Source organism: Flavivirga jejuensis (genome assembly GCF_030540765.1).
Lineage (GTDB): Bacteria > Bacteroidota > Bacteroidia > Flavobacteriales > Flavobacteriaceae > Flavivirga > Flavivirga jejuensis.
The window spans coordinates 230686-288356 of the sequence record NZ_JAUOEL010000006.1 but is presented as its reverse complement, the minus strand read 5'-3'; the positions used below and the strand labels follow the sequence as shown (position 1 = coordinate 288356).

Sequence of the window (57671 nt, the reverse complement as noted above, 5' to 3'; positions counted from 1 at the left end):
TAATATCACAGTTAAAGATGCTAAATTAAACAAAAATATAGCCGAAGTAGATTATAGCAAAGCCAAATCATCAAGGCTGCCTAATTTATTTGGGAGTGCTTCACAAAGTTTTTCTAGTGGAAATACTATAGATCCTATTACCAGTGATTTTGTAACAGACCAAATACACAGTACCAATGTTGGGATTAATAGTTCTGTAACCTTGTTTCAGGGAAACCAAATAAGCAATCAGATTAAACAAAATAAATTACTGTTAGAGCAAAGTGTTTTTCAAGAAGAAGTAGAAAAAAACAATATTGTTTTAAACATTCTAGAAACTTATTTACAAACCTTATACAGTAAAGAAAGTATCACGATAGCCGAAAATAATTTAACAGCTTCAGAAAAAGAAGTTTTAAGAGCTAAAGCACGTTTAGATGCTGGAACCATAGCATTAAGCGATTTTACCGAAGCACAAAGTCAAGCAGCAACCAACAAATACGATCTTATTGCAGCTAAAAACGACTACCAACAATACATTATTGACCTAAAACAATTGTTGGAATTGCAACCAATGGAAGATTTAGAAATTGAAACCATTGATGAAAATATGGATTTAATTAATCTAGAGCTTAATAAAAGAACTATATATAACAAAGCATTAAACTTTTTGCCAGAGATTGAAGCTAGTAACTTAAACATTGCTGCAAGCGAGAAAGAATTTGATATCGCCAAAGGGGGCTTTTTACCAACATTATCTTTAACAGGATCGCTTGGTACTGGATATACAAGTATTAACAATACTACATTTTCAGATCAGTTTGATGTTAATTTTAATCAGAAACTTGGATTATCGTTAAGCATTCCAATTTTTAATAGAAAACAAACCAAAGCAGCTGTACAGACTGCTAGGATAAATATTGAAAAAGCCGATATAGAAAGACAAACAACAGAAAAAGTGGTTTATAAAAAAGTAGAAACGGCTTATCAAAACGCATTGTCATCTCAAGAACAAGTTATTGCCGCAGAAGCTTCAAAAATTGCCGCTGAGCAATCGTACAAACTAGCGCAAAAAGAGTATGAATTAGGAGGTTTAAGTACAACTGATTTAGTGATTAGTCAAAACACCTATACCAATGCACAGCAAAATTATTTACAAGCCAAATACTTAAATATTTTATACCATCAATTATTACAATTTTATCAAGGGAATAACATCAAACTTTAATCTATTTTAACATGAAAAATAAAAAAAAGATCATTATAGGCAGCATAGTATTTCTAATACTTGCTAGTGTAGCTTACTCTTTTATAAAAGGCAACGATACTATTATTATAGAAGCAAAAACAGTTGCAGCCAAAAAAGCAGATGTTACCACAATGGTTACAGCAACAGGAACCATAGAACCTATTATTCAGGTTGAAGTTGGTACTCAGGTTTCGGGCGTTGTAGAAAAAATATATGTAGACTATAATAGTGCCGTTAAAGAAGGTCAGCTTATTGCAGAGTTAGATAAAACCAATCTTAATGCTGCTAAAACACAAGCCCAGGCAGCTTACGATAATGCTGTGAGCCAAAGAAATTACATGCAAATTATTTACAACCGACAAAAAACATTGTACGATAGTCAAGTGATTAGTAAATCAGATTTTGACGATGCACAATACAATTACCAAACAGCAAAAGGCACTGTAATTCAACGTTTATCAGACCTCCAAGAGGCAAGAACCAATTTAGGTTATGCTAATATTTATTCACCTATAGATGGCGTCGTATTATCTAGAGATATAGACGAAGGGCAAACCGTTGCTGCAAGTTATAGCACACCAACTTTATTCACAATTGCTCAAGATTTAAAAGAAATGCAAGTGGAAGCCGATGTAGATGAAGCCGATATAGGCCATGTGAGAGATGGACAACGCGTTACGTTTACAGTAGATGCTTATTTAGGAGAAACCTTTGAAGGTACCGTAACACAAGTACGTTTAGATCCAACAGTAACCTCAAACGTTGTAACCTATACTGTGGTTATTAAAGCAGACAATCCAGATTTAAAACTGAAACCTGGCTTAACAGCAACCATTTCTATTTACACATTAGAATTAAAGGATGTCCTAACTGCAGAAGCTAAAGCCATTAACTTTAATCCTGAAACCGAAACTTTAACGAGTTACAATTTGCAACATAATTTATCAGATAATACAAAACACAACAACAAAGACCAAACAACTCTTTGGGTACTAGGTAATGAGGGTGCTATAACCCCAAAAATTGTTACGCTTGGAGCAAGCGATGGTGTAAACGTACAAATTTTAAGCGGTATTAATATAGGAGAGAAATTGGTATACAGTTTAAAAGGCATGAGCAAATCTGCATTAAAAAAAGAAGGCGCAAATGAAAGCCCATTTATGCCACAGCGACCAGGAGGAAACAAAAAAAAGTAAACAGACATGAGTAAAGAGATTATAAAAATAGAAGATTTAAAGCGCGATTTTGTCATGGGAACCGAAACGGTTCATGCTTTAAGAGGTATTTCTTTTACTATAAATGAAGGTGAGTTTGTTACCATTATGGGGTCAAGTGGTTCTGGAAAAAGTACGTTATTAAACATTTTGGGGTGTTTAGATCAACCGACTTTTGGAACCTATGAAATTGATGGTGTAAAAGTAAAAGACCTTAATAGAAATGAATTAGCAACGATAAGAAACGAAAAGATTGGGTTTATTTTTCAATCGTATAATTTATTAGCAAGAACATCTGCTATTGAAAATGTAGAATTACCGCTTTTATACAATAGTAAAGTATCTACCGAAGAACGAAGAGAACGTGCCATTAAAGCATTAGAGATGGTTGGTTTGGCAGAGAGATTGCATCATACACCTTCGCAGCTTTCTGGAGGACAACAACAACGTGTTGCTATTGCAAGATCGTTAGTTAACAATCCTGTTATGATACTTGCCGATGAAGCCACAGGAAACTTAGATACACGAACGTCTTACGAGATTATGTCGTTGTTTCAAGAACTAAATAAACAAGGCATTACTATAACCTTTGTTACACACGAGCCAGATATTGCAACATTTAGCAATAGAACCATTGTATTAAAAGATGGACATATTATGCAGGATTACAATAACTATAATGTACAATCTGCTGCAGTACAATTAGCTAAATTACCTAAAGAACCCCATTGATTATGAGATTATTAAATTTATTAAAAATAGCTTTTAAAGCGATCGTTCTTAACAAAATGAGAACATTGCTTACCATGTTAGGAATTATTATTGGTGTTGCTTCTGTAATTGCTATGCTTGCAATAGGAGAAGGCTCTAAGGAAAGTATTCGCGCCACCATTTCTAGTATGGGATCTAATATGATAACTATTAAGCCCGGAGCAGATGTACGTGGTGGTGTTCGTCGTAGTGCTAGCGAGATGGAAACACTAACGTTTAAAGATTATGAGGCAATAAAAGCACAAACAACATTAACAAGTTACATATCGCCAATAGTGAATGGTAGCGGACAAGTTATCAATGGATCTAACAACTGGCCTTCTACAATTTTTGGTGTCAATCCAGACTATTTAAATATTAAAGTAGTCGATTTACAAAGTGGAAGTATGTTTACAAATGCTGAAGTACAATCTGCCGCTAAAGTAGCTTTAATTGGTCAAACCGTTGTCGATAATGTGTTTCCAGACGGGGAATCGCCTGTTGGTAAAATGATTCGTTTTAATAATATTCCGTTTAAAGTGATTGGCGTGTTAGAAGAAAAAGGTGAAAACACCTTTGGTCAAGATCAAGATGATGTGGTGGTTGCACCTTATACCACAGTACAAAAGCGTATTTTAGCGATTGATCATTTAAATGAAGTTATGGCATCGGCTATTAGCGAAGAGGATGCACCAAATGCTGTATTAGAAATTACCGAAATTTTACGTACGCAACATAAATTAACCGATAATGAAGATGATGATTTTCATGTACGCTCTATGGAAGAACTCATTTCAACATTTAGTTCTACTAGTGAAATGCTAACAATTCTTTTGGTAGCGGTTGCCAGTATTTCATTATTAATTGGTGGTATTGGTATCATGAATATTATGTATGTTTCTGTAAAAGAGCGAACTAAGGAAATAGGTTTACGTATGGCAGTGGGAGGTAAGGGATCCGATATTTTAATGCAGTTTTTAATAGAAGCCATATTAATAAGCGTTACGGGTGGACTTTTAGGTGTCATATTAGGGCTTGGGGCGACTGTATTTATTGAAAAATTCTTAAATTGGCCCACAAGTGTTGCCTTATATTCTATTATAATATCGTTTGCTGTTTGTGCTGTAACAGGCATCTTTTTTGGATGGTATCCAGCTAGAAAGGCATCGGCTTTAGATCCAATAACCGCTTTACGCTACGAATAATTAATGATGCATAAAAATAAAAAAATAACTGTCTTTTCACATCTGCTCGCTTGGCTTGTCTTATTTAGTATGCCTTATGTATTGTCATACGGGCAAGAACAAGATCTTAATAGAGTGATAGCTCATTTTTGGATTCCATTAGTGTTTTATGCTGGAATATTTTATTTTAATTATTTTATATTAATAGATCGCTTTTTGTTCGTTAAAAAAACCTGGCAATTTATTATTATAAATGGTATTATTATTGCTTTTTTCTTGCTATTAAAAGAGCAATTAGAAGAGACCTTTTTTCAAGAGCTTGCTAGAAAATCATCCAAAAATGCTAAAAGAACAGGGCCCCCTTTAAAGATGTTTTTTTATGTACAAACGCTTTCGTATATGGCACCTTTGCTTTTTTCAATTGCAATAAAAACCACAAAGCGATGGGTGAAAACAGAAGCTGAACGTAAAGAAGCTGCTAATTATAAGCTCCAGTCTGAGTTACAACATTTACATTACCAGTTGCAACCGCATTTCTTTTTTAATTCGTTAAACAACATCTATTCATTAGTGGATAGTTTACCAGAGCAAGCAAAAACTTCTATTCATAGTTTGAGTAAACTCATGCGTTACATGCTTTATGAAACGAATATGGAACTGGTGCCACTGTCTAAAGAAATCGATTTTATGAAAAAATATATCGATTTAATGAAACTGCGTATATCAGATAAAACAGAAGTTACTTATAGTTTTCCTTCAGAAGACACTGGCATTAAAATAGCCCCTTTATTATTTATTTCATTAATTGAAAACGCTTTTAAACATGGTGTCTCTGCAAGTAAAGAAAGCCTGATCAATATTGTTATGAATTGTGAAGAAAAGAACATATTGTTTATTATCGAAAATGATAATTTCCCCAAAAAGACCGATGATAAAAGTGGTTCTGGAATTGGGCTTAAAAATCTGGAAAAACGTCTACAATTACTGTACTCAAATAAGCACAACTTTGAAACGACAGTAAAGGACGATTGCTTTTTAGTAACCTTAGAAATAGAAACAACTTAAATAATGAGTAGTCTAAAAATTACCTGTGTTATTGTTGATGATGAGCCTATGGCACTTAATTTAGTGGAAAGCTATGTAGAAAAAACACCCTTTTTAGTACTTAAAAAAAAATGTGCTAGTGCCATTGAAGCTATGGAGTTTGTAAAAACAGCCCCTGTAGATTTGATGTTTTTAGACATACAAATGCCAGATTTAACAGGTCTTGAGTTTTCAAAAATGTTACCCAAAAATACCCGTGTTATTTTCACTACAGCATTCGATCAATACGCATTAGAAGGTTTTAAAGTAGAAGCTTTAGATTACTTGCTAAAACCTTTTGATTATGCAGAATTTTTAGCCGCTTCCAATAAAGCTTATAATTGGTTTTTATTGGTTAAAGGGAAACAAAAAAACATACTCTCTGAAGAAAAAGAATTTCTTTTTGTAAAATCGGAATACAAACAGCTACGTATTAAACTGGCTGATGTATTGTATTTTGAAGGTCTTAAAGACTACATTAAAATATGGCTAAAAGATAACCCAAAACCTATTTTAACTTTAATGAGTTTAAAATCGTTACAAGAAGAACTTCCAGAAACCCAATTCTTACGCGTTCACAGATCTTTTATAGTCGCTTTAAAAAATATTGAAGTTATAGAACGTAGTCAAATTATTATCAATAACCAACGTATTACAGTTTCAGAACAATACAAACCAGCATTTTTAGCGTTTGTAAATAACAATTCTTTAAACTTGTAGAGTTCTCATTTAAAAGACTTCTATAAAATTATTCTATTCATAGATACAATACAGGCATTCGTCTATTTGCTTTTTTTAGTACATCCTATACAAATACCTTTAAACTATTAAGACAATAGATGGTCTAAGTATAAAATAAAATAAACCCTAAAATTTTATAAATTATGAAAACACTTATTAAAACATATGTAATGTCATCATTATTATTGGTGGCTTTTACAACACAAGTTTCAGCGCAAACAAAACGTAGTAAAAAAACAAAAACAGTAGTAACAACTACAACTAAAAAGAGTAACGTTAATAGAAGAGTATCTAGTAAAAAAGTGACTTACAAAACTCCTAAACGAAAGGTAGTTTCTGTAAGAACTGTACCAAACAGAACGGTTATTAAGCATAAAAATCAGAATTATTACTATGCCAATAATAAATATTATACCTATTCAAGAGGACGCTATATTGTAATTGCTCCTAAAATAGGATTTAGAATTAATACATTACCACCTAAATCTAAACGAGTACGTTATAACAACCATAATTATTTTAACGTACAAGGTATATTCTATGTTCAAAGTAATAACGAATACGAAGTTGTAGAACCAGAAATTGGCACTGTTGTTTACGAACTGCCAGAAGATTACGAAAAAGTAACTATAGATGGTCTAAGCTATTACGAATATGCTAATATCCTTTATGAAAAAGTGCAAGTAGATGGAGCCAGAGCTTATGAGGTTGTTGGTGTTATAGAAATAGATTAGTAATAATATTTTTTTTAGTTGACTGATTGATAGTGAGAAAAGGGGATGACTTTATGGTTATCCTCTTTTTTATTAAAGCCATTTTGGCTTTTTCCATTTCCTAAACCCCAAACATGAAATATTTTGCCTTTTTTAGAGCAATTTGATTGGGTATGACTCTGTCTTGAACCCTGCTGGCAAAGGCTGAGACAATTGGTTTCAAGACATTCTTTTTCTCGTGTTTAGTTAGATAAAAAGAGGGTTATAAGTAATTCTTTTTTTATCATTTCTCTATTTTATGTGTTTATTATTAGCAACTTAAGTCCTAAATGACAGAAAATTGCATCATAAAAATACAGTGCAATCTTATTTTAGCAACAAATAGACACCATAATTGAGAAGTTTACAAGATTCAAAAAGTTTTTTTTTGTATCATTGAAATACTGTGAATTGTGTTATTGTATACTTTTTGGATGATAATTTACCCCTGTTTGCTTTATCGTTTTAGTTAATTTGCACTAAGATACTTTACTCTAAAGTATAGGAAATACATCTTGAAAATTGCTTTAGATTTTACAGTTTTTTTTAAACTATTTAAACTAAACTACTATGATTTTTAAACCAACTCTATTTTTAACCTTTTTTTTACTTTTTTTTTATTCAAAAATGTTTTCCCAATCTATTCAAGTTACAGCTTCAAGTAGCTATGAGCAATCTGGATGGAGTATTGTTAATTTAATAGATGGTGAAAATTCAGAAGTAACAGATGCTAAAGGCTGGACAAGTAATAATAGCACCAAAACTAACCACGAAGAATGGGTACAACTTAAGTTTAGCGAGTTAGTCTCTATTTATGGTATCCATTTGTATTCAAGAGATGGAGGTCAAGGTTTTCCAGTAGACTTCATTATTGAAGTATCTCAAGATGCAAATACATGGAAAACAGTAACTAATGAAACAAATTATACAGTAACAGATTCTAAAAATACTTTTTCATTTCCAGAAGAACAGGTACAGTATGTAAAAATAACAGGAACTTCGCTTAGGATAAATCCATTGGATAATAACCAATATAGGATGCAATTTACAGAGGTAGATTTTAATCCAGATTTAGTTCCAGATATAGAGCCAGAATTACCAAATGATTATAGCTATATTTTAGAACGCATAACGCCTTCCACGATTTCTAACGTTGGTTCAAATGTAGTTTTAGACTTTGGAAAAGCGGCTTTTGCAAGTATGGAATTTACGTATACAGCAACAACTGCTCATACAGTTTCTATACATCTAGGAGAGAAATTATCAGGTACTAGTGTAGACAGAAACCCTGGTGCTACTATTCGCTATCAAAAAGTAGACATTCCAGTTATGGCTGGTACAAATACTTATGAAGTTTCTTTAGCTGAAGACGCAAGAAATACCGCTCACGGAGCTATACAAATTCCAAGTTATGCTCCCGTATTGATGCCATACCGATATGTAGAAATTGAAAATCATGAAGGCACTCTTTTAAAAGAAGACTTTGTACAATTAGCATATTTTGGACCCTGGGATGAGAATGCAAGTTCTTTTAGTAGTGATGATGCTATCTTAAATCAAATATGGGATTTATGTAAATATTCGATGAAAGCTACTTCTTTTATGGGCTATTATATAGATGGAGATAGAGAAAGAATCCCATATGAAGCAGATGCGTATCTTAATCAACTATCGCATTATGGAACTGATGCTTCTTACAAAATAGCAAGAAATACTATTGAATACTTAATGGATCATTCTACCTGGCCTGTAGAATGGCAACAACATATGGTTTTAATGTTTTATGCTGATTATATTTATACTGGCAATACAGAATTGATTTCAGAATATTACGACCGTATAATTGATAAAAGTTTATACGAATTAAGACGTGGTGATGGATTGATTAGTCATGAAAATGCAACTGCATCTTTTATTAATAATGAACTCGGATTTACTTATAACCAGTGGGCTACATCTAAGTTCACACCTATTGTAGATTGGCCAACAACAGAAAGGGATGGTTTCGTGTTTGAATCTTACAATGCAGTAGTAAATGCTTTTTATTATAAAAGCCTTCTGCAATTAGCCGAAATGGCTCAAGCTATTGGAGATACTACGAATTTAAATCTTTTTACAGCTGAAGCTATCAAAGTAAAAACAGCATATAATGCAGTCTTTTTTGATACAGCTACTGGATTATATGTAGATGGAGAAGGCACTTCACATTCTTCTTTACATACTAACATGATGGCTCTAGCTATGGGGCTTGTGCCTAATGCAAATATAGCTACTGTTGTTACATTTATAAAATCTAAAGGAATGGGTTGTAGCGTATATGGTGCACAGTATCTTTTTGAGGCATTATATAATGCAGGTGAAGCAGATTATGCATTAGAGTTAATGACCTCTCAAGACACCCGAAGTTGGTATAATATGATTAGAGTAGGAAGTACAATTACCCTTGAAGCTTGGGATGAATCTTATAAAAATAATTTAGATTGGAATCATGCATGGGGAGCTGCTCCTGCAAACTTAATTCCGAACTATATGTGGGGTATAAAACCTATTACACCAGGTTTTACAAAAGCTTCAATTCAACCACAACTATCAACTCTTCAAAATACTTCAATCAAGGTGCCAACTCCCAATGGAGGAATAGAAGGTGTTTTTGAGATAACCACTGAAGGAAATGATTTCTACACGATAACGATTCCAGCAGGAATCGAAGGAGAGTTTTCAATACCAAATATGAAACTTAATCTGATACACAATAGTGTCTCAAAAAATGATGTCGATTTATTAATTTTAGAAAGTGGCGTTCATACTATCGAAATCACTGAAGCAGTTGAAAAACCATTGAGTATTGAAAAGTTAGAAGATATTAACCTGAACATATATCCTAATCCATTACTTAATTCGGAGATGCTTAATATCCAAATTCCAGATTTAACATTAGCAAAAGTATCTATTATTAACTTAACCGGTCAAGTTCTGAGTACAGGAGATATTAATAAAGGAAAAGGTTCTTTGTCTTTAAACGGTTTAAGTTCAGGTATGTATATTGTTAAAATTGTTGCTGAAGGAAAAACATATTCGAAAAAAATAATCTTACAATAAAATAATTAAAATACGTATTCAAAATTGCAAATTGAACCTGCCTTTACTTACTGGCAGGTCAATCTTGTTAAGTTAAGGAAATTTGTTCTGTTTTGTCACATTGAGGCATCAGATGAAAATTTTAACTAGCGGAAGAAATGACGTAATTGGGGTGTCATCCTATGTTTGCAAAAGATTAGTGTCATTCAGAAGGAGGTACGACTGAAGAATCTCATAAATTTTATTGCTTTATTTTTAAGATTCTTCAACTTCGACAATTATCGTAATGTTTTTAATATCAACGATATATGGTGGTAAACGATTGTGAATTGAGTATTTATAAAGAACGTCAATAGTAGCATTATCGAAATACAAAATGTATTTTATATTGAAGATACCTAGCGAAGCTTAACGAAATACTGTTAAAAAACTAAGGATTGGATTATAATGTCTTCAACGAAAGTCTGTACTGAGCGTAGCCTATAAGTGCTCAGACTAAGATTTTAGCCTTATCTTAATGACACATTTGCCTTGAGCCAGCAAAGGCAGAGATACTTAGTTTTAAGACATTATTTATTTAATGGCAATCATGCTAATTTCTACATTAACATCTTTTGGCAGTCTAGCTACTTGTACTGTTTCCCGAGCAGGAGCAGTATCATCATTAAAATAGCGACCATACACCTCATTTATTTGATTGAAATCATCCATATTACTAATAAAAATAGATGTTTTTATCACATGTTCAAAAGTCATATTTGCTGCTTCTAAAACAGCTTTTATGTTTTGCATAACTTGTGTGGTCTCTGTTTTTATATCGTCTAAAACAAGGTCTCCTGTTTCTGGATTAAAAGCTATTTGTCCAGAAGTATATAACGTATTACCACTTAATACAGCTTGATTATAAGGACCTATAGGAGCTGGTGCCTTAGATGTTGTGATTATTTTTTTCATTGTATAGAGGTGTTTCTTTTCGGTTATCTAGAAGGTAATATCTGCTTGTCTTCGTTTTTCATATTTTAAATCACTTAAAATACTTGATTTAATACCAATAAAGAAATTCCATGAACTTGCAGAACTAAAAGGAACCCAACTAAAATTCATACGCCAGCTTAATAAATCACGTTCAAAACGCAGTTGTGTATAAGTAAAACCAGCATTCTTTAAATCGTAACCAGAGGATGCTCCAACAGACCATTTATCAGATAACTCTAAATCTCCAGAAAACATAAGCGAATGTGACGAAATCTCATTCTGTCGAGCGCTATTTGAATAGTTTACAGCATAAGCTAAACGTAAACTCCAAGGTATTTTAAAATTATAGAATTCACTTGGGGGTTTTTCTTCGTCGTCGTCATCTTCATTAATTTGTTGATTAGCAAAATCTTGAGAAACACCAAATAAATCATCAGCACGCCCTCCACTACGTAAATTTTCTTCAATATTTTTGTCTTTATCTCTATCCTTATCATCTCCTTTTTTACTTGATAAAGACCAACTAGTAGTAAGATTAGCACTTGTTAGCCTAAAGAGACTACCGTTATTATTAATATTAAATTTATCAATTTTAGTATTATTGTTGTCTAATGCATAAGGATCTAAAGTAGCACCAAAATTCACACTCATTTTCTTATCAAAAAGCTGTGTACCACCACTCACTCTAACAGGACTCCATTTTAGTGAATCTCCTGCAAAATTATAAGAAGTAGAAAAATTTAAATTATTTAATATGGTTACTTTTTTAGATTCTGTAGCCGTACTGTCTTTATCACGAACTTTAGCTTCTATATTGTTGGATAAAGATATTCCCATCGAGCTTGAAAAGTTTCTACTAGGACTACCGCCAATAGTTGATTCTTCAAAACGAGTATACTCTAAGTCTACGCCATCTAAAATAATATCTAGTTCTCCTTCAGTTAAACCATCTGCATTTATAACTTCGGCATTTTCATAATATTTATTAAAAGCAGGGTTTATACTATAACTAATAGAAGGCCTCATAACATGCCTTATAGCCTTTATTTTAGGATCTTTTCCTTCTTTTTCAAAATTAAACATCCCATATACAGTTGTACCTAAACTAGTACTAAAATTATAGGTTCTAAAAGCATCGAATCCATTATCGGTTTCTGTTACAAATTCACGGAGATCGACATCATAACTTTTATCAACGGTTTTAAAAGCCCAAACTTCATTATAACTAGTACTAGCACTAAGACTAAAATGTTTAAACAGTTTAAAGTTAGTGCTTAAAGGGACAGAATGTTGAAAACCAGTCTCTAGATCATCAAACATTTCTTTTTTAAAGAAAAGAGAATCTGTAGTTTGAACACTATTTTCGCCTCTAACACTGTACTGTAAATTTATATTTTGAATAATGCCTTTTTTAGTTCCAGATTTTGGAGCAAGAGGGTATATCCTACCAACACTTCCTTGAAAAGTAGGGAGTGTCATGTTTATGACTTGTGTACCCGTGTTTTGCGAATGTGTTGCTGTTAAGCTAAGATTTACCTGAGGTTCCCCTTGAAACGTTTTAGAATAGGAAACAGATGATGATAACGTATTATTTAAAAAGGAACTCGTATTAATTTGATTTGAAGACGTCGAGTAATAGTTACTACTACCTAGGTTTACCGAAGCTGAAAATCGTGAATTAGGATTTGCTTTAGCATCTTGACTATGAGACCAACGGATGTTGTAGATGGTGTTTTTAGAATAATCTGGAAAACCAAGCTCACTACTAATTAAGTTTTCGTACCTAAATCCTAGATTTCCTCTAAACTTATAACGCTTAGCATAAGTGCTTTCAAATCGCAAACCATAACTACCATTGGTATAATAATCTCCTATAACTGCTAAATCCACATAATCACTAATCGCAAAATAATACCCACCGTTTTGTAGAAAGAACCCACGATCATTTTGCTCACCGAATGATGGTACAATTATACCAGATGTTTGTTTGTCACTTTGAGGAAAAAAAGCATAAGGGACACCAATAGGTGTAGGAACATCGTATATAAACAAATTTGCTAATCCAGTAACTATTTTTTTGCCTGGTACAATTTTTGCTTTTCGAAGCTTGATATAATACTCAGGGTCTTCAAGATTGGTAGCAGTAGTATATTTAGCATTCTTTAAATAGTAAACAGAATCATTCTCTTTTCTGGTGACTTGAGCAATTACTACGCCTTCACCTTGTTCTGTTTTAGAATTAAATATAAGTGCTTTTTTCGTATCCGTATTAAAAACAATAGAATCTGGCTCTACAACATTGCTACCTTGAGTAAAAACGGGTTTTTGAGTATAACCATCAATAGAATCTGTTATGCCTTTAGCATATACTGTATTTGTAGTATAATCTATCATAATATAACCCGCAGTAATATTCATATCACCATAGTCTATCTTAGCATTATTGTACAAATAGAGTTTTTGCTTTTTTTGATTGAATTTAGTGTAATCATCTGCGTGATAGTTAACAATATTTTCTAAAAGCTCTTTTTTAGGAGGAATAGAATCTGTTATTGTAGAATCTTGAATTTTCTCATTGAGTTCTGGAGCACGAAGACTGTCTTTACTAATAATGACACTATCCTTAACACTTCTGTTAATCGTTTTCTTCTTGGGAGAAATATCTTGAGCAAAGCTTAACGTGTTAATAAACACTGTAAAACTTAATGCAAAAAGTATTTTAAAGTTGTTTGTCTGCAACGCTTTTAAATGTATTTTTGTAAAAGTATGGCTCGGTTTTTGAAAAGCCAAAATTACATATATTTTTCTGTGATTGATTTAATAATCAATTAAAAATTTAAAATTAAAATTAACCGAGGTTTTTTAGTCGTGAAAATTTTTATGAAGCATTTTTAATTAAAGTAATATGTGACATAATATTCGATTAAAATAAATTTATTTACCACATGAAAACGCACAAAGTATTACTTTTCGTATCCTTTATAATAGTATTAACATTTTCTTCATTTATAAAGAGTGATGAAGATTTAAATGATAACAAATTTATTGTTGTATTAGATGCTGGTCATGGAGGTAGAGATCCAGGAAATTTAGGAAATGGTTTTAAAGAAAAAAATATAGCTTTAAGCATTGTTCTTAAAATAGGTGCTATACTGGAGAAAATGCCTGACTTTAAAGTTATATATACTCGTAAAAAAGATGTTGCTGTAGATTTGTATAAGCGCCCTGAGATAGCTAATAAGGCAGATGCAGATTTATTTGTTTCTGTTCATTGCGATTCACATACTTCACAAGCTTATGGTGCTGGTACTTTTGTTATGGCAGTTAAAAAAATCCCTCAAAACCTTAGTGTCGCAAAGAAAGAAAACGAAGTAATTTTTCTTGAAGATGATTACGAAAAAAAATATGGTGGGTTTAATCCGAATTCACCAGAATCGTTACTTGGGCTATCATTGATTCAAGAGGAATATTTAGATAGAAGTATCCTGATAGCTAGTTTGATACAAAAAAAAATAATTACTAATTTAAAACGAAAAGATAGAAAAGTAAAGCAAGATGTTTTTTGGGTACTTCATAATACTTATATGCCTAGTGTTTTAGTAGAGACTGGGTTTCTAACAAATAAAAAAGAAGGAACTTATTTAAACTCAAAAAAAGGACAAACAGAAATGGCTCGTCAAATAGCGAATGGAATTATAGAGTATAAAAAAGTTATAGACCAAAATGTAAATGACGAAATTTTTGTTAAAGATGATGACGTTGTATTAACTGATACGCCAGTAGATACTACTTCCACTAATACTTTAAATGATGTTATTTTTAAAGTCCAAATTGCAGCAAGCTCTCAAGCACTTGAAACAAAACCATACAATTTTAATGGGTTACAAAGTATTTCCCGTTTAAAAGAAGGGGCTTTTTACAAATATTATTATGGCGCTACACCTAATTACGATAAAGTAAAACAACTAGAAGAAGAGGCTAGTAAAAAGGGATATACTTCGGGATTTATTGTCGCTTTTAAAGGCGGAAAAAAAATAGCATTGATTGATGCTTTAAAAACAACGGCTAATTAAGTTATTTATTTTAAATTTGTTATCTAAATACATTATAGTTTGAAAATATCAAAAGAAGTTAAAACAGGTATATTAGTAGTTGTAGGAATATTCCTTTTCATTTTTGGGTTTCATTATTTAAAAGGTCAAAATTTATTTGAAGACAGTAATGTATATTATACAGAGTTTGATTACAATGCATTAACAACGTCCTCATTAGTCACCATTAAAGGAAATTCAGTTGGAAAAATTCGAGATATTGCATACGATTATAAAACGGGAAAGACCAAAGTCGCATTTTTTATAAATGGCGAGTTAAAGTTTTCAAAAAACAGTGTTGTAAGAATGTACGAAGCTGGTTTAATGGGAGGTAATGCCATAGCGTTAATAACAGCAGAAGATGGAGATATAGCAAAATCAGGCGATTTTTTAAAATCTGAAGTAGAAGAAGGACTTGTAGCCAGTCTTTCAAAGAATTTTTCTGGATTAAGTGGCCAATTAGATGCTGCTTTAATATCTGCAGATACACTTATGGTTAACTTAAACAGACTTATTGTAGATGATTCGGATAAAGGTCTTAAAAGCACTATGAATGAGTTTAAGGAAACTTTAAAATCATTTAAAAATACCTCAAATAATTTAAATAGAGTCATAACCAAAAACGATGAAAATATCGCGATAACCCTTGAACGTTTTAAAGCGGCTAGTACAGATTTATCAGTGATGGCAAAACAACTTAAAGATACTAATATAGGAAGCACGGTAGAATCTTTAAACGGCACATTAGGTAGTTTAAACACCCTTTTAACGACAATAAAGAAAGGAGAAGGCTCATTAGGAAAGTTGATGAAAGACGAGGCATTGTATAACAATATGGAAGGAGCTACCAAAGAACTTGAAGCCCTTTTAAAAGATATAAAACTCCACCCCAAAAGATATTTTAGAATACTATCAAAAAAGGAAATTCCATATAAAGAAGAGAAAACTAATTAACCCTTATGCAATATTTGTCTAATATTCTTTTTGCAATTTTACTAATTGTAGGTATTGGTTTTTTTGCTAAAAATGTAAAAAAACTTATCCGAAATATAAAACTAGGTCGTGATCTAGATGTCAATGATCATAAGTCAGAACGATGGAAAAATATGGCGATGATTGCCTTAGGGCAAAGTAAAATGGTACGTCGCCCCATAGCAGGTATTTTGCATGCTATTGTATATGTAGGCTTTATAATAATCAATATAGAAGTCTTAGAAATTGTAATTGATGGTTTATTTGGAACCCATCGTATCTTTTCTTCAATAGGTAATCTGTATGGCGTTTTAATTGGAGCTTTCGAAATATTAGCGATTTTGGTTTTTGTATCTGTTATTCTTTTTTGGATTAGGAGAAACATTATAAAATTAAAGCGTTTTTGGAAATCTGAAATGACAAGTTGGCCTAAAAATGATGCTAATTACATTCTGTATTTTGAAATGGTTTTAATGACCTTGTTTATCGTTATGAACGCTACAGATAGTCATTTTCAAGATATGAATTCTGGTAATCTAATCAGTCAGTTTGTAGCACCTTGGTTTAATGGTCTTTCAGAAGGAACCATTCATTTTATTGAAAGAGGGGCGTGGTGGATACATATTGTTGGGATATTCATTTTCCTAAACTATCTTTATTTCTCGAAGCATCTACATATATTACTGGCATTTCCAAATACCTATTACGGAAAGATAAACCCTAAAGGACAATTAGACAATTTAGAAGCAGTTACTAAAGAAGTTAAAATGATGATGGATCCTAATATCGATCCATTTGCAGCACCTGCAGCAGGAACAGAAGGAGAAGTACCTGCTAAATTTGGAGCTAGTGATGTACAGGATTTAAACTGGGTTCAACTATTAAATGCTTATACATGTACAGAATGCGGGCGTTGTACCAGTGAATGTCCAGCGAATCAAACAGGTAAAAAATTATCACCTCGTAAAATCATGATGGATACACGTGATCGTTTAGAGGAAGTAGGAAAAAATATAGATGCAAATAACGGTGAGTTTAAAGAAGATGGTAAACAACTGTTGGATGATTATATTACAAAAGAAGAACTTTGGGCATGTACCTCGTGTAACGCTTGCGTAGAGGCTTGTCCTGTAAGTATAGATCCGTTATCGATCATTTTAGATATGCGTCGCTATTTGGTTATGGAACAGTCTGCAGCTCCTGTAGAATTAAATAATATGATGACAAATATTGAGAATAACGGAGCGCCTTGGCCATACAATCAAATGGATCGATTAAATTGGAAAAACGAATAGTTTATTTCATCTTAATGTTTATAAATTCAAAAAATCAAAATAGAAAATGAGCGAATCACTAAAAGTGCCAACGATGGCAGAATTTATGGCTCAAGGGAAGCAACCAGAAGTATTATTTTGGGTTGGCTGTGCAGGTAGTTTTGATGATAGAGCAAAAAAAATAACAAAAGCTTTCGTAAAGCTATTAAATAAAGCTGGTGTTGAATTTGCGGTATTAGGAACCGAAGAAAGTTGTACAGGAGATCCAGCAAAACGAGCAGGAAACGAATTCTTGTTTCAAATGCAGGCGGTAACAAATATTGAGGTGCTAAATGCTTACGAAGTAAAAAAAATAGTGACGGCCTGTCCGCATTGTTTTAATACTATAAAAAATGAGTATCCAGAATTAGGTGGTAACTACGAAGTGATGCACCATACACAGTTTTTAAAAACATTACTTGACGATGGTCGTTTGACTGTAGAAGGTGGGAAGTTTAAAGGTAAACGTATTACATTTCATGACCCTTGTTATTTAGGAAGGGCCAATAATGTTTACGAAGCACCAAGAGAGCTCATACTAAAGCTAGAAGCAGAACTTGTTGAAATGAAAAATTGCAGACGTAACGGTTTATGTTGCGGAGCAGGGGGCGCGCAAATGTTTAAGGATGCTGAAAAAGGAGATAAAGAAGTAAATGTAGCGCGTACCGAACAAGCTTTAGATGTTAAACCAGAAATTATCGCTGCAGGCTGTCCGTTTTGTAACACTATGATGACCGATGGTGTAAAAGCTAAAGAAAAAGAAAGCGATGTTGAAGTTGTAGATATTGCTGAGTTAATTGCTAATGCTCAGGATTTATAATTATATACCTTCTTCAGATAATTTAAAAATAAATATAACGTTTAATATAAAGACGATAATAATAGATCGTACATAATAAAAAATGCTCACAAATTTCGATACATTACCAGAAGAATCACGTGTTTGGATCTACCAGGCAAACCGTTCATTTACAGAACAAGAGATAGAAGAAATTGAATCAAAATTACATGTATTTATTGGAAACTGGACTGCGCATGGAAGCGATTTACAAGCTGGATACTTAATAAAATACAAACGTTTTATAGTTATAGGTTTAAATCAAAACCTGAATAATGCCACAGGCTGTTCTATTGATGCTTCGGTAAATTTTATTCAACAATTAGAAAAAGATTACCGTGTAGATTTAATGGATAAAATGAATGTGTCCTATAAACAAGGAGAATTTATTGCTTACAAACCTCTTGTAGATTTCAAAAAGATGGCAAAAGATAAAGCCGTTTCTAAAAACACCATTGTTTTTAATAATCTAGTAACTAATATTGCAGAATTTAAGCAAAATTGGGAAGTACCTGCCAGTGAAAGTTGGCATAGTCGATTTATTAAATAGTGTATTGGTAATTTGAAAAAGTCTAAATCACTTCAACAATAAAAATCAGTTTTTTATATTAATTTAGTTATTATTATAATGATAATTTAATAATTTAGGATAACTGGGTATTTAACCTGAAAAAATTTTCATATATCAAATAGAATAATGATTTTTACGCTTATAAAGAGTAAAAATTAAATTATGGCTAACGAAATTATCTTATTAAATATTTCGGGACAAGACAAACCAGGACTAACATCTAGTTTAACCAGTGTTTTGGCAGAATATGGTGCCAAAGTACTAGATATCGGGCAAGCAAACATTCATGATACGCTGTCCTTAGGTATTTTGTTTAAAATTGAATCTGGTAAAAAATCAGCAGCCGTATTAAAAGATTTACTTTTTAAAGCTTATGAGCTTGGTATTACGGCTAAATTCACACCAATTACACTCGAAGATTATGAGAAATGGGTCACGCTACAAGGTAAAGATCGATATATAATTACCATTTTAGGAGAAAAACTAGCTGCCGAACAAATATCTGAAGTCACTAAAATAGTTTCAGAAAAGAATTTAAATATCGATTCTATAAAAAGACTTACAGGCCGTTTATCACTTACTAAAGAGGAAGAGTATCCCAGAGCTTGTATACAGCTATCCATAAGAGGGAAAATAGATAATAAAGCGGAATTTACTGAGAAATTCATGCAAGTTTCAAGAGATTTAGATGTTGATATAGCGTTTCAAGAAGATAATATTTACAGACGAAATAGACGTTTGGTTTGTTTCGATATGGACTCTACATTAATACAAACAGAAGTTATCGACGAGTTGGCAGAATTAGCTGGAGTTGGAGATGAAGTAAGAGCCATTACAGAATCGGCAATGCAAGGAGAGATTGAATTTGCAGAGAGTTTTAAAAGACGGATGAAACTTTTAAAAGGTTTGAGCGAAGAAGTACTTCAAAATGTTGCTGTTAATTTACCTATAACGAAAGGCGCAAAAAGACTCATAGATACTTTAAAAAGCTACGGATTTAAAACTGCCATATTATCTGGGGGATTCACTTACTTTGGACACTATTTAAAAGAAAATCTGGGCATGGATTATGTGTATGCTAACGAACTAGAAATTAAAGATGGTGTTTTAACTGGTGGTTATGTTGGCGATATTGTTGATGGCGATAAAAAAGCAGAATATCTTAAAGAAATTGCGCAAAAAGAAGGTATAGATATTAGCCAAACAATTGCTGTTGGTGATGGCGCAAATGACTTGCCAATGCTTAACCTAGCAGGGTTAGGTATCGCCTTTCATGCAAAACCGACGGTAAAAGATAATGCACAAAATTCTATATCTAGTATTGGATTAGATGGTGTGTTGTATTTACTAGGTTACCATGACAGACATATTGACCTAATTGAGTAGTGTATAGCATATCCTTATTATAGGGTTTAGGGCTTATCCTGAGGTTAATAACTTTTATTTACCTAACAGTATGGAGCGAGGGTAAGTATAATCCATTTTCTAAAATAATATAGTTAATTACTTCTTTATAAAATCTATCTTAAAGTCTTTTTATCTTCTCTTTAAAAGTGTTAATTTGGCACGGTTATTAAGTATTAAATTAATACTTACAAATCCCTCTAATTTATTCTTTTATGCGTCATATTTTTATAGTAGCATCATTTTTTACAATCCTTTCTACGTTTGGTCAGGCGACAGGAAACCCTTTATTAGCAGATAATACTGTAGCCCAAAAAAAATGGGTAGACAGCATATATGCGTCCATGTCTTTAGCCGAAAAAGTAGGGCAGTTATATATGGTACAAGTCATGTCTGATCAAGATGCTATTTCAAAAAATAAAATTGTTCAGCTAATTAAAGAGTATCATATTGGTGGTTTAATTTATTCAAACGGTGGTCCAGTTAAGCAAGCAAAACTGAATAACGAATTACAAGCGTTTTCTAAAACACCATTATTAATAGGAATGGATGCCGAATGGGGGTTGAGCATGCGTTTAGACTCGACTTATGCTTTTCCGTGGAATATGACACTAGGAGCTATAAAAGACAATGATTTAATAGAACAAACGGGAAGAAAGATAGGAGAGCATTGCAAACGTTTAGGCGTACATTTTAACTTTGCGCCTGTTGTAGATATTAATACCAACCCTAAAAACCCAATAATTGGTAATCGGTCTTTTGGTGAAGATAGAGATAATGTAACCGAAAAAGCATCCGCTTTTATGAGAGGGATGCAAGATGCAGGTGTTTTAGCTAACGCCAAACATTTTCCTGGTCATGGAGATACAGATCAAGATTCGCATGAAACATTACCAACTATAAAATTTAATGAGAAACGTATCGATTCTATAGAATTATATCCCTATAGAAAACTTATAAAAGAAGGTCTATCTAGTGTTATGGTTGCACATTTAAATGTGCCTAGTTTAGAGTCTCGCTCTGGATATCCATCTTCGTTATCTAAGCATATTGTTACAGATATTTTAAAAGACTCATTGGGTTTTCAAGGACTTATATTTACAGATGCTTTAACAATGAAAGGTGCTTCAGAATTTAGTGAGCCAGGAGATCTGGATTTAGCTGCTTTTATGGCAGGGAACGATGTTATGCTAATGTCTGAAGATGTAAGTCTGGGCGTTTCTAAAATTATAGAAGCTTGCCATAAAGGAGATATTACAGATGAACGTTTAGAACATTCTGTTAAAAAAATATTACAAGCTAAATATAAAGTTGGATTGCATAATTATGAACCTATTGGCTTGTATGATCTAACTAAAGATTTGAATAGGCTTGAAGACGATATTTTATATGAAGAATTGATTGAAAATGCTATTACTATAGTGAAGAATGATAGACATTTTTTACCATTAAGGCAATTAGAGACTAAAACAATAGCCTATGTAAATATTGGAGATGATAGTGGTTCAGCATTTTTTAATGAATTAAGAAAATATACAAAAGTTCATCATATTCAAGGAGATAACTTAGATGACTTAATAAAAAGACTTCAAGTATATAACACCGTTATTATTGGTTTGCATCGTTCTAATGATAGTCCGTGGAAAAAGTACAAATTCACTAAAAAAGAATTAGTATGGTTGAAAAAAATAGCTCGAAACCATACCGTTATTTTAGACGCTTTTGTGAAGCCTTATGCGCTTTCAGACTTAAAAAGTATTGAGGACATAGAAAGTATCGTGGTTAGTTACCAAAATAGTGAGATAGCTCAGCAAAAATCGGCACAACTTATTTTTGGAGCTATAGCAGGCAAAGGACATTTACCAGTGTCTGTTGGAGAATTTTTTAAAGCAGGAGATGGCATTAATGTCAATGCTATTAAAAGATTGGGATATACCATTCCTGAACGTGTTGGGATGAATTCTCAAAAATTAAAAAAAATAGATTCTATTGCACAATTTGCAGTAAACTCTAAAATGACACCAGGGATTCAATTATTAATAGCAAGAAAAGGAAGTGTTATTTACAATAAGAATTTTGGTAAACATACGTACAAAGGAAAAAATAAGGTACAGTTTGATGATATATACGATGTCGCATCTTTAACCAAAATATTAGCGACTTTGCCACTGCTTATGGAATTAGAAGAAAGTGGTATTGTATCATTAAATAGTAAACTTTCAAAAATATTACCAGACTATAAAGGTTCTAATAAAGAAGACATATCTATTAAAAGTATGTTGTCACATTATGCTAAATTAAGACCTTGGGAACCTTTTTATTACCATACTTTAGATTCTGTTACTAAACGTCCAAGTAAAAAATATTATAGAGGAAAAAGAAGCCTTGATTTTAATATTGAAGTTACTAAGGATTTGTTCTTACGATCTGATTATAAGGACTCTATTAATACTATTATTAAAGATTCAGAGTTGTTAGAAAGACTAAGATATAGGTATAGTGACTTTCCTTATTATATTTTAAAGAAATTTATAGAAACTCATTACGACAAAACACTTGATAAACTAGCACAAGATCATTTTTATCAATCATTAGGAGCTAACAATACATTGTACAATCCATATCATACAATAAGTAATAGAAAAATTGTGCCTACAGAAGTAGATGATTATTATAGATATGGGAAAGTACACGGTTATGTACATGATATGGGAGCTGCGATGCAAAATGGTATTGGTGGACATGCTGGTGTTTTTAGTAATGCTAACGATGTGGCAAAAATTATGCAAATGTATTTGCAAAAAGGTTTTTATGGAGGAAAACGCTATTTAAAATCTGAAACAATAGATAAATTTAATAACTGTTATTATTGTAATAAAGGTAATAGAAGAGGTATCGGGTTTGATAAACCACAACTAGGGCAAGAAGGACCAACATGCGGCTGTTTATCTATGTCAAGTTTTGGACATTCAGGCTTTACAGGAACTTATGCCTGGGCAGATCCAGAGGAAGAAATAGTTTATATCTTCTTAGCTAATAGAACCTACCCTAAAGCTGGTAAAAACCTATTGTTAAAAGAAAATATAAGAACAGAAATACAACGCTTTATTTACGAAGCGATAATTGAATAACCTTGCAAAGTTTTTAAACTCTTGATAAGTATAAAATTAAGATTAACAAAAGTTAGATTCCCACTTTTGTGGGAATGAAAAAATAGAGACTCAATGAAAATAGGAATTGTTTGCTATCCAACATTTGGAGGGAGTGGTGTTGTTGCTACAGAACTTGGTTTAGAATTATCTAAACGAGGACACGAAATCCATTTTATAACATATAACCAACCTGTACGCCTGGAGTTGTTAAGTAATAATGTGCATTACCATGAAGTAAATGTTCCAGAATACCCATTGTTTCATTATCAACCGTACGAGTTGGCATTATCTAGCAAATTAGTAGATATGGTGAAGCTTCATAAAATAGAAGTCCTTCATGTGCATTATGCCATTCCGCATGCTTATGCAGCTTATATGGCTAAAAAAATGTTGCAGGAAGAAGGTATTTATGTACCAATAGTTACTACACTACATGGTACCGATATCACACTTGTAGGAAGTCACCCTTTTTATAAACCAGCGGTAACATTCAGTATTAATAAATCGGATGCAGTAACAGCAGTATCGCAAAGTTTAAAAGATGATACCTTACGATTATTTGATATTAAAAATGATATTCATGTCGTACCAAATTTTATTGATTTAGATAAATATAATCATAGTTATACAGATTGCCAACGGGGAATGATGGCGAATGATAATGAGAGAATCATTACACATATTAGTAATTTACGTCCTGTAAAACGTGCTCAAGATGTGATTTCAGTTTTTTATAATATTCAAAAAGAAATGCCCGCGAAACTTATGCTTGTAGGAGAAGGACCAGAGCGGGAAAAGATAGAACTTCGTTGCCAGGAATTAGGCATACTAGATAAAGTTATTTTCTTTGGAAAAAGTAACGAAATAGATAAAATATTATGTTTTAGCGATTTGTTTTTGCTGCCTTCCCAAACCGAGAGTTTTGGATTAGCGGCGTTAGAAGCAATGGCATCTGGTGTTCCTGTTATATCAAGTAATACAGGCGGGATACCAGAAGTAAACAAGCATGACGTTTCTGGATTTTTAAGTGATGCTGGTGATGTAGATGATATGACTAAAAATGCGCTATATATTTTAAGTGATGAAAAGCGTTTGCAGACTTTTAAAGATAATGCCAGAAAAGAATCTTTAAAATTTGATTTACATGCTATTGTACCACAGTATGAAGCTATTTATGAAGATACTCTGGCTAAATGCCTCGTGTTGTAAAAATAAAAAAAGCACCTAAATGGTGCTTTTTTATATATAATTTTATCTACTTTAAAATTAGAATTGGTAACGAATTCCTAAAGCAATATCAAAATCTAAATCATTATTGTCATAAGCATCATCTCCAAAACCAATTTCTGGTCTAAAATCTAATGATATTAATAATGGAATTTCAAAATTATACTCAATACCGATATTACCAGCTAAAAATATAAAAGTATCAGAAACATCTCTTCCTCCAGGAACCTCAAAGCTATAAGAACCAATACCACCACCAGCACCAGTATACCAATTAAAAGAACCATCTAAAGGAAATATCCATTGATACAATCCAGCAAGTTTAAACCCATCAAAATTGTCTCCGTTTCTCCAACCTAAATCAAATTCTAATCTGTTATTATCTCCGAGGCCACGTTGATAAGATACTTCGGCTCCAAAGCCATCACTATCACCTAATCTTAACCCAATAGCATTTTCGGCAATACTTTGAGCGCTTGAAGCAAAAGTAAAAGCTAAAATAGTAATTGATAATAAAAATAATTTTTTCATAAGTTTAAAGTTTTATTTGATTAATGATATACGATCTTTTTAGTAAAAAAGATTATTTGAACATATTAAATTTAGTGAAACAAAAATAACGACAAAATTGTATTTATATTTAGCATCTTTTTAGACTTATAAACATATTTATTAAACTATGGGGTTAACTCCACATTTGCAGGTATTAAAAGATAAACTTTTTGGCGAATTGTATTATGATGATTTAATAAAATCAATATATGCCACAGACGCTTCAGTTTATAGAATTTTACCATTGGCTGTTGCATATCCTAAAAATAAAGAAGATATAAAACTATTAATTGCGTTTGCTAAAAGGCATAAAACCTCTTTAATACCAAGAACAGCAGGGACGTCATTAGCAGGGCAATGCGTTGGTAAGGGGATTGTGGTAGACGTATCTAAATATTTTACAGCGATTTTAAATGTTAATAAAAAAGAACAAACAGTTACCATGCAACCAGGCGTTGTGCGGGATAAATTAAATAATTATTTAAGACCTTTAGGGTTGTTTTTTGGACCCAATACGTCTACGTCAAACAGATGTATGATAGGGGGTATGGTTGGTAATAATTCTTCAGGAACCACGTCCATACAATATGGTGTAACCCGTGATAAGGTTCTAGAACTACAAACTGTTTTAAGTGATGGGAGTGATGTTATTTTCGGAGCACTGTCTTCAGATGAATTTATTAATAAAACAAAAAAGAATTCATTAGAAGGTCAAATTTATAAAACGATATATAATGAACTTGCATCAGAAGCTGTTCAAAAAGAAATAAAAGATAAGTTTCCAAAACCAGAAATTCACCGAAGAAATACAGGGTATGCTATAGATGAATTAATAAAGTCTGATGTATTTACAGATACTTCAGATACATTCAACATGTGTAAGCTGCTTTCTGGAAGTGAAGGTACCTTGGCATTTACTACACAAATTACTTTAAAATTAGACAAACTTCCACCAGAAGAAGGTGTTATGGTTGCGGCACATTTTGATAGCATAGAAAATTGCTTAAAAGCCGTAGAACCTGTTATGAAACACAATTTGTATACCTGCGAAATGATGGATAAAACCATTTTGGATTGTACAAAACATAATAAAACACAACAAGAAAACAGACGATTTATAGAGGGGGATCCCAAGGCTATTTTAATGTGCGAAGTTCGAGCGAATAATAAAAAGGAGGTTGAAACTTTAGCTGAAAACTTACTAGAAGACTTGATCTCTTCTGGATTAAGCTATGCATACCCAATTCTTAAAGGAGCAGATATTGACAAGGCAAATAACCTACGAAGTGCAGGCTTGGGGCTTTTAGGAAATATAATTGGTGATAAAAAAGGAGTTGCCTGTATTGAAGATACAGCAGTCGCCTTACCAGATTTAGCTAATTATATCATGGATTTTGAAAAACTCATGGCAGGTTATAATCAAGAAGCTATTTACTATGCGCATGCTGGCGCGGGTGAAATTCATTTACGTCCCATTTTAGATTTAAAAAAACAAACAGATGTTGCGTTATTTAGAAAAATAACAACCGATGTAGCACATTTGGTAAAGACCTATAAAGGGTCTATGAGTGGTGAGCATGGTGATGGTATAGTGCGTTCTGAGTTTATAGCCATGATGATTGGAGATAAAAATTATAACATATTAAAACAAATAAAAAAGGCGTTCGATCCTGATGCCATTTTTAACCCTGATAAGATAATTGATCCGTTTCCAATGGATGCATCATTGCGTTATGTTCCTAATAGAGAAGAACCAGAAATAGAAACGCTGATTGATTTTTCTAAATCTCAAGGCATATTACGTGAAGCTGAAAAATGCAATGGTTCTGGGGATTGTAGAAAGCTTCCTGAATTTGGAGGCACCATGTGTCCGAGTTATCGGGCTACCAGAAATGAAAAGGATACAACCCGAGCAAGAGCGAATGCATTGCGTGAATTTTTAACGAATTCGGATAAAGCGAATAAGTTTGATCATAAAGAATTAAAAACAGTTTTCGATTTATGTTTAAGCTGTAAAGCTTGTGCTAGCGAATGTCCTAGTAGTGTAGATGTAGCAAGTTTAAAAGCAGAATTTCAATATCAATACCAGAAAGTGAATGGCGTATCGTTACGAACAAAATTGTTTGCTTATAACAATAAGTTAAACAGGTGGGGTGGTAAGTTGCCTGGGCTTGCTAATTTTGTGTTTTCTAACAGAATAACAGCATCCATCTTAAAAAAATCTTTTGGAGTAGCTAAAGAAAGACGTTTGCCTTTAATTTCGAAAGTTAGCTTGAGCACCTATTATGACAACTTTAAAATAATAAGAAATAAAGGTCATTATATTAAAAAAGTGTATTTGTTTAATGATGAATTTACTAATCATTTAGATGCACAAGTGGGTAAGGATGCCTTGGAACTTTTAAAAGGTTTAAATTACTTTGTAGAAATAATTGATAATTCCGAATCTGGTCGTGCGTTCCTATCTAAAGGTTTGTTAGAGCAAGCCAAAAATCTGGCGAATAAAAATATTGAAACCTTTAAGAATAAAATTTCAGAAGAGACCCCGTTAATTGGCATAGAACCATCAGCCATTTTAACTCTTAAAGATGAATATTTAAAATTAGCAGACGATAAAGTGTCTGCAGAGAAGATTGCTAAACATACTTTTTTAATAGAGGAATTTATTCAGCAAGAAATAACATTGGGAAATATAACGCAAGAACAATTTACGTTACAGGAAAAGACAATCAAGTTTCACGGACATTGCCACCAGAAGGCAATGAGCAATCAATTGTCTAGTTTTTCGGTATTAAACCTGCCTAGAAATTATAAAGTGGCTATCATACCAAGCGGTTGCTGTGGTATGGCTGGTAGTTTTGGTTACGAAAAAGAACATTATGAGGTAAGTATGCAAGTAGGGGAACAAACCTTGTTTCCTGCTGTTAGAAAAGCATCAAAAGATGTTCTTATTTCTGCAAACGGAACCAGTTGCAGGCATCAGATAAAAGATGGCACCCAGCGAGAAGCAAAACATCCTATTTCTATTTTAAGAGAAGCATTGATTCGTGTAAACTAAAACTAACCTTTTGAAGGTTATATTTATTAGATTAACACTGGTTCAAAGTGAGGCTGTAACTATTTTGAGTTTGATATAATATGTTCGAGCTTAAACTCCTGTTTTTCCATTCATAACTTATTGGTTTTATATATTAAGTCTATCAATTTAGTATAATGATTACACTAATATAGTTAAAAAACGCTTAATTTTTATGTATTTCGTCGATTTCTTGTTCTATTTTGTCTACAAATAATATGAAAACTTCTCCAGGCATTATTATTTTTTTGTTTTTTAAAGCTAATCCTTCAATATTAATGTTATCTGGTCTAAATTCATTTTTATATAACTCATGGAAAAATACTTTAACTTTATCACAGCATGTAACATTAATAAATATGTCATCAATTATTTTGCTACTTGAAAAAGAAATAGACCTGTCTATATCATATTTTTGTGTCATAGTTATTACCTTTTCTACTTGATATTCGTTTTTACCATTTAATGGAATAATAATGTCTTTTTTATATTTACTTGTTTTATTATCAAATTTTGATTTATCTGGTATTTCATATGGCTCTTCTCCATTTTCTTTAATTAAATCATTTAAACTTTTTCCATCGATTACTGTTAAATCCTTATCAATTTGGGTTTTTATTTCATTATTATCTTCTTCAATTGAATCAACCCAGAATTTTAATTCGATTTTTCCTTTCTTATTTGAAACTATTGTAAAATCTGTAGTTTCAGTAAATTTAATGATATTGTTGTCTAGTAGTTTTACATCGTAATATACCCTAAAACCACGATAATAATATTCTAAATTATTATTATTAAAAAAGTAATTATCTAATTGAGATTTTAAGTTCATTTTCTCCCATAAAACAGGAAATTTAATTTTGTATTTAAAATATGTAATATTTTTCCAGTTGTTTTTGAGCTGGTCATCGTCAAGACTTGTTAAAAATTTATCAGAAAAAACAAAAGATTCAAATTGTTCATTAATTATTTTTTTGAAATCGGCAGATAAAATAATTTTTTTTATGTGTGTTTTTACAAAATATAAAGAGTTTATATATTTTAATATTCCCGAAAAAACACCAATACCAACAATAGAGAAGCTTAAAGTTGATAAGTATTTTTTTATTTCTTCATTTAAATCTAAATATGAAAATGCTATTAAAGTTAAAATTGGAATTAGAAAAATTATTAAAAAAGAATGTTTATTATAATAAAGGGATAATAGTTTATAAATTTCTTGATTGTCCTTTTTAGATTTATAGATTATAAATATTAAAAAACATAACATTATTAATATAATTACCCCTAAAATGATATAATTTATATTTTCTGTAAACCAATTTGTTTTTACTGTTTCATTGACCATAAAATTTATAATTGTTAGTAATAAAAACAATTTATATTTTTCACATAAAAAGCTCTTATTTATTTGTTGATTACAAAAAAACAGGTTGTTGGTAAGAAAATTATTTCAATAAGAAGAATTGTAAAATAGCAAGTAGTCTGAAAACAATTATCTTATTCTTAATAAACAAGTTCAAAATCTAATATATCGTTCAATTCTTTCCCATTTATAATGATGGAAATTTGATGTTTTCCAACATGAAATTTACGTGTTGTGATTACTTTAAACGATTGTTTTCTGTTAATGCTTGTAGTCGAGTTTTTAGGATAGTCTTTTTCACTTATTTTAAATACTTTTTTGGATAAAGAACCATTTGCTTTTTGGTAATAAAGCCCATATTCTAATCGGATTTTAGAGGTATGATTACTGGTATTAAGGAGGTTTAATGAGAATTCGACAAAGTCTCCAATTTTAACTTTTGGTGTCAATATTTTAAAATCGTTTACTTTTATTTTATCGATGGCTCCAAAACCAAATAATGTCATCACTTCTGTATTTCCTTGTTTTAAAAGTGTCCTGCATGCATGTTTAATTAACCAATCGGTCTCTTTACTTGTACCTTGCCATTTTTTAACAAGTCTTATAACAGTTTCAGGATTATCTTTAGAGATATCATTTAAATTGTTTGCGACACTTCTTCGTACATATTCAGACGGGTCGTTTTTTAATTTTTCAAGAATAGGAATAATAGGAGCAGGGGCTTCCTTTAATGATGGAATAGCCATAGCCCAGGGAAGTCTTGGTCTACAGCCTTCTGTAGCTAATCGTCTAACAGAACTGTGTTTATGGTTTGCCCAAAGCAACATTTGCTTTATTGTGCTATCTTGGTATTTTATTATAAAAGGTCTAACGGCAAATTCACAACTTACAAATTGTGTAATTACTTCAAAAGCTTTTATGGATTTATCGTAATGCTCTAAACCATAAATTTCTATAAAATCGGGAAAGAAAATAAATTCTAAATTATCTGGTTTGAATCCGTTTTTTTCTAATACAGGGATGAGTTTTAATAGTGTTTCGACATTGGTGTTAAAATCATCAAATAGATGCTTTTTAAGCACTTGAGTAATATGTCGCATACGTTGTTTTAGCTCTCTGTTTTCCCATTCAGTATCATATATTTCTTTTAAGAAAGATACTTTGTTGAAATCTGGAATAACTTCATTTACAGAAGTAACAAAGCGATCAAAGAATTTTGTATTATATATGTTTTTAAATAATTCTGCCATTTTTATACCCTTTTAATAATTAGTATTTCGTTAGTTATGTCCCATTTACTTATTTTATAGGTTAATAACCTGAGTTCGACGTAAGTTAATAAGGTTGTTTTTGTAAAATACTGTTTGTGAGATGTTTATCTTAATAAAGTGAATTTTAGATATCAGAAACATATTCAAATTTATTAGTTTCAAGCTAAAAACCAATAAACATACCATCTTCTTCCTTAAATTATCATAAACTAGCTAGCTAGTCTATAATAATTATAAGTTGAATCTAGCATATTTATTGACTTTTATCTATGATCCTTACATTGAACTCAGGTTAATAATAAAACAAAAATAAAATAGGAGAGTGACAACCTTATGTCAACTAGGGTCTGTTAATTGGCTAAAATATTTAGAGAGAGAGAAATCTTTTTGATAATCAAAGGTTTGAGAGGCCACATTTATTTTTAAAATTCTATCTAATCGGAATTCTCTTATTTCATTTCTTAGCCTACAATGCGCTACCATAATCCAAGCCTTATCTGTGTAGTAAATACCTAAAGGTTCAATGTCTCTTAATGTTTGTTCGTTTTTATAAATTGAATGATAAGTGACCTCAAGAATTTTAGTATTAGTAATTGCTTTTTGAATTATTGATAACCAATTACTTTCAAATATTTCTTTTTTATAAGAAGGTACTATCCTGTTTTCTAATTTAGCTACATTTTCTTTTTCAAAATCTCTTAGAACGGACTTGATCTTTATCAGTATAGAATTAAAATCTTTAATAAGCGAAGCATCACCTTGATTGGAGATAAGTTTTTCAGAAATGATTAATGCGTTAGCTTCTTCTTCTGTAATCATTATTGGAGGTAGGGAATAACCATCAACAATAAAATATCCGATCCCATTTTCTGAACCGATTGGTACACCTGCTTCTTGAAGTGTTTTAATATCTCTGTAAACAGTTCGTAAACTAATTTCAAACCTGTCAGCAATCTCTTTAGCTGTTACTACTTTTTTAGATTGTAATTGAATTAGGATGGCTGTTATTCTAGTAAGTCTGTTCATTAAGTTGTAAAAAAATTATGTATTTAGTGTTAAATATAATGTTTAGAAGCGATCTAGTGTATGTTGTTTAATTTCTTTTCTATAAACGAACTTATTGGATCGATCTTCTCTAAAGGAGCACCGTTTACTAGAAACTTTGTAACACATATTTAGATTTCTTTTTTTGTTCCCAATAAATATAACACAACACCAGGACCAGATTTTATTTTTCCAATCTCCCAATTAAAGGATTCGTGACCATTTAAACTTTTTACGAGCTCATTCATTTCTTTTACAGAATATGTACGCAAAGAAGATACCACCCCATCCCACAGAACAAAAAGAGGCACAATGGGAATTAGATACGTAAAAATGAATCGTCCAATTTTGAAAGGACGAATAAAAGGCGTTGTAAATAAGACGCTTAAAGGAGAAAAAAGCATAGCTAAAATACTAGGGATACTTCTTTCTTGTGCTTCAAAAATCCCTATTGGATTACTAGAATCAACTGCGTTTTGCAAAATTTGTCTGGCATCATTGGGTTTAAAATGATGTAGAGAAAGAAATTGTGTTCGTAATCCTTTTAATTCTTTTGGAACCTTTCTGGCATCAATTGATTTTTCCAGAAATTCAAAATTATCTGCTTGAGTTTTTGTGTATTTAAACGCAGGAATATTTGGATAATAATCGGTTAAAACTATTTTTAAATCAGGAATATTAGCCTTTAGTTCGGTGTTTAGCCAAATTAGTCCGCCACCACCGCCAGATCCAAGATCAATAATTTGATTCGTCTTACTTTCTTTAAGCCCTTTTTCTATTATTGGAATTATTGGTTTATACAGTTTGGTTTTATTAGAAAGAAATTGTAAAAAATCTGTTCCGTAGTTTCTTAAAAATGCGGGAAACCATTTTTGATCTTCAAATTCAAATAAATGTATTCTGCTCATCTTTAAAATTTTAAATACAATACTATATCTATATGCTATTTAGTGTTTGGTTGTAAATACAACATTATTTACAATAACAAAAATACAGTAATTATTATTTCAATTGTAATATTTGATATTGGTTTTACAGACTTGCAAAACAAACAGAAGTTTATTATTGAAAAGAAATTTAGCCTACAAATAAGAAGTTATTTTGCCTTTTTTTCGTGCTTTTCAACAATAGTAATAGCAGCAATTAAATCTTTGACTTCCATGTTTTCTATGTCTTCATCTACATAAAAAGGAGCCAGCTTATCTTTACTATAGTTGTATATTTTCCAACGATTAAATTGGTATTCAAGAGATGTAAAGTTTTCAACCCAATCTCCAGAATTTAAATACATGGTTTTACCATGTTTATTTTCCTTATATTCCATTTTTGGCTGATGAATATGGCCGCAAATTACATATTCATAACCATTCTCAATAGCCAGATCGGAAATAACTTTTTCATAATCATTAATGTACTTTATAGCACCTTTAACACCATTTTTTACTTTTTTAGATAACGAATAACGCTCTTTGCCTCGTTTTTCTAAATACCAATTTATAAAACGGTTAACAAGCGTTAGTAAATCGTAACCATAACCACCAAGCTTTGCAAGCCATTTAGCATTTTGTATAGAAACATCGAAAACATCACCATGAAAAAACCAGGCTCTTTTTCCATTTAATTCTAAAACAAGCTTATCTACAATAGAAATATTACCAATAGTGGTATTACTAAATTTACGTAACATTTCGTCGTGGTTTCCAGTAATGTAAATAATATCAACACCATCGGCAGCCATATCCATAATCTTCTTAATAACTTTTAAGTGAGATTTAGGAAAGTAACGTTTACTAAATTGCCATATATCAATAATATCACCATTCAGTATTAATTTTTTTGGTTCAATACTATTTAAATAAGTAAGAAGGTGTTTTGCATGGCAGCCGTAAGTTCCTAGGTGAACATCTGATATGACTGCGATTTCTATTTTACGTTTAATTTTCAATAGTAGTTATAGTTTATACAAATTACTAGATTTTATATGATGTAGATATTATCTTATAATTATTTAAATATGAGTATTATGTTAAATGATAGTTCTACAAATAGTTAAATGGATGCTACTTTTTAGATTTCTAAAAGTAGATTTATTTTAAGAATAGTTCAGACTGAACTTTAGGACATTTGTTGAGATCCATTGGGAATCTAAAATAAAGGGTTTGTTTTAAGTTTATACACGTAAAAAAAATACCATTATAGCTGAGTATTTAGGGTAGATGATTTCGAAAAAAGCTTTATTTTAGCAGCAAAATTTTATATATGGCAGGTAATTCCTTTGGACGACTATTTAATGTAACAACTTATGGAGAATCTCATGGCCCTGCTTTAGGAGGTGTGATAGATGGGTGTCCCCCAGGAATCGAGTTAGATTTAGAGGCTATTCAAAACGAACTTGATAGAAGAAAACCAGGGCAGTCTGCTATTGTAACACAACGAAAAGAGCCAGATACCGTTAAATTTCATTCTGGTATTTTTGAAGGTAAAACAACAGGAACCTCTATTGGTTTTGTTATAGAAAACACCAACCAAAAATCTCATGATTATACTCATATAAAAGATAGCTATAGACCAAGTCATGCAGATTATGTATACGACAAAAAATATGGTTTTAGAGACTATCGTGGTGGCGGACGAAGTTCTGCAAGAGAAACCGCATGCCGTGTGGTTGCAGGTGCCATTGCGAAACAACTACTAAAGGGTATTGAAATAACAGCCTATGTTTCTGGTGTTGGTACCATGAAACTGAATACACCATATACCGAATTAGACTTAACAAAAACAGAATCAAATATAGTAAGATGTCCTGACCAAGCTATGGCAGCAAATATGGAAACTTACATAAAAGAAGTACGTAGCAAAGGGGATACCGTTGGAGGTATTGTTAGTTGTGTGATTAAAAATGTACCCGTTGGTTTGGGAGAACCTGTGTTCGATAAATTGCATGCAGAATTAGGTAAAGCCATGCTTTCTATTAACGCCGTAAAAGGATTTGAATACGGTAGTGGATTCGAGGGGAGTACCATGTATGGCAGCGATCATAACGATTCGTTTAATAACGATGGTACCACTAAAACTAATTTTTCAGGCGGCATCCAAGGCGGTATAAGTAACGGGATGGATATTTATTTTAGCGTAGCCTTCAAACCAGTAGCCACACTTATTCAGAAATACGAAACTATAGATAAAGAAGGCAATACTGTCGAAATGCAAGGTAAAGGCCGTCATGATCCCTGTGTGGTTCCAAGAGCTGTACCTATTGTAGAAGCGATGGCTGCTTTGGTTTTAGCAGACTTTTATTTGATTAATAAAATGTATCATTAGGAGCTATTTCCTGCTTTCCGTTATATCTTTTTAAAATTTTATAACCTAGGAGTGTGTTCGACGAAGTAATTTGTTGACTCCTACCAATGGTTATTGTATCTTCTTTAAGTTTTAAAAAGGATGCCACTTCAATCAGGGCTAACAAGTCTTCAATAAGCTATTTTCAATGTATTGAAGAAAGTGCTTATAAATATCATTTCCTATTACTTAACTTCTAATATTTAGAATTAAAAGGAAATGGGGTAAATTAGTATATAATTTTAATAATAATTAAATATATATTTGCAGTAAGATAATAAATACAAGTCTCTTTAAAAGTAGGTTTGTATTTACTAAATGATTAATAACCCCCAAACTCCAAATTATGAAATATATAATTACCCTTTTTTGTTTTTTAATATTACCTATTACTATTTCCTCACAGGAATTGGTGAGTACTACTATTGTATCCAAGGATATAAGTTGTACAGGTGCCTGTGATGGGGAAATGATTATTAATGCAACTGGAGGTATTCCTCCATATACCTATTCTATAGACGATTCTTTTGTAACTTCTAATGTTTTCTCTGGTTTATGTCCAGGCGTATATGAAGCTGTAGTGAAAGATTCAGAAAGTGCGACTGTTAGTGTTATACTATCTATTCAAGAGCAAGCACCTGTAACTATGCAAGTAACGAAGACACAGCCATCACCAAATACAGCAGATGGAGCCATTGAAATTAGTGTATCTGGAGGTGTTTCCCCCTATACATATTCAATAGATGGAGATACCTTTCAATCTCAAAATATATTTTCAAATTTATCTTCTGGAACTTATAACGTTTCTGTTAAAGATGGGAATGGCTGTACTTACTCAGAGATTATAGCCATTTTTCCGCCAGAATTGGTGAGTACTGTTATTGTATCTAAAGATATAAGTTGTACAGGTGCCTGTGATGGGGAAATAATTATTAATGGAACAGGAGGTATTCCCCCATATACCTATTCAATAGATGATTCTTTTGTAACTTCTAATGTTTTCTCTGGTTTATGTCCTGGCATATATGAAGCTGTGGTGAAAGATTCAGAAAGTGCGACTGTTAGTGTTATACTATCTATTCAAGAGCAAGCACCTGTAACTATGCAAGTAACGACGACACAGCCATCACCAAATACAGCAGATGGAGCCATTGAAATTAGTGCATCTGGAGGTGTTCTTCCTTATACATATTCAATAGATGGAGTTACCTTTCAAGCTCTAAATAAATTTTCAAATTTATCTTCTGGAACTTATAACGTGTCTGTTAAAGATGGAAATGGCTGTCTTTTCTCAGATATGATAACAATAAATGAAATTGATAATGAATTAACGAGTGTTTTTACAATTACAGGTGTAAATTATTGTAACGGTGACTGTAGTGGACAAATAGTTATTGATGCAACAGGAGGCATACAACCTTATACCTATTCTATAGATGATTCTTTTGTAACTTCTAATACTTTTACAAGCTTATGTTCAGGTGTATATGAAGCTGTGGTGAAAGATTCAGAAGGTGCGACTGTTAGTATTATGTTATCTATTGAAGAGCCAGAACTTCTAACTATGGAAGTAACAAATATACTGCCATCAACAGATGTAGCAAGTGGTGTTATTGAAATTAGTGCTTCTGGAGGAACAGGAGTACTTAGATATGCCATTTCTCCTAGATTAGATCAGTTTTATGAAAAGAATATATTTGATGGTCTTCTTCCAGACACATATACTGTATTAGTTCAAGATTCAAATGGTTGTTTTTTAATGGAAACGGTAACTGTAGATCAAATTAGTGTTGATAATACTGTAACAATAAATGGTGACATATTAACTCCAAATTTAGAGGCAGATACGTATCAATGGATCAATGCTGATACTCAAACTATAATAGATGGAGCAACAAATAAAACTTTTAAAGCAGAACAAACAGGTAGATATAGAGTGGAAATGACCATAACAGAACCAGGCGTAATAGTTAAACAAGCTAAAGTTGCTAAAATAACTAGCGTTTCTTCTCCAATTTATCAAATTACTGTCTTAGGTGTTAATGATAATACCTTCGATACTTTTAAAGTATATCCTATTCCAGCAGATACTTCTTTAAAGTTACCAAAAACTTCAATTAATAAAAACTATAGTATATATAGCGTTTTAGGACAAAAAATAGACTCAGGAAAGATTATAAATCAAGATTTTTCAATTAAAGCGCTTTCAAAAGGTCTTTATTATTTAAATATTGAGGAACATGGTACTTCTAAGTTTATTAAAAATTAGAAAAAGTAAATAATAATCTAAAATTAACCCGTTGTGCATTTTGAATAAAATTTGCCAATTCGAGTGAATTTCATTCATTTTTTTGAATGAAATTAGTATCGAGAATAAAAATTTCCGATATTAAAACCTGTTCTCGATACAATTTCGACAAAAAAGTCGAACTCACTCGAACTCAGGTTGACAGTTAATTTAGCCGAAAAAATCAAAATGCACAACAGGTTAAAATTAGTATGAAAACAAAAAACAGTAAAGTTAGCTTTTCTGTTTTTTTATTTCTATTAAATAGAAGCGATTTTATTTTCAATTAGTGCATTAATTAGTAAAATCAATTACATGTCAATTGATATAACTTTAAATATATTTTAAATTCAAAAAAGAGGTGATTTCATAAAATAAAAAATAAGATAAACGGCAATTTTAAAACTGTCTTAACAAACACATCAAAAATACTTATCTTGCTGTGAAAATTTACAATTAATTATATAGAAATATTACTGCATGAAAAAACTAGCACTACACTGGAAGATCATTATTGGTATGATTCTAGGAATCATTTTTGGATTTATAATGAATTCCGTAGGAGGAAAGGGGTTTGTAAGCGACTGGATCGCCCCTTTTGGAACCATTTTTATCAATCTACTTAAACTTATTGCAGTACCATTAATCTTAGCATCTTTAATAAAAGGGATTTCAGATTTAAAAGATATTTCTAAGATTAAAACGATGGGGTTACGTACCATTGGGATATACATAACCACCACCTTAGTTGCTATAATTATTGGTTTAAGTATTGTAAATACTATAAAACCTGGGGATGGTATGCCACAAGATACTATTGAAAAGATTAAGTTAAAATACGAAAATGATGCTGGTGTTTCAGATAAGTTAACAAAAGCATCTGCACAAAAAGATGCAGGCCCCTTACAAGCATTAGTTGATATTTTTCCAAGTAATATTTTTCAAGCCTTAGGTAATGCCAAGATGCTTCAAGTTATTTTCTTTGCCTTATTTGTTGGTATTTCTTTGCTGTTAATTCCTGAGAAAAAGGCGAAGCCTTTAGTTAATTTTTTCGATTCGTTAAACGAGGTCGTTATGAAAATGGTAGACCTTATTATGCTTTTTGCACCTTATGCTGTATTTGCTTTAATGGCGAATGTTATTATTGCTTTTGATGATACCGAAATACTTCTAAAACTATTAAATTATGCTCTGTGTGTTGTAGGTGGTTTAATTTTAATGATTGGTTTTTACCTCATTTTAGTAAAAGTTTATACTAAAAAATCACCTATGTGGTTTTTAAAAGAAATAAGTCCCGCACAATTATTAGCTTTTTCAACCAGCAGTAGTGCTGCTACCTTACCAGTTACTATGGAACGTGTAGAAGAGCACCTTGGAGTAGATAAGGAAGTGTCAGGGTTTGTTTTACCAGTTGGAGCTACCGTTAATATGGACGGAACAAGTTTATACCAAGGCATTGCAGCCGTATTTATTATGCAAGTTATCTGGCCCGAAGGTTTAACGTTTACAAATCAATTAGTTATTATTGCTACAGCTTTATTAGCTTCTATAGGTAGTGCTGCAGTACCTAGTGCAGGAATGGTTATGTTAGTTATTGTTTTAGAATCTATTGGTTTTCCAGCAGAACTATTGCCTATAGGACTTGCACTTATTTTTGCGGTAGACAGACCGTTAGATATGTGTAGAACTGTTGTAAACGTAACTGGAGATGCTACTGTATCTATGATGGTTGCCAAATCTTTAGGCAAACTACATGATCCAAAACCCAAAGAATGGGATGATAATTATGAAAAAGTGAAATAATACCTTTTTTTTAATGTTCAGTGTTCAGTGTTCAGTGTTCAGTTGGAAGTATATGATAAATGATAATCAAAATAACGTTTTGTCATGTCGAAATGCGGGACGATTGAGACATCTCATAATGGTTGGTATTTAACAGTGTAAGTAACTAGTATTCAATTTAAAACTTTGCGTATTAACGCTTTTATAAAAAAATAATGAACTCTAATATTTCAATTTCATCACCCATAGTTTCAGTAGAATGGCTTCACAATAATTTAGAAGCGAGCCACCTAATTATTTTAGATGGTACTATAAATAAAGTGTTTGATCCATCACAAACTCAAATACCAAATTCACGACTTTTTGATATTAAAAAGAAATTTAGCGACGTTAATGCTCCATTTCCTAGTACATTTCCAGCACAGGAACAATTTCAAAAAGAAGCTAGAGCTTTAGGAATAAATAAGGACAGTCTCATAGTTGTTTATGATGATAAGGGGATTTACTCGAGTGCCCGTGTTTGGTGGTTATTTAGATCTTTCGGATATAATAATATAGCTATTTTAAACGGGGGATTTCCTGCTTGGAAAAAAGCGAACTATAAAACTGAAGCCATGAAAAACTATACTGGTGAATTGGGTGATTTTGAAGCTAATTATAAGCCCGAAAATATGAGGTTTTTTGATGATATAAAACAAGCTTCAAAAAATAAAACACATCGTATCATTGATGCGCGATCTGAAAGTCGATTTAATAGTTTAGAGCCAGAACCAAGAGAAGGCTTACGAATGGGAAACATTCGTAATTCGGTGAATTTACCTTTTACAGACCTGTTAGATAATGGCGTTCTAAAACCTAAAGAAGCCATTGAAAAAGCGCTTAGTGAAAGGGCTGATAAAGAAGACCCTATTATTTTTTCGTGTGGTTCGGGGATAACAGCATGTGTATTAGCTTTAGGAGCCACTATTTCTGGTTATAAAAACATATCGGTTTATGATGGTTCTTGGACCGAGTGGGGGAGTTTGGTTAATTAGTATAGACTATGATAATTATAAAGTTGAATCTAGCATATTTATTGACTTTTATCTACGACCCTATCATCGAACTTAGGTTATAAAAAGACATTGGCACGAGAAAATATTTTAAGAAGTTTGAAGTAAAACCTCAAAGAAAATGATAGATCATTTTTATATCATTTTCTTTGAGATTTTTAAGTAATAAAAAAATTCTTGAAACTGACTATCCCCGGCAGAGCCATAGAGGTATTTCGCCAGTTTCATTTTGCCTTTATAGAGGCAAAAATCGAATTTTGTTATTTTGCCTCACCCAGAACTGCCTTTTTTTGCAGTTCTGACCTCTCCAAAGGAGAGGTTAATTGGAAACCCCGACCCCAAGGGTCGGAGAATTTTTAGATTAAAGGTTGATCTTTTTATATTTTGGATATTTTAAGGAATATGAGAATTTATAGGAGACAGATTGATCTGATGCTAGATCAACTTTCCATTCTAACAATCCTTTTTTAGAATCATAATTAGCGGTGCCATAAACAATATCATCGACTTTGATCTCTTTGTTTTGACTGATTGGGATTCTATCAATCAAAACAAGATCTACAGGAGATCGTTTATTGTTTTTTAATTCGATCTCAAATGCTTTATTTACAATTTTATTATTACCAATAAATGTCGTTTTCTTAAAATTATTTACAGTATTGCGTTTTATAACGACGTTAGGATCTACACCTAATGAAACCGTAAGACTGTCGGTGGTAGCTTGAGGATTGATATTTGTTTTACCAGAATAACTCCCTTCAAAATAGATATTTGCTTCACCAGGCAATAAGTTAAATTGTTCCCAATCTCCAATTTTTGCTGTAAGAAAAACATTTTCATTGACTAATGGAGCTGCATAGTATGAATATTTAGCAGGAATAGAGTAGTTGTCAATCTCGATAACTGTGATTTCACCATCAGAGGGCATACTATGTTCCTTTTTTATTTCAAAACGTCTGGTTGTGATGCCATCTTCGATAATGTCTCCATTAGAAGTGTGCTTTTTCTCTTTCTTTTTATACGTACTTGATCTGGTATTTGAAGTACTATTGCTTACATACCCTATAACCACAACCTCATCAAGGCTGCATACATCAGCTTCCATAGCTACATTCATTATGCTAGAGTGTATGGGGAGAGTTTCTGTAATATAACCTATATACGACAGCACTAATTCTTTACCACCATTAGTGTTAATGGAGTATTTACCGTCAAAACCAGTAGCCACTCCATTGGTCGTGCCTTTTACTATAACATTTACTCCAGGAAGGGGTAATCCAGTTTCATCAGTAACAATACCACTTACCGTTTTAATAAATGGATTATACTTATAATTATAATTTTTGGTAGCATTAGTGCTGTTATAATTACTGTACCTATTTATAAAGTTTAAATATTTAGGATTTACATCTGGTTTTATATTATTAGTATTAGGATCACTGGTTGATAGCGTGAGTTTTATATTATTCCAATCTATTCCAGTTTTTTGATACACATGTGCCTTGTACCCTAATTCTATGGGCGTATTTATGCTATTTGCTTTTAGGTTGTATACAGGAAACCAACCAGCTTCAGTAACATTATATTTTATAACGAGTTCTAATTGATGTGGCACACTGGTATTTAGTTTTACAGTAATGTCTCCAGTTTGTTCTTTATCATCAACATTGAATTCAGTTAATTGCTGTTGTATTTCTGTAATCTGCTTATTATAGGAACGCTTCTTTTTTAAAGACTTATTAATTAAATTATTTACCTCTGTAATGCGTTTTCTATAATACGTTGCAAATTCCTGAAGTTTCACCAGATTTACCACCTGATTTTCATTGCCTAATTGTCGGTTTGTTTGTATAACACTTAGTTCCTCTTTATATCCTAAAATGAGATTATCCTCAAGTTCTATAGCCTCATTTAAGACCTTTATTTGATCTTGAAGCGTTATAATCTGGTTACTTTTATTTTGCTTGGTTAAAAAATTTATCCCATAATTTATGGATAGAATGGAAGCACTCTTTAATCCAGAAATTTGTATACTGCTTTCTTGAATATTAGGTGAGAGTTTATTAAAAGTAAATTGAGTTGTACCTACTGGCAAAGAAATTTTTGCAGTTCGAGTTATTTGAGCCCCATTAATATAAACAATAACCTCATTTATAAATGATGATGTTGGTTTAGAATTATTAGAATTATAGGAGAAGCCTAAAGTTGTTATTAGTAAAAAAGAAAGTAATAGCTTTTTCATGATAGATTATTTTTAGTTTTGAATAAAACTATCATTACTGGACATTTTATAAAACTAAAAATGAGTGTAAGCTATATTTGAACTGGTAAAAGGGTTCTATGAATTAGGTAAGTCTCTACCCTAAAAATTTACTTTTCAACTCAGGAGTAGGAATCATACAAGCATCCTTTTTACCGTACCATTTATAACGGTTTTTTGCAATGTAATTGTAAACCCAGTTTCGAATAAATGGTGGAATAATAAAAAACACACCCATTAAATTTTGAGGAAAACCTAAGTGTATTGCAATTTTTAAAGCCGCAGTAGATTTTGATACTAAATTATTTTCGGGAGTATATAATAATATAGAATCCGTTTTTTGGGTATCTATATTAAAACGTTCAATTAAGCTTTTACCTACCTCACTTTGTAAAGGAGCAAACAAGAATATATTATTTTTATCATGCTTTATTACATATTGCACACTGCTGTTGCAAAGGTTACAAACACCATCGAATAAGATAAGTTTTTTATGTTTTGGCAACTCTAAATTCATAGTGCAAAGATACGATGTTAAAGGCTATTTAAAAAGGTTATAAACCTGGATTTACTATTATCAAACCACATCGTTATTTTGTAGAAAAGACCTATAAATTATAGTTTTTGAACGATAAGTTATACGTAATTTGCAATTTTTATATAATCTTGCCAATCAATAATAGGTCATGTGTCTCTCCCTAGTGCCTTTATTTTAATAATGATTTTTGACCCACATTTTTAATTTGAAGTTATGCTTCTTATAACATCATTTTATTAGAATGGTCAAGTAATGACATTGTTTAGTAAAATAATTTTTAAAGAAACATGATGCAAAATATGAGTAAAAAAAATAGTTTCTATTTTATTCTTTTACTAGCAACTTTTTTTTTGGTGATTCCTTCAATAAACCAGACAGATTATGTTAATTCTACTATTACATCAAAGACATTATTTTTTATTTATGCTTTACTAGGTCTACTCAGTTTTTATATACTCAATCTAATCTTTAACAAGAACAAACTAGTTTCATTAAAAATATCAAAGATTGATATTTTTGTTTCTATAATATTCATTTTTATTAGTCTTAATAGGTATTTTATACAATCTAATTATGGGTTTTCCATTCGATTTATAGAATTAGTAGGGCTGGGCTTATTATATACAATATTAAGAGGTCTAACTTCCAAAAATTTTATTTGGCTTCTGTTAGCTATAATTGTTTCTGGTTCTATTCAAGCCGTTTATGGCAACTTACAATTATTAGGATACTACGCGTCAAACCATGCTGGGTTTGCACTAACAGGCAGCTTTTTTAATCCAGGGCCTTATGCAGGTTTTTTAACAGCTGTTTGGCCTATAGCAATAGGAATGTATTTATTTAAAGAGCACAATATTAGATTATTACAAATTGAAAATAAGTCAAAAATTGTAAAGCGTTTAGCAGCTGTTGTTTTTGAATATATACCTCTTATAGGTATGGCATCTATTATACTTGTATTACCAGCTACACGATCAAGAGCTGCCTGGGTAGCTGTATGTCTAAGTAGTATACTTATAATAGAATATCGATATTCTATTATAAATAAATTTTTAAGAAATACGAACAAAATAAAAAAGACTATACTAACAATAGTTTCTATTGTTGTCATTAGCTCAATATTATTTGGTGTTTATCATTTAAAAAAAGGGTCTTCAGATGGTCGATTATTCATCTGGAAAGTTACTACAGAAGTCATTAAAGAAAATCCTCTTTTTGGAGTGGGGTTCGATCGTTTTAAAGCGCACTATATGAATTCTCAAACAAACTATTTTGTTAAAAATGGTGAGACTCAAGAAGCGTTAGTTGCCGATAATACCTACTATGCCTTTAATGAATGGCTGCAATATATAGTCGAAAACGGACTTATTGGAGCCGTATTTTTAGGGTTATTACTTTATACCTTATTCAAGATAAAGGTTAAAAAAGGTGACAAGCCTATGTTTGCTATTTTAAGCTCTGGTTTACTAGCCATAGGGTGTTTTGCCTTTTTTTCATACCCCATGCAAATATTACCAATTAAATTAATTCTAGTATTAATTCTAGCCATGTTATCTACAATAGCTATTAAGAAATATGAATTTTTTAAGGAGTTAAAACCAAACAAACCGCTTTTAGTACCATTCAAAATAATAATTTTCATTGTCGGTATTATTAGCATTTTTAAAGTTGCACACTACGCAACTGTTTTAGAGCAAAGTTTAAAAACTTGGAAATCGGCTTTGAATAGTCATCAATATGGTGATTATGAAAGTGCCATACAAGCATACGCAAAAGTGTATCCAGAATTAAAAAAAGATGGGGATTTTTTAATGAATTATGGTAAATCACTTTCAATAAACAAACAAGCTAAGCAAGCTGTAAAAATATTAGAGGAAGCCAAATTACATTTAAATACAACGATCATAGAAACGGCTTTGGGCGACAGCTACAAAAATTTAAAACAATATGATAAGGCAGAAAGAGCGTATCAACATGGAGCCAACATGATACCTGTTAGATTTTACCCCATGTATTTACTAGCCAAATTATACGAAGAAAATGGCGATAAAATTAAAGCTGTTAAAATGGCTCAAAATATACTAGATAAAGACATAAAAATACCATCCACTGCAATAAAAGAAATACAAGCAGAAATGAAAATAATTTTACAACGCCATAATAATAAAACCGATTAAATTAATGCATCCACCCCAAAGAGTAGCTCACCAAAACGAATTAATCCGCGTTTTTATACTATTAGCTTTATTTATTTTTACAAATTGTTCCCAGACAAAACATAAAGAAAAAGAAGCTGATATTATAGATAAAAAACAATACCTCCCAGAAAAAAACGAGGTTGATGTTATAGTGCTTCAAAAAAGTGTTTTTAAAAAAGAAATCGTAAGTAACGGTAAATTGGTGGCCCTTCAAAAAAACGATTTAAAATTTGAAGTCACAGAAACCCTTGAAAAAATATATGTAAATAATGGTGATTATGTTAAAAAAGGACAAACACTAGCGTCTTTAAAAGCTTTTACCTACCAACAAGCCTTTACCAAAGCTGAAATCAATTTAAAAAAGACCGAATTGGAATTTCAAGATAAACTCATTGGTCGTGGTTATGAAACATTTAATGAAGATAGTATTCCTTCAAAAGAATATAATATGTTGGCTATTCGCTCTGGCTATAAAGATGCATTACATGAATTAAAAACGGCTCAATTTAATTTAAAAGCAGTAAAACTAAAAGCTCCTTTTAATGGTAAAGTCGCCAATATTGAAAGGAAACAATATGAACAAATAAATGCAGGAGAAGCTGTTATAACACTTATAAATGATGCAATTTTTGAAGTTGAATTTTATTTAATAGAATCTGAAGTAGGTGAAATAGCTATAAATACTAAAATTCAAATGCAACCTTTTGCTCTCAATAAAAGCTATGAAGGCCGTATTGTTACCATAAACCCATTAGTAGAAAAAGACGGGACTATTTTGGTAAAAGCCAAAGTGAAAAACGATGGGAATTTAATGGAGGGTATGAATGTAAAAATTCGTATTCAAAAAGACATTGAAAATCAATTTGTTGTACCCAAAGACGCTGTGATTTTAAGGCAGAACCAAGAAGTATTATTCACATTTAAATCTGGCAAAACCTATTGGACTTATGTGCAAACCACCAATGAAAATAGTAGTGAATACACAGTAATACCCCACCCAGATAAAAGTAGTGCCTCATTAAAACCAGGAGACACCATTATTGTTTCTGGTAATTTGAATTTAGCTCACGACACTGAAGTTTCTATTAAATCTATGCTAAGTAATTAATAAAAGTCTCAAAAAATATTAACCTATAATATTTTCATGGTAAAATTTCTAATCCATAAACCCATAGCTGTTTTAATGACCACCTTAGGCATCCTTATTTTAGGTTTGTATGCCTTTGGATTTATACCTGTGTCTTTAATGCCAGATATTGATATACCAGAGATAACAGTACAAGTTTCTGCAGAAAATATGTCGGCAAGACAATTAGAAGATGTTGTGGTTAAGCAGCTACGTCGAAATTTAATGCAAGTAAGTCATTTAAAAGATATAAAAACAGAGACTAGTAGTGAAAAGGCCATACTAAGGTTACGTTTTAATCACGGGACTAAAATAGATTACTCATTTATTGAAGTTAATGAGAAAATTGATCGGGCTATGGGAAGTTTCCCAAATACGATAAAGCGCCCAAAAGTTATTAAAGCCAGTGCTACCGACATCCCTGTGTTTTATTTAAATATGACTTTAAAATCGGATTCTAAAAAAACAAAAGCATCTTCTCAAAGTCACTTATATCCAGTAACGCAAGAGTTTGTTGATTTTAACCAGTTTGCAAATCATGTGATTCGTAAACGCATCGAACAGATTAGTGAAGTCGCCATGGTAGATGTTAGTGGTTTAGTTGCTTCAGAGATTTTAATAATCCCAGACTATAATAAACTAAGTGCTCTAAATATCAGTTTGGATGAATTAGAAGCTACCATTAAAACACACGATTTAGAAATTGGGAGTTTATTGATTAAAGACAATCAATATCAATACGATGTACGCTTAGGTACATCATTAAACAATATTCAAGAGATTGAAAATATTTACATCAATAAAAATAACAGACTTTTTCAACTTAAAGCATTAGCACAAGTATTAGAGCATCCGCAAAATAGAACCGGTTTGGTACTTTCTAATAGTAAAGAAGCTATTACGATGGCTATTATTAAGCAAAGTGATGCTCGCATGGGGGATTTGAAAGATTCCTTAAATACACTTTTAAACTATTTAGAGGAAGATTATCCAAACATCGATTTTTCCATTAGTAGAGACCAAACGAAACTATTAGACTATGCCATCAATAATTTATTCCAAAGTTTACTATGGGGTATCCTTTTAGCCTTTGGCGTTATGTTTTTGTTTTTAAAAAATGTTAAATCCCCTTTATTAATAGGTATTACCATTCCAATATCTATAATTATTTGTTTACTCTTTTTTCAACTGTTTGGTATTTCTATTAATATCATCTCCCTCTCTGGTTTGGTTTTAGGGATTGGGTTAATGATAGATAACTCCATTATTGTTATCGATAATATTACACAATTTAGAGAACAAGGGGAGTCGTTATCAAAAGCCTGTATTTTGGGTGCTAATGAAGTTTTAAAACCTTTGCTTAGTTCTGCGCTAACAACCTGTGCCGTATTTTTACCATTGGTTTTTTTAAGTGGTATAAGTGGTGCTTTATTTTACGATCAGGCCATAGCAGTAACTACGGGTCTATTCGCATCGTTACTTGTTTCCATTACTTTATTACCTGTTCTATATCGCTTATTTCATTTTAAAGACACAAAAAAAGTTGGTAGTATAAGTCGTTTTCTTACCCATGCGAACACGCTTGATTATGCGGCTTTATATGAAAAAGGGTTTAGATGGGTGATGCGTAAACAAAGGATATCTTGGGGTTTTTGTTTGCTGTTGTTAATAGTAGCTATAGGATTATTTATGATGCTACCAAAAACGACCATGCCTAATTTTTCAAGGTCTGAAACCTTGTTGAAAATAGATTGGAATAATCAAATAAACGTAGAAGAGAATAAACGCCGCGTTTTAGAACTCTTAGAGCTTGTAGACGATAATACAATTAACCATACAGCGCTTGTAGGAACCCAACAATTTGTATTAGATAAAGACACCGAAGCAAAAACCTCTGAAACCACTATTTATTTACAATGTAAAAACCCCGAATCATTAGCCAAAATTCAAAATGATATAAGTCCTTTTATACTTAATAAATACCCTATAGCGCTTCATGACTATAAAGCAGTTGATAACATTTTTAATTTAATATTTTCTGAAGATGACGCCCCTTTAATAGCACGTCTTAGACATGTTGAAAATTTAGGAAGTTCTCAAAACGTACAACTTCAAAATGTGTGGTATCTGGTGCAGCAGAATCTTAATAATTTAGAATTAAAGCCTATTGCATGGCAAGACTATATGACGTTAGTCGCCGATAAAGAAAAGCTTATGACTTATGGTGTGGATAGTAATACGCTATTTAACACTCTAAAAAGTGCCTTTAATGAACGAGAAATAGTGTCCATTATAGATAATCAGAGTTTTGTGCCCGTTATTTTAGGGAGCACCACAAAAAATATTGAAGCGGTATTAAGTGAGACCATGATAGCGTCCAAGGATAGCGCCGTATTTCATGTGCAAGACTTTGTTAAAATCGCAACGTCTAAAGATTTAAAAACTATTAGTGGCGGTAAGGAAGGTGAATATTTTCCTTTAGAACTGCAAATAAATGATAATAATATTGCGTCTACAATGGACAGGGTAAAAGACATCATATCAAATAACAAATGGTACGATGTTAATTTTAGCGGACGCTTTTTTTCAAATCAAGAATTAATAGGTGAATTAAAAATTGTACTGCTTATTTCTTTAGTATTACTCTACTTTATTTTGGCCTCTCAATTTGAATCTTTTTTAATTCCCTTAATCATACTTATAGAAGTCCCATTAGATTTAGCAGGAGCCTTTTTGTTTTTAAAACTATTTGGTATGAGTATTAATTTAATGTCTATGATAGGTATTGTAGTTATGTGCGGTATCATCATTAACGATTCCATTTTAAAAGTAGATACTATTATTCAACTGCAACGTAAAGGCTGTTCTTTAATGAAAGCCCTTCTGGTAGCAGGGCAACGCCGTTTAAAACCTATACTTATGACGAGTTTAACTACCATATTAGCGCTTGTTCCTTTGTTATTTTCTAGTGGATTAGGAGCAGAATTACAAGCACCATTGGCCATAGCTTTAATAGGAGGTATGCTATTGGGGACGTTAGTCAGTTTATATTTTATTCCGCTATGTTATTATTACCTAGCTAAAAACAAAATCTATGCTAAGAAATAAATTAAACGATATATGCTTTTTTAGGATGCTACCTGTTTGGAACATATTACAAATTGGTATCAGTGCTTGTTTTATTTTAAATAGCTATGTAACATTTTCACAACAAACTGATATACCATTACAAACCAAGCAACGTGTTACACTCCATGATGTTTTAAATTTAGCCATTAAAAATTCATTGGACGCTTTTAAAGCCAAACGCGAATATGGTGTAAGTTACTGGGAGTTTAAATCATTTGAGTCTAGTTTATTACCCAAAGTAGATTTAACCCTAAACCCATTAACTTATAACAGGTCGGTGATACAACGTTATGATTCTGAGCAAAATATAGATGTTTACAGATCGCAACAAAATTTAAACAGCTATGCTAATCTTTCAGCGACTCAAAACATAGGGGCTACGGGAACTAGTTTGTTTATAAATTCTACCTTCAATAGGTTAGAAAATTTCGGTGCTTTGGCTAATGAGAGTTATAATGCAACTCCAGTTAGCATAGGTCTTATACAACCTTTAATGGCCTTTAATGAATTTAAATGGCAACATAAAACAGCACCTCTTGAATACGAAAAGGCAAAACAAGATTTTATATACGAGCTACAGGCTATCAATTTAAAAACAGTCAGTTTATTTTTTAATTGGGCATTAGCCAGTAAAAAAATGGAGATAGCACAAGAAAATAAAGTGTCTGCTGAAAAACTATTTAAAATGGGTAAACAGCGTTACACCATAGGATCTATAGAAAAAGACGATTTACTTAATTTAGAGTTGGATGTGTATAATGCGAATACAAACCTAACTCAAAACGAACAAGTTTTAGAAAAAGCGGAAGCCGAATTCATATTGTTTTTAAGAGATGATCTCCCTTCTAAAACGGTTCCAGAATTACCCGAATTAATTTCAAATTTACAAATAGATGTTAATGACGCTATTAATTATGCGAATACTAACAATCCAGATATTTTAAATTTAAAATTACGGGAAATAGAAGCACTAAGAGATTTAGACCAAGCCATAAAAGAAAACCGTTTCGATCTATCCTTAACCGCTAGTTATGGACTAAACCAACAAGCCGATACATTTAATGCGGTTTACGGTAATTTTTTAGAACAGCAAATGGTTGCTATTCAATTAAATATTCCCATTCTAGATTGGGGCGAACGAAAAGGGAATATTAAAACCGCAAAAATGAATAAAGATGTTGTTGATATTGAACTGCAACAGGATAAAGACACTTATAAACAAAATATCACTATAAAGGTTAACGATTTTAACCTTCAAAAAGAATTGGTGCTGGGTACATTACGGACTAGCGAAATTTCAAGAGAATCTTATAGAATAACTGAAAAACGATTTTTGTCTGGTCAAGTAGATTTATTGAACCTAAGCAGTTCTAGACAGGCATGGCAATTAGCCACTGAAAATTATATACAAAGTTTGCAGAGTTATTGGACGCTCTATTATGAAGTACAACAACTAACACTTTTTAATTTTATAAACGATACTAATTTGAAACACGATTTCAATGCCATCTTAGATGATTAAAAATAATAATTAACAGAATAAAATATAACCCAAATGACATATTCTGAAAGAAAAGAAAAGGAAAAGCACTTGATTTATTTAATTGAACAAGAACGATTACGGTCTTTAGAAAAAGTAGCAAATGATTATGAATGTAGTGTAAGAACTATAAAAAGAATGATAGCTAGTTTACGTGAAGAGGGCTATAATATTTATTTCTGCAGAGTTAGATACATATATTATATTAAAAATAGTTAAGTGACGAAATTTGTCCTCTTATCCTTTTAAATTTGTTATAGATTTTTATTATTACATGAGATGTATGGATTCTATTATTTTTAAAATTATAACCAAAAAAATATAATTATGGCAAGATTAATATTCAGTATAATTTTCATCTTTATGATAACATCTTGTATAGATAATAAAACAAAAGAGCATAGCCATGAACATAATCCAGATGGAACTCACAAATTAGAACAAGTTAATAATATTGTAAGCATCGTAGTGAAAGCTAATAAAAACTTAGAGTATAAATTTAAAATTGACAAGGACGAAAAGTTGGAATATAAATGGATATCTAATGCGCCGTTATATTATGATTTTCATGGTGATCCTGAAAATAAAGAAAATTTCCCAAAAAACTATGATGAGAGTTATGCCATTGGAAACTCAAATAGTGTAAAGGGAAAAATAACAATTCCTTATATTGGCTCTCATGGATGGTATTGGAAAAATGAAAGTGATAAGGACATCACCATTAAACTCTTTACCAAAGGAAAATATAGTGTTATTGGTATAGTAAACTTAGGATCATAACATAACAACTCCATTATTTTAAAATATAAATCAAATGTTTATATCCCTAAATGGTTCTATAAAACTAAAGTTGTTTTTTGGAGAACAATTCCCTAGTCAAGCTAATTCTATTTATAAATTTAAACAAAACTAAAACTTCCTTATTAACAAGGTTAGCAACTTACTTGAAGACTGATTGAATATAAAAGGTCTATTAATGTTTGTTTAGAAATAAAATTGCTCAATAAAGGAAGATTACAAAATAAATTATTGTACAAAAAATAATAAATATTTTTACAGCTGAGCAACAAAGTGTCAGAATTTGTCCCTTAAAATAGCTTTATTTGTAAGACAATTTTCCATATTAATCGATTAAAGCTAAAACCTCTAAGCATTTATAAAAATTAAAAATATAATCACATATTGTTTAACTTAAAAAAGAGCTTATGATATAAACCCAATAAATGCCCAGAGGAAGTCTTTTAAGTTTTTTTAGACTAAATAATCTATATAAGAAAAATAGAATGTTTAATATTTTGCAAAGGTAGTATTTCCTAAAAGACTTTTGTAATAAATAATATTTTAATAATATAAATACAATAACATAATGAAAAAAATAATAAAAGTATTGGCAGCAAGTGCATTAGTTTGTTTAATGGCAGTTACATTGACAACAAATACAACTACAAATTTAAACACAACTACAAATAGTAATAGTGTTGATTTACTTAATTTTAGTTTAAAGAATGCTCAAGCTGATGGAGAAAATGCTGGTAATCACTCACATGGACCAAAAAAGTTGATTCGTGGCTGCATAGCGGCGAATGCTAATAGTTGCTCCTAATAGTCGTCTACCAGTAAATTACTTCAATAAAATTAAGGGGTGTAAAAACCCCTTAATTTAATAATAATAACGTAATGAAAAAAATAATAAAGTATAGGCAGCAAGCGCATTCGTTTGTTTGATGGCTGTAGGGTTGACATTAAACTCAAACACAATTACAAATATTGAAAGTGTTGATTTACTTTCTCTTAGTTTAAAGAGTGTCCAAGCTCATGGAGAGCATGGGACTCACGGGCATGGCCCAATGAGTTTTTGGTATGGGTGTAGGAATACAAATGATATTTCTTGTTTTTAAGTGTCTAAATAAAAAAGCGTTAATGTCCTAAGTATAAGTTTGAAAATACTCAGGCTTATAGCGAAGGTAGTGATGATTATGAATCATATAGAGGAACTATAATTATCAAGATAAATCATAGTTCCTCTATAAAATAATAACATATGAAAATCAAACATTTATTTTTTACCCTATCAGTTTTTATAACCTTATTGTCTTGTGAAAAAAAAAAAGATAAGGCTAACCATCATGGAGAAATAATTAAAGTCTTACTGGATGAAGCTAACTTCGAAAATGTTAAAAACATTTCAAAATATATAAACCATACAGAACTTATAAAATTAGAAGAACATGTTGCTGAATCCATATTTGGGATGGCGAATAAAATTACAGTAAAAAACAACCTTCTCTATATAATGGATAGTAATTATAAAAAACTATTAGTTTTTGACTTGCAAGGTAAGTTTGTTAGAAAAATAGGTACACGTGGAAATGGACCAGGAGAATATCAAAACTTAACCGATTTTCATGTGGATTCTATAGGGAATACTATTATTTTAGATGGGAATAGAGAGAAATTGTATTGGTATGATTCCTCTGGGAAATTTTTGAAAGACAAAAAATATCCTTTTGAAGCCGATACTTTCACAATACTTGAGAATGATCAATATTTGTTTGGATTGGCATCATATAATCGCTACAAGTATGAGGGGAATCAAATTATAACAACCACGAAATCCTTTGATAAAGTAGATGCTTTTTTTGAATATTCAAAATATGTGGATGATAATTTCAGTTTTGATTATTATTTTGTCGAGGGCGATAAGAGTATTTTATATAATAGACCAATTGATAATAATGTACATCAATTATCAAAAACAGGTAAACTAGAAAAAACGTATACTTTTGATTTTGGAAACCTCAATTATCCTGATGAAGCAAAGAAAAACATCGAAAAAAATTTAAATGAGAAATATTGTCATCTATTCTCTGTTCCGCTGATTTCTCATGGTTTAATGTTTGGCAATCTGAAATTTGGAAAATTATTTTTTAGTTTTATTTATGATATAAAGACAAAAGAAATATATCTAAATAATTTTGAAAATTATGCAATTAAAGATGTTAATTTTCCTATAGGAATAACCGATGATTCAAAGATTATATCCTACACAAATAGTGGTCTCTTTTCTCTAATAGCCGCCGAAATAAATATTAATTTTCCTGATGAATATAAAGAATATCTAGATGCTGGAGGGCATATAATTTGTATTACAGAATTAATAGGTTCTAAATAGGAATAACTTTTTATCACTTAAAAATCTATTTTTTAATAATAACTAATTAGATAGTATTATTTATATATAAACCTAATAACAATATAAAATGAAAAAAACAATAAAAGTATTGGCAACAAGTACATTAGTTTGTATGATGACTATTGGATTAACAACTAGTTCAAATACTAATAAAAGCAATAATAGTGTTGATTTACTTAGTTTTAGTTTAAAAAGTGCACAAGCTCATGGTGAAGGTTCTAGTAATAACCATGGGCCATGTCATGATGGAACTTTTGGACCAGCTTATTGTGGTTCAACTCATTGTTCTTGTAATTAATGAATCAAACTTAATATCTATTTTTAATAAAATTACAATAAATGAAAATCAAACATCTTTTATTTACTCTGATACTTTTTTTGTTCGTATCGTCTTGTAATACGAAAGTAGAAAAACATAATATACAGGGAGAAGTAATTAACGTTTCTCTTGAGAATGAAAATTTTAAAGAAACTTCAAAATATATAAAAAAAACAAAATTTATAAAATTAGAAGATTATGTTACTGAATCAATATTTGGTGTGATAACAAAAATCACGGTGAAAAACAACTTTATTTATATAATGGACGAGAATTATAAAAAACTTCTTGTTTTTGATATGGAAGGGAAGTTTGTTAGGAAAATAGGTAAATTTGGTAATGGCCCAGGAGAATATGCAACGATTAATGATTTTCATGTGAATGATACAGGAAACATCATAATATTAGACGGAAATCGAGAAAAACTATATTGGTATGATTCTTTAGGAAATTTTGTAGAAGATAAAAAAATTCCTTTTGAAACGGATATATTTACATTACTTGATAACGAACAATATTTGTTTGGGCTATCTGCATATAATCATTCCCAATTTGAAGGAGATCAACTCATAACAACTTCAAAGTCTTTTGAAAAAACATCAAGTTTATTAGAATACACAAAATATGTAGATGAGAACTATGTTTTTAATTATCATCTAATAGAAAATGAAAAGGGGTTTGTATACAATAGAATAATTGATAATAATGTTCATCAACTATCCAAAACAGGTGAAATAGAAAGAAGTTATATTTTTGATTTTGGCAAACTAAACTTTCCTGAAACAGATAAGAAAAATATGAGTAGATCTATAGAAAAAGATTATTGCTATCTGCTTTCTGTACCCATAATTTCTAATGGGTTAATACTCGGAAATATAAAATCTAGTAAAGCATTTCACAGCTTTGTCTATAATATAAATTCAAAAAATATTTATATAAATAACTATAAAAATTATTCTATTAAAGATATTAATTTTCCGTTAGGAATTACAGAAGATTCTAAAATAATAACCTATATAAATAGTGATATATTAACTGTAATAGGAGGTGAAACTAATGATGTTCCTGAAGATTTTAACGAGCATATAGATAAAGGAGGACATATAGTTTGTATTACAGAATTAATAAATTCTAAATAGAAATAACTTACCACCTAAAAAACGGTATGTTTTTAATAAATAATAGTATTATTTATAACCTTAATAACAACTATAAAATGAAAAAAACAGTAAAATTTTTAGCAGCAAGTACATTTGTTTGTTTGCTGGCCGTTGGATTATCAACAAATTCAAACAGCATTAAAAAAAACAGTAATAGTATTGATTTGCTTTCTTTTAGTTTAAAAAGTGCTCAAGCTCATGGAGAAGGTTCTGATCATAATCATGGGCCCTGTAGTTTTGGTTTAGGAGGGTATTATTGTAAAAGTACTAATTTGATGTCTTGTCCTTGTGATTAAACTAACGATAGTGGTTTTTTAAAATAGTAAACAAATTATATAATACTCCTAGTTTTTAAAAGTGAAAATATTATTAATGAATACAATTAAAAAAAATAGCAAAGGCATCATAATAATTCTATTTACAATTACATGCACCGTGTTCTTTTATTCATGTAAAAAAAAAAATGGTGCATTACATAATACCAATATCGTTTTTGAAACAAAGCTCTACGATTTCAATAAAATTCCTGTAAAACAAGAAGTTAATTTTGTTTTTAAATTTTTAAATACAGGACAAGAACCTTTACAGATAAAGGATGTAAAAACAATTTGTGGATGTACTGTACCTGAATGGCCAAAGGGCCAAATACCGCCAAATGAAATAGGGGAAATTAATGTATTTTATGATGCTGAAACTCCCGGAAAATTTAATAAACCAATAACAGTGTATTACAATGGTGAAGATTCTCCAGTAAAATTAACAATTGAAGGGGAAGTCTTAATCATAAACAAAGCGAAAGAGGATGATATTTTTATAAATGCTATTAATGAAAAATATATAGACGAGAATTAAATAACAAGATGTTTCTACTTTGATATAAATGCACCTTTTTTTACTAAAAAGAAATTAATAAAAGAACGTTTTTATACAAAAAATGTTTTGTTATCAACAAATAAATAATAAGAATAATATAGGTACTTGTACACTATTAAGATTCCTTTAATAAAAGAATAAATAAAAATCCTTTAGTTCGTTTAGAGAAATAACCTTAGAATATACCATCCCATAAATTTAAACTATCTAATAAAAGTTAGGGTATTGATGTGGGTAATTATACTTCAAAAAATAGACTGAGAACTAAAAAAATAAGCTCTACAAATTGAAACAAATAATAATCACAGTTACTTTACTACTATTACAATCATATACTTTTGGACAATCTTTAAAAGGAAAGGTTATTAACACCGAAAAAGAATCTATCTCTGATGTGCAAATATTAGACCTTGCTACTAAACATCATACACATAGTAATAAAAAGGGGGAATTTGTTCTTGAGGACATAAATGTTGGTGATACTCTTAAAGTATCTCATATTGGATATGAAATTAACAATACAATTATTAATTCTCTTTCTTCTCCTATTATTATAATTTTAAAAGAAAAATCTATTTCTCTAAAAGAGGTGGTTCTCTCTCCTAAAATAAATGCCCTAAACCTAATTACAGCAATAGATATAGAATTGAATCCTGTTAATTCATCGCAAGATATTTTGAGGAAAGTCCCAGGTCTTTTTATTGGTCAACATGCAGGAGGAGGGAAAGCAGAACAAATTTTTTTAAGAGGTTTTGATATTGATCATGGTACCGATATTAGTATTAATGTTGATGGTTTACCTGTAAATATGGTATCGCATGCACATGGGCAAGGGTATTCAGATTTACATTTTGTTATTTCGGAAACGTTGAATGTAATTGATTTTGATAAAGGTGCTTACTATGCCGATCAAGGAAATTTTAATACGGCTGGTTATGTTAATTTTAAAACAAAACGAAATGTAACCAATAACTTGATAAAAATGGAATTAGG

Annotated in this window: 44 protein-coding genes (2 of these 44 only partly in view); 34 read left to right on the top strand and 10 right to left on the bottom strand. The window is 31.2% G+C overall.

The window, feature by feature from the left end; genetic code table 11:
* The 8 genes from Q4Q40_RS17365 to Q4Q40_RS17330 form a co-directional block, all read left to right on the top strand.
* Positions 1–1207: the 3' portion of a TolC family protein gene (locus tag Q4Q40_RS17365; RefSeq protein WP_303303214.1), read on the top strand. It extends 125 nt beyond the left edge of the window; 1207 of the gene's 1332 nt are visible here — the last part of the coding sequence; its start codon lies beyond the left edge, outside the window; the stop codon is at positions 1205–1207.
* Between the two features lie 11 nt (positions 1208–1218).
* Complete coding sequence (locus Q4Q40_RS17360) at positions 1219–2424, top strand: efflux RND transporter periplasmic adaptor subunit (protein WP_303303213.1); 1206 nt, start codon at positions 1219–1221, stop codon at positions 2422–2424.
* 6 nt (positions 2425–2430) lie between these two features.
* Positions 2431–3174: an ABC transporter ATP-binding protein gene (locus tag Q4Q40_RS17355; protein WP_303303212.1), complete on the top strand. Its 744-nt coding sequence runs from the start codon at positions 2431–2433 to the stop codon at positions 3172–3174.
* A gap of 2 nt (positions 3175–3176) precedes the next feature.
* Entirely contained in the window at positions 3177–4397 is a 1221-nt protein-coding gene (locus Q4Q40_RS17350) for an ABC transporter permease (RefSeq protein ID WP_303303211.1), read from the top strand.
* 3 nt (positions 4398–4400) lie between these two features.
* The gene (locus tag Q4Q40_RS17345) at positions 4401–5441 is read left to right on the top strand and encodes a sensor histidine kinase (RefSeq protein WP_303303210.1); all 1041 of its coding nucleotides are present in this window, start codon (positions 4401–4403) and stop codon (positions 5439–5441) included.
* 3 nt (positions 5442–5444) lie between these two features.
* Positions 5445–6179 (top strand): LytR/AlgR family response regulator transcription factor, encoded by a 735-nt coding sequence (locus Q4Q40_RS17340; protein WP_303303208.1) that lies wholly within the window; start codon positions 5445–5447, stop codon positions 6177–6179.
* A 164-nt stretch (positions 6180–6343) separates the two neighbouring features.
* Positions 6344–6934: a DUF6515 family protein gene (locus tag Q4Q40_RS17335; protein ID WP_303303207.1), complete on the top strand. Its 591-nt coding sequence runs from the start codon at positions 6344–6346 to the stop codon at positions 6932–6934.
* Positions 6935–7579: 645 nt separating this feature from the next.
* Positions 7580–10051 (top strand): alpha-L-rhamnosidase-related protein, encoded by a 2472-nt coding sequence (locus tag Q4Q40_RS17330; protein ID WP_303303206.1) that lies wholly within the window; start codon positions 7580–7582, stop codon positions 10049–10051.
* Positions 10052–10603: 552 nt separating this feature from the next.
* Here Q4Q40_RS17330 and Q4Q40_RS17325 read toward each other — a convergent pair.
* Positions 10604–10984 (bottom strand): RidA family protein, encoded by a 381-nt coding sequence (locus Q4Q40_RS17325; protein WP_303303204.1) that lies wholly within the window; start codon positions 10982–10984, stop codon positions 10604–10606.
* A 27-nt stretch (positions 10985–11011) separates the two neighbouring features.
* Complete coding sequence (locus Q4Q40_RS17320; RefSeq protein WP_303303203.1) at positions 11012–13795, bottom strand: putative LPS assembly protein LptD; 2784 nt, start codon at positions 13793–13795, stop codon at positions 11012–11014.
* Positions 13796–13950: 155 nt separating this feature from the next.
* Here Q4Q40_RS17320 and Q4Q40_RS17315 point away from each other — a divergent pair, with 155 nt between their 5' ends.
* The 8 genes from Q4Q40_RS17315 to bshA all read left to right on the top strand — a co-directional run bounded on the left by Q4Q40_RS17315 (position 13951) and on the right by bshA (position 24555).
* The gene (locus tag Q4Q40_RS17315) at positions 13951–15078 is read left to right on the top strand and encodes an N-acetylmuramoyl-L-alanine amidase family protein (RefSeq protein WP_303303202.1); all 1128 of its coding nucleotides are present in this window, start codon (positions 13951–13953) and stop codon (positions 15076–15078) included.
* 39 nt (positions 15079–15117) lie between these two features.
* A complete protein-coding gene (locus Q4Q40_RS17310) occupies positions 15118–16050 on the top strand; it encodes an MlaD family protein (protein ID WP_303303200.1) in 933 nt (310 codons plus the stop codon).
* 5 nt (positions 16051–16055) lie between these two features.
* A complete protein-coding gene (locus Q4Q40_RS17305; RefSeq protein ID WP_303303199.1) occupies positions 16056–17363 on the top strand; it encodes a 4Fe-4S dicluster domain-containing protein in 1308 nt (435 codons plus the stop codon).
* A 46-nt stretch (positions 17364–17409) separates the two neighbouring features.
* Entirely contained in the window at positions 17410–18201 is a 792-nt protein-coding gene (locus Q4Q40_RS17300; protein WP_303303198.1) for a (Fe-S)-binding protein, read from the top strand.
* Positions 18202–18283: 82 nt separating this feature from the next.
* Positions 18284–18769, top strand: a complete 486-nt coding sequence (locus Q4Q40_RS17295) for an ABC transporter ATPase (protein WP_303303196.1) — start codon at positions 18284–18286, stop codon at positions 18767–18769.
* Between the two features lie 183 nt (positions 18770–18952).
* Positions 18953–20176, top strand: a complete 1224-nt coding sequence (gene serB / locus Q4Q40_RS17290) for a phosphoserine phosphatase SerB (RefSeq protein ID WP_303303195.1) — start codon at positions 18953–18955, stop codon at positions 20174–20176.
* 233 nt (positions 20177–20409) lie between these two features.
* Positions 20410–23325, top strand: coding sequence for a serine hydrolase domain-containing protein (locus Q4Q40_RS17285; protein WP_303303194.1), 2916 nt, complete (start codon positions 20410–20412; stop codon positions 23323–23325).
* A 93-nt stretch (positions 23326–23418) separates the two neighbouring features.
* The gene (gene bshA / locus Q4Q40_RS17280; protein ID WP_303303193.1) at positions 23419–24555 is read left to right on the top strand and encodes an N-acetyl-alpha-D-glucosaminyl L-malate synthase BshA; all 1137 of its coding nucleotides are present in this window, start codon (positions 23419–23421) and stop codon (positions 24553–24555) included.
* A gap of 57 nt (positions 24556–24612) precedes the next feature.
* On the opposite strand, the gene Q4Q40_RS17275 is transcribed toward bshA, so the two are convergent.
* Positions 24613–25104, bottom strand: a complete 492-nt coding sequence (locus tag Q4Q40_RS17275; RefSeq protein WP_303303192.1) for a hypothetical protein — start codon at positions 25102–25104, stop codon at positions 24613–24615.
* A 148-nt stretch (positions 25105–25252) separates the two neighbouring features.
* Between Q4Q40_RS17275 and Q4Q40_RS17270 the strand changes: the two genes are divergently transcribed.
* Complete coding sequence (locus Q4Q40_RS17270) at positions 25253–28183, top strand: FAD-binding and (Fe-S)-binding domain-containing protein (RefSeq protein ID WP_303303191.1); 2931 nt, start codon at positions 25253–25255, stop codon at positions 28181–28183.
* A 184-nt stretch (positions 28184–28367) separates the two neighbouring features.
* Here the strand turns inward: Q4Q40_RS17270 and Q4Q40_RS17265 are convergent, their stop codons facing one another.
* The 5 genes from Q4Q40_RS17265 to Q4Q40_RS17245 all read right to left on the bottom strand — a co-directional run bounded on the left by Q4Q40_RS17265 (position 28368) and on the right by Q4Q40_RS17245 (position 33827).
* Positions 28368–29549, bottom strand: a complete 1182-nt coding sequence (locus tag Q4Q40_RS17265) for a hypothetical protein (RefSeq protein ID WP_303303190.1) — start codon at positions 29547–29549, stop codon at positions 28368–28370.
* A 158-nt stretch (positions 29550–29707) separates the two neighbouring features.
* Positions 29708–30817, bottom strand: coding sequence for a DNA alkylation repair protein (locus Q4Q40_RS17260; protein ID WP_303303189.1), 1110 nt, complete (start codon positions 30815–30817; stop codon positions 29708–29710).
* A 357-nt stretch (positions 30818–31174) separates the two neighbouring features.
* A complete protein-coding gene (locus tag Q4Q40_RS17255) occupies positions 31175–31864 on the bottom strand; it encodes a helix-turn-helix transcriptional regulator (protein ID WP_303303188.1) in 690 nt (229 codons plus the stop codon).
* A 149-nt stretch (positions 31865–32013) separates the two neighbouring features.
* Positions 32014–32790 (bottom strand): hypothetical protein, encoded by a 777-nt coding sequence (locus Q4Q40_RS17250; RefSeq protein WP_303303187.1) that lies wholly within the window; start codon positions 32788–32790, stop codon positions 32014–32016.
* A gap of 188 nt (positions 32791–32978) precedes the next feature.
* Positions 32979–33827, bottom strand: coding sequence for a UDP-2,3-diacylglucosamine diphosphatase (locus tag Q4Q40_RS17245; RefSeq protein WP_303303186.1), 849 nt, complete (start codon positions 33825–33827; stop codon positions 32979–32981).
* Between the two features lie 314 nt (positions 33828–34141).
* On the opposite strand from Q4Q40_RS17245, the gene aroC reads away from it, so the two are divergent.
* The 4 genes from aroC to Q4Q40_RS17225 all read left to right on the top strand — a co-directional run bounded on the left by aroC (position 34142) and on the right by Q4Q40_RS17225 (position 40324).
* Positions 34142–35203, top strand: coding sequence for a chorismate synthase (aroC, locus tag Q4Q40_RS17240; RefSeq protein ID WP_303303185.1), 1062 nt, complete (start codon positions 34142–34144; stop codon positions 35201–35203).
* A 364-nt stretch (positions 35204–35567) separates the two neighbouring features.
* Positions 35568–37490: a T9SS type A sorting domain-containing protein gene (locus Q4Q40_RS17235; RefSeq protein ID WP_303303184.1), complete on the top strand. Its 1923-nt coding sequence runs from the start codon at positions 35568–35570 to the stop codon at positions 37488–37490.
* 498 nt (positions 37491–37988) lie between these two features.
* Positions 37989–39311, top strand: coding sequence for a dicarboxylate/amino acid:cation symporter (locus Q4Q40_RS17230; protein ID WP_303303183.1), 1323 nt, complete (start codon positions 37989–37991; stop codon positions 39309–39311).
* Between the two features lie 194 nt (positions 39312–39505).
* Positions 39506–40324: a sulfurtransferase gene (locus Q4Q40_RS17225; RefSeq protein WP_303303182.1), complete on the top strand. Its 819-nt coding sequence runs from the start codon at positions 39506–39508 to the stop codon at positions 40322–40324.
* Positions 40325–40703: 379 nt separating this feature from the next.
* Here Q4Q40_RS17225 and Q4Q40_RS17220 read toward each other — a convergent pair whose 3' ends face one another.
* Together Q4Q40_RS17220 and Q4Q40_RS17215 are read right to left on the bottom strand one after the other, a co-directional pair.
* Positions 40704–42584, bottom strand: a complete 1881-nt coding sequence (locus tag Q4Q40_RS17220; RefSeq protein ID WP_303303180.1) for a mucoidy inhibitor MuiA family protein — start codon at positions 42582–42584, stop codon at positions 40704–40706.
* Positions 42585–42699: 115 nt separating this feature from the next.
* Positions 42700–43119: a thiol-disulfide oxidoreductase DCC family protein gene (locus Q4Q40_RS17215; protein ID WP_303303179.1), complete on the bottom strand. Its 420-nt coding sequence runs from the start codon at positions 43117–43119 to the stop codon at positions 42700–42702.
* 320 nt (positions 43120–43439) lie between these two features.
* Between Q4Q40_RS17215 and Q4Q40_RS17210 the strand changes: the two genes are divergently transcribed.
* The 13 genes from Q4Q40_RS17210 to Q4Q40_RS17155 form a co-directional block, all read left to right on the top strand.
* On the top strand, positions 43440–45317 hold the full coding sequence (locus tag Q4Q40_RS17210) for an O-antigen ligase family protein (protein WP_303303177.1): 1878 nt from the start codon (positions 43440–43442) through the stop codon (positions 45315–45317).
* Between the two features lie 4 nt (positions 45318–45321).
* Positions 45322–46446 (top strand): efflux RND transporter periplasmic adaptor subunit, encoded by a 1125-nt coding sequence (locus Q4Q40_RS17205; RefSeq protein WP_303303176.1) that lies wholly within the window; start codon positions 45322–45324, stop codon positions 46444–46446.
* Positions 46447–46482: 36 nt separating this feature from the next.
* On the top strand, positions 46483–49572 hold the full coding sequence (locus tag Q4Q40_RS17200; RefSeq protein ID WP_303303175.1) for an efflux RND transporter permease subunit: 3090 nt from the start codon (positions 46483–46485) through the stop codon (positions 49570–49572).
* Complete coding sequence (locus Q4Q40_RS17195) at positions 49559–51115, top strand: TolC family protein (protein WP_303303174.1); 1557 nt, start codon at positions 49559–49561, stop codon at positions 51113–51115. The genes Q4Q40_RS17200 and Q4Q40_RS17195 overlap by 14 nt, the downstream gene beginning before the upstream one ends.
* A 33-nt stretch (positions 51116–51148) precedes the next feature.
* Positions 51149–51352, top strand: coding sequence for an HTH domain-containing protein (locus Q4Q40_RS24105; protein ID WP_367892788.1), 204 nt, complete (start codon positions 51149–51151; stop codon positions 51350–51352).
* A 108-nt stretch (positions 51353–51460) separates the two neighbouring features.
* The gene (locus Q4Q40_RS17190) at positions 51461–51913 is read left to right on the top strand and encodes a hypothetical protein (RefSeq protein WP_303303173.1); all 453 of its coding nucleotides are present in this window, start codon (positions 51461–51463) and stop codon (positions 51911–51913) included.
* A 586-nt stretch (positions 51914–52499) separates the two neighbouring features.
* On the top strand, positions 52500–52736 hold the full coding sequence (locus Q4Q40_RS17185) for a hypothetical protein (RefSeq protein WP_303303172.1): 237 nt from the start codon (positions 52500–52502) through the stop codon (positions 52734–52736).
* A gap of 438 nt (positions 52737–53174) precedes the next feature.
* Positions 53175–54305, top strand: coding sequence for a DUF4934 domain-containing protein (locus Q4Q40_RS17180; protein WP_303303171.1), 1131 nt, complete (start codon positions 53175–53177; stop codon positions 54303–54305).
* A gap of 88 nt (positions 54306–54393) precedes the next feature.
* Complete coding sequence (locus tag Q4Q40_RS17175) at positions 54394–54624, top strand: hypothetical protein (RefSeq protein ID WP_303303170.1); 231 nt, start codon at positions 54394–54396, stop codon at positions 54622–54624.
* Between the two features lie 41 nt (positions 54625–54665).
* Positions 54666–55784 (top strand): DUF4934 domain-containing protein, encoded by a 1119-nt coding sequence (locus Q4Q40_RS17170; protein WP_303303169.1) that lies wholly within the window; start codon positions 54666–54668, stop codon positions 55782–55784.
* A 77-nt stretch (positions 55785–55861) separates the two neighbouring features.
* Positions 55862–56101, top strand: coding sequence for a hypothetical protein (locus Q4Q40_RS17165; protein ID WP_303303168.1), 240 nt, complete (start codon positions 55862–55864; stop codon positions 56099–56101).
* Positions 56102–56177: 76 nt separating this feature from the next.
* Positions 56178–56657 (top strand): DUF1573 domain-containing protein, encoded by a 480-nt coding sequence (locus Q4Q40_RS17160; RefSeq protein ID WP_303303167.1) that lies wholly within the window; start codon positions 56178–56180, stop codon positions 56655–56657.
* A 307-nt stretch (positions 56658–56964) separates the two neighbouring features.
* Positions 56965–57671, top strand: partial view of a TonB-dependent receptor gene (locus Q4Q40_RS17155; protein WP_303303165.1) — the 5' portion only. Its footprint extends 1513 nt past the window's final position; 707 of the gene's 2220 nt are visible here — the first part of the coding sequence; its start codon is at positions 56965–56967; the stop codon falls past the right edge of the window.

Bases quoted from the DNA above. Each gene is read 5' to 3' on its own strand.
- Q4Q40_RS17360 (WP_303303213.1), top strand. From the start codon at position 1,219: ATGAAAAATAAAAAAAAGATCATTATAGGCAGCATAGTATTTCTAATA.
- Q4Q40_RS17355 (WP_303303212.1), top strand. From the start codon at position 2,431: ATGAGTAAAGAGATTATAAAAATAGAAGATTTAAAGCGCGATTTTGTC.
- Q4Q40_RS17350 (WP_303303211.1), top strand. From the start codon at position 3,177: ATGAGATTATTAAATTTATTAAAAATAGCTTTTAAAGCGATCGTTCTT.
- Q4Q40_RS17345 (WP_303303210.1), top strand. From the start codon at position 4,401: ATGATGCATAAAAATAAAAAAATAACTGTCTTTTCACATCTGCTCGCT.
- Q4Q40_RS17340 (WP_303303208.1), top strand. From the start codon at position 5,445: ATGAGTAGTCTAAAAATTACCTGTGTTATTGTTGATGATGAGCCTATG.
- Q4Q40_RS17335 (WP_303303207.1), top strand. From the start codon at position 6,344: ATGAAAACACTTATTAAAACATATGTAATGTCATCATTATTATTGGTG.
- Q4Q40_RS17330 (WP_303303206.1), top strand. From the start codon at position 7,580: ATGTTTTCCCAATCTATTCAAGTTACAGCTTCAAGTAGCTATGAGCAA.
- Q4Q40_RS17325 (WP_303303204.1), bottom strand. From the start codon at position 10,984: ATGAAAAAAATAATCACAACATCTAAGGCACCAGCTCCTATAGGTCCT.
- Q4Q40_RS17315 (WP_303303202.1), top strand. From the start codon at position 13,951: ATGAAAACGCACAAAGTATTACTTTTCGTATCCTTTATAATAGTATTA.
- Q4Q40_RS17305 (WP_303303199.1), top strand. From the start codon at position 16,056: ATGCAATATTTGTCTAATATTCTTTTTGCAATTTTACTAATTGTAGGT.
- Q4Q40_RS17300 (WP_303303198.1), top strand. From the start codon at position 17,410: ATGAGCGAATCACTAAAAGTGCCAACGATGGCAGAATTTATGGCTCAA.
- Q4Q40_RS17295 (WP_303303196.1), top strand. From the start codon at position 18,284: ATGCTCACAAATTTCGATACATTACCAGAAGAATCACGTGTTTGGATC.
- serB (WP_303303195.1), top strand. From the start codon at position 18,953: ATGGCTAACGAAATTATCTTATTAAATATTTCGGGACAAGACAAACCA.
- Q4Q40_RS17285 (WP_303303194.1), top strand. From the start codon at position 20,410: ATGCGTCATATTTTTATAGTAGCATCATTTTTTACAATCCTTTCTACG.
- bshA (WP_303303193.1), top strand. From the start codon at position 23,419: ATGAAAATAGGAATTGTTTGCTATCCAACATTTGGAGGGAGTGGTGTT.
- Q4Q40_RS17275 (WP_303303192.1), bottom strand. From the start codon at position 25,104: ATGAAAAAATTATTTTTATTATCAATTACTATTTTAGCTTTTACTTTT.
- Q4Q40_RS17270 (WP_303303191.1), top strand. From the start codon at position 25,253: ATGGGGTTAACTCCACATTTGCAGGTATTAAAAGATAAACTTTTTGGC.
- Q4Q40_RS17265 (WP_303303190.1), bottom strand. From the start codon at position 29,549: ATGGTCAATGAAACAGTAAAAACAAATTGGTTTACAGAAAATATAAAT.
- Q4Q40_RS17260 (WP_303303189.1), bottom strand. From the start codon at position 30,817: ATGGCAGAATTATTTAAAAACATATATAATACAAAATTCTTTGATCGC.
- Q4Q40_RS17255 (WP_303303188.1), bottom strand. From the start codon at position 31,864: ATGAACAGACTTACTAGAATAACAGCCATCCTAATTCAATTACAATCT.
- Q4Q40_RS17250 (WP_303303187.1), bottom strand. From the start codon at position 32,790: ATGAGCAGAATACATTTATTTGAATTTGAAGATCAAAAATGGTTTCCC.
- aroC (WP_303303185.1), top strand. From the start codon at position 34,142: ATGGCAGGTAATTCCTTTGGACGACTATTTAATGTAACAACTTATGGA.
- Q4Q40_RS17235 (WP_303303184.1), top strand. From the start codon at position 35,568: ATGAAATATATAATTACCCTTTTTTGTTTTTTAATATTACCTATTACT.
- Q4Q40_RS17230 (WP_303303183.1), top strand. From the start codon at position 37,989: ATGAAAAAACTAGCACTACACTGGAAGATCATTATTGGTATGATTCTA.
- Q4Q40_RS17225 (WP_303303182.1), top strand. From the start codon at position 39,506: ATGAACTCTAATATTTCAATTTCATCACCCATAGTTTCAGTAGAATGG.
- Q4Q40_RS17220 (WP_303303180.1), bottom strand. From the start codon at position 42,584: ATGAAAAAGCTATTACTTTCTTTTTTACTAATAACAACTTTAGGCTTC.
- Q4Q40_RS17215 (WP_303303179.1), bottom strand. From the start codon at position 43,119: ATGAATTTAGAGTTGCCAAAACATAAAAAACTTATCTTATTCGATGGT.
- Q4Q40_RS17210 (WP_303303177.1), top strand. From the start codon at position 43,440: ATGAGTAAAAAAAATAGTTTCTATTTTATTCTTTTACTAGCAACTTTT.
- Q4Q40_RS17205 (WP_303303176.1), top strand. From the start codon at position 45,322: ATGCATCCACCCCAAAGAGTAGCTCACCAAAACGAATTAATCCGCGTT.
- Q4Q40_RS17200 (WP_303303175.1), top strand. From the start codon at position 46,483: ATGGTAAAATTTCTAATCCATAAACCCATAGCTGTTTTAATGACCACC.
- Q4Q40_RS17195 (WP_303303174.1), top strand. From the start codon at position 49,559: ATGCTAAGAAATAAATTAAACGATATATGCTTTTTTAGGATGCTACCT.
- Q4Q40_RS24105 (WP_367892788.1), top strand. From the start codon at position 51,149: ATGACATATTCTGAAAGAAAAGAAAAGGAAAAGCACTTGATTTATTTA.
- Q4Q40_RS17190 (WP_303303173.1), top strand. From the start codon at position 51,461: ATGGCAAGATTAATATTCAGTATAATTTTCATCTTTATGATAACATCT.
- Q4Q40_RS17185 (WP_303303172.1), top strand. From the start codon at position 52,500: ATGAAAAAAATAATAAAAGTATTGGCAGCAAGTGCATTAGTTTGTTTA.
- Q4Q40_RS17180 (WP_303303171.1), top strand. From the start codon at position 53,175: ATGAAAATCAAACATTTATTTTTTACCCTATCAGTTTTTATAACCTTA.
- Q4Q40_RS17175 (WP_303303170.1), top strand. From the start codon at position 54,394: ATGAAAAAAACAATAAAAGTATTGGCAACAAGTACATTAGTTTGTATG.
- Q4Q40_RS17170 (WP_303303169.1), top strand. From the start codon at position 54,666: ATGAAAATCAAACATCTTTTATTTACTCTGATACTTTTTTTGTTCGTA.
- Q4Q40_RS17165 (WP_303303168.1), top strand. From the start codon at position 55,862: ATGAAAAAAACAGTAAAATTTTTAGCAGCAAGTACATTTGTTTGTTTG.
- Q4Q40_RS17160 (WP_303303167.1), top strand. From the start codon at position 56,178: ATGAATACAATTAAAAAAAATAGCAAAGGCATCATAATAATTCTATTT.